This window comes from Alistipes sp. AF14-19, assembly GCF_003461645.1.
Classification (GTDB): domain Bacteria; phylum Bacteroidota; class Bacteroidia; order Bacteroidales; family Rikenellaceae; genus Alistipes; species Alistipes shahii.
Genome location: NZ_QTXM01000007.1, coordinates 112264 through 169934, shown reverse-complemented (window position 1 = coordinate 169934; position 57671 = coordinate 112264). Strand labels below are relative to the sequence as shown.

The following is a 57671-nucleotide window of genomic DNA, read 5'->3' as shown; positions in this document are numbered from 1 at the left end:
GGAGATAAGTCAAGTACATGTAAAACACAAGGAGCAGGAAGTGTTGAGTTTTATCAGGTTATCCCTTTATATAGGGAAGAGTTACAATTTATCCAAGATAAGGATATAGATGAATTCTTTGAAATATGTCCTGATGATGCGCTGGAAACAATTAATCCGTTGAGACTAAATGTTGTTACAGATGCAGAGAAAATAGGTTATGACATATCTTATATTGACGATGCGAAGAAACATGAAGAAAAGATAGAAGAGTTGCATTTGTCAGCAGATGAATTGGCTCCTTACAACCACATGGCGATTTATTTACGATGGTGTATAGAACACAATCTTATGAGCCAACCTTTCCTGTTTAGACATGGAGACCTGGTTGATAGGGTCAAAGCAGAAGACAGTATTGATTTAAGAGAATTTATTAGAGATAATGAGGATCTGCATGGCGGACTTTCTACTATCTTGCTAAACAGAGTGGGAACGATGTTTACCAAATGGTATAATTGGGAAAACCGTAGTACACCTTATGCCTATATTAAAGATATACAAGCATATGCCATGGACTATTTCAAAGGCAGGATATGGAATAGTGAGGATGAGACAGATGCTGCTTATCTGTTGCTGCCTTGGACAGAAAAATATTATCATGATATGGCAGCTCTCATTGACAGCCGTTTCAAAGAGTGGGAGGATGAACCACAGACGGATCCGCAATTCTTACATATACCGCAGGACAACATCAAATTACTGCTGAAAGATTGGAGTAAAGCCATTGAATGTACTGTAAGCAGCCGTGTTTTAGTAGTTGGATGTGAAATAGCAACTTGCATTCGTCAAAAGCCCTTTGCTGAGGACATGGGTTGGGACAGCGGTTGGCTTTTCCTTGCTGATGGGGATGAAGATAATGACGAATGTCGATATGAATATTGTGATTTGAATACCATCTGCAACTATTCTCCGGACGTTATGCAATATTTGGATTTTCCATATGACACCAGACTGGTTCGCAAGGAAGACGGCAAGTTATATGTGGATGAAGAGTGAAGTATAAATTAAAAACATTCAAGATATGAGACCAACACAATATGAAGCGGCTCTGGCTGCAATGACGGCCTGGCTCTCGCACCCGCAGGAACTGGGACACGAGCCGGCAGAGATAGAGTGTACAGGCACGTTCGTACTGCACGATATGACCTACTACATCTTCAAATACAAGGATACCAAGGACAGTGAATGGCTGCTGGGCGTGAATGGTGGATACGAAGGAGACAGCTTGTCAGACTGCGGCCATACCTTCAGTGAGATGGAACCCTATGACGAAAAGACGGCTGTCAAGGATGCTACGGCCCTTGTCGAGATGGTGCGTTCCTACTGGATGGAACAGGCAAAGCAGGCCGAGGAACGTGAGAAAAAGGCCGGCACATTCGTGGGATTCGCCTTGCTCTCCGACAACAGCTGGGACAAGGAAAAATACATCAGAGATCTGAAAGAACAGTGGGACATCACCGCTGAAGAGAAATCTGACGAGGAACGGAACCCCGAGTCACTGGTCTTCGACGTGGGTGACATGATGGCGGCGGTAAGCCTGATGCCTGCCCCCGTACCTAATGGCGAAGCCGAAGAATGCGCGAAGAACAATTACATGTGGTCGGAGGCCGAAAAAACAGCCAAAGAGCATAAGGCCCACATCATGGTTGCCGTTATCGGCAAAGAGGAGTCCCTGATCGAAAGAGGTAAACTGTACGTGAAGCTGTTGTCTGTCTGCTGCCACCAGAAGAATATAACCGGTATCTATACCAGCGGTGTCGTTTTCCAGCCCCGTTTCTATGAAGGCTTTTCCGGAATGATGAAGGAGGATTCGCTGCCTATATACAACTGGATATGGTTCGGGCTTTACCGTACCGAAAAGGGAATCAGCGGCTACACCTATGGAATGGAGTGTTTCGGCAAGGACGAAATGGAGGTCCTTGACGTGGATGCCGACCCGTCAAAGGTGAGAGACTTCCTGGCCAGCATGGCAGGATATGTTCTGGAATACGATGCAGTTCTCAACGACGGAGAAACCATAGGCTTCTCTGCTGTCGATAAACATAGGATAACACGTGGACAGGGTGTTGCCCTTCCGGACAAAGTGACTCTGAAAATCTCATACGGCAGCGAAGACGATGCCGATGGCGGTCCCGATTTCCCGGATGACACGGATGAAGTGATGGACGATGCGGAAGGCCATCTGGAGAAGTTCAAAGAGAAGGATCTGCCGTTAGATACAATTACGGCCTACAATCATCTGGCAATATATCTACGCTGGTGCATGGTAAATGACCTTATGAGGGATGATTTTCTTGAACAGTTCGGAGACCTTGTGTCCCGGATCAAAAGCGGCTCGGCCGATGATGACCTGAGGGTGTTCATAAAGGACAACCTGAACGGGCAGCTTACAAGATTCCTGTTCAATAAACAGGGCCGTGCATTTGCCGACTACTATTATGGCAGTTACTATGGCGCCAACGAAACTCCATTTTATCCCGGAGACATTGACAACCACGCCCTGGATTATTTCGGTCCGGAAAGGTATCATTCCGATGAGTTCAAAGAGGAAGCATACCTGTTTGTCCCGTATGACGAGGATTATTACCAGGCAATGTCACAACGCATAGACAGACGCTTCGCCAACTGGCAGGGGCTGCATATAGACAAAGATACCGTTGAGCCAGACGAACTGGCCCGTGCCTTCATGGATTATCTTGATTGTGAATGCACCTATTTCCCATCCATGAGTGACGATGACCCTATCATGTCAGCCTATACCTATGCCCAACGGCTCGGCGTGCGGGAAGGCTTCATCCCCGTTCTGGTCAATGTCGATGAAGGTTTGTGGGAAAACATAATCGGGAACTCGGATCCTGACAGCGAAAGCTCGGATGATTACACATTCAACCGGGAAAAAGTCAATGAATTCCGCAGAAGGCTGCTTGAGGCTCCTGTCATGGACGGGAAATCCATCCTTGACAAGCTGACCGGGCAGGACAACGATGATATTGATGAAGAGCCTGAAGGCGGATTCGACAACAACCGTTATTCGAGCTACTGGAATACCGATACGAACATGACGCATCCGCTGATCCTTGCCCGTATTCCGGTCACGGAGCCGTGGAAAATATTCGCGTACCTGCCATTCGGCAACTGGAACGACTGTCCTGCAAACCCCGAACTGATGGCCATCTCAAAGTATTGGTACGAGGAATACGGTGCTGTTCCGGGAACCTTTACCAGCGACCAGCTGGAGTATGAACTTCCAGCTCCCGTTCCGGAAGACAGAGCAATGGAAGCCGCAATACAGCAATATGCTTTCTGTCCGGATATGGACCAGAGCTGTGACGGCATAGGCAGTCTTGCCGACACGTTGCGTCAATCCAGAATATGGTATTTCTGGTGGGATTAACCGATTCTTTCACATTCAAAAGCATTTCAATATGAATCAAGTATTTCAACAAGACCTAAATACAAAGGAACTGCAGCCCGGAGGACCTTTACTTATAAACCTTCTGTTCAAGGAACCGGTTGAATTGCCGGATACGCAGAGGGTGGCTGATGTATGCCGGAAGCATTTCGGCAATGTAGAATGCCGCGAAGGTGATGACAAGTCTGTCTTCATCACAGCTTTGGACCACATGGTGGAGTTTGAGGACGGGAAAGCACCCGTGCAGTTCCTGATGACTTCGTGCATGGACTTTGACGGAAAGACCGTGGACGACTTCACCCGGAGCCAGATGTGGGACTGCCAGGAAAGCCGTGACCGTATCCTTGAGGAATGCCGGTACAGTATGCTCGCTACGGACTTCCTTGCCCGCGGCCTGTCTTCTCTGGAACGTGCCAATCTGGAAATGGACTACCTTGAAGCGCTCGCCGAACTGTTCCCGTCCTGCGAAGCGTTCTTCTTCAGCGGCAGCGGGAAACTGTTCGAGGCGGAGGAAATCCGCGGCAATCAGATAGAAGGTCCTGACCGGTTCATCCGCTATGCCGTAAACGTCCGTTTCTTCACGATTCAGGGTTCCGACGACATGCTGGTCGATACACTCGGGATGAACACGCTGTTCCTGCCTGACCTGCAGTACCACTTCCGCGGACTTGATCCGAACTGGATAGTGAACCATGCCTACAACGTGGCTTCCTATCTGCTTACAAGCGGCAACGAAATAGATTCGGGAGAAACCATCGATGGAATCAAAGACGGTGATATGGACCGCAGCATCCAGTGGAAATGCCAATACGAAGACGCGCTGATACAGCCCAAGCGTCCCGTACTTGACATCAACACGGGAGAATATGCAGCCGGGAACAGGGAATGATTTACCAATGACCAATTAACTTGTTGCGTATGCCATTGAACTTGACAGAAGAACAGATATTGCAGCTCGCTCCCGACGACTCATCTGTAAAGGCCGGCAAAGGACTTGCGACCTTGAGCAAATGGGTACTGAAGGAATGCAGCGGACGTGCCGTCTGGGGTCATTGCCAGGGAAGCGGAAAGAATCCCTACCAGACGGTGATAGACTTGAATGACATTGCGTTCAAGTGTTCCTGCCCGAGCCGCAAATTCCCGTGCAAGCATGGGCTTGGCCTGCTGTTGCTGTACGCCCGCCAGCCTGACCAGTTCACGCAGGCGGAAGAGCCGGAATGGGTGACGGCGTGGCTTGCCAAAAGAACGGAGAAGGCCGAAAAGAAGGAGCAGAAAGCCAAAAGCGAAACCCCTGTGGATGAAGCGGCTCAGGCCAAGAGGCAGGAGAAGCGGCACCAGAAGGTACTGGGAGGCATATCCGACCTTGAGGTATGGATGAAGGACCTGGTGCGCAACGGATTCCTGAATGTTCCGGAACGTGCCTATACCCTGTTTGACAACATGGCCCGGAGGATGGTGGATGCCCAGGCACCGGGACTTGCGGGGAGACTGAGAGCCATGGAGGCTATAGACTTCGACTCGGAAAGCTGGAAATCCGACCTGACGGAAAGCATGGGCAGGCTGTACCTGCTCATGCAGAGCTACAGAAACATGGACGGCCTTCCCGAAGAATGGAAGGACGAGATACGCACGCAGATCGGATATCCCCAGTCCAAGGACAACGTCCTTGCCGGAGAGCCGGTGGCGGACAGCTGGCTCGTGCTTCACAAGCAGTCCCGTAAAGTCAACGATATCAATACCGACATCTACTGGTTTTACGGAAAGGAAAGCAGACTTTTCGCCAGATACCTGAGTTTTGCCGTTGCCGGTACCTTTTCCACCGAGAACTGGATTCCGGGCAGTGCCTATAAAGGGGCGCTATGCTTTTACAACGGCACGGGTACATGCCGGCGTGCATTGTTCCGGGAGTCCGTACTCGCGGAAGAAAACTTTGTGCCGGCGTGCAGCCCTAACCTGAAGCAGGCTGCCGCGGTGTACCGCACGGCCATGCTGACGAATCCGTTTTTCGAGGACGTCCCCCTGCTTGTGGATGACGTGAGGGTTGCCCGTAACGGGAAAGACTACACGCTGCTGGACAACGCGGGCAATGCCGTCCGTGTGGCGATGCCCGAGGAAACCTTCATCGACATCCTCGCCATTACCGGCGGCAATCCGTTCGCCTCGCTGGTCATTGTAAACGGGGATATATGGGAACTGAAATCCATTTGGTACAACAAAGAATATCATACTTGGAGAGATGAACGTAACTGAACCTATCATACAGGCTGCACTGCTTGGAACAGCCAACCGTGAATTCGTTCCCGGAGCCTTTCCCGAGTCCCTTCAGACTCTGGTTGACGGGATCCACGGGAAAGCCGAAGACACGGAATCGTTCCTGTACATGACAGCCGCATCCGCCTTCGCCTACAGGCGTGCCGGATGGGAACCGGCCGGAGCGGAAGGCATTGTCCCCGTGAAAACAGCCCCGGAAGAGGAACTGCCGTATTTCGACAAGGACCGGAGTCAACTCTTTTCCAGACTCCACGGTACACGCTATATGCTAGCCTACGCCTACCGTCTGGCGCAGGGGTCGGGAAAAATCATTTCGCCCGAATACCTCCAGCCGCTTATCCGGCGTGCCTATGACCGCAACAATCCGTTGCGGTTTGAAGAACGCAGGCTGCTGAAAAATCTCGTCGGGAACAGAGGCTTATGGCTGATCAGGCAGATGGGCCTTGTCGGAGAGGAATGCGGGATCACCGATTCTTGGGATACGGCCACCCACGGCGAGCGTAAGGAGATGCTTGCCAGATTCAGGCAGCAGGATTCTGCCGCAGCCCTTGAACTGCTGCGGAAAGACTGGAAGAGCGAACCGGCCAACCAGCGCAACGAGCTGCTTGAATGTCTCCGGATAAACATCAGCAAGGCCGACGAGCTCTTCATACAGGAAGTGCTGGAGTCGGACCGCAGCTCCATTGTCAAGGAAACGGCACGGAAACTTCTGTGCATGATTCCCGATTCAGCCATGGTGATGCGCTGCTGCGAACTCCTGCGTGGACATATCAGACACAACATGCTTACCGGATGGTCATACGACGAGATCGGATACACCCCGGAGATGAAGGCCATGGGGCTGTCCGAGGTAAGCTCCAACAAGAAAGAGGGCGATTCCGAATTCATCCTGAGGCAGCTCGCCGAACGGGTGCCTTTGAGTTTCTGGTGCGAGGTATATGGCTGCGGTAAGGAAGAGGCCGCGAGAAAATTCGCCAAGCATCCCCCTTTCAGGAAGTTCCTGGAGCTGGAGGACCCGATACTCAACTTCTCGGACGGGCTGTGGGCTTTCCACACCCTGAAGGAAGACCCTTCCTATCTGCGCAAGCCGGAACTCGTGGCGATGCTCACTCCCTCCCAGCGGGAGGAAATCAGCTGGCCGGAAACGGTCCGGGATTTCGGATTCATACCCGACTCATGGTACGGCAACGACTACGAGGCATGGGGCCCGAAATTCTCTTCCAGCGTCATGTCTTGGATTCTGAAAAAGGATTACCTGTACTATGCCGCAGACATGGCGGAACGGCTTGCCATGCATATCCCGTCACATCTAAGGAACCTGATCAAGGCCAAGGCCGCCTCTTCGGCGGAGGCTTCGCCGTCCATGAACGAGTTCTGCTCGAAGATGCTGGAATTCATGGATCTTAAATCTGAAATAGACACTTTGTTAAATGAAAAATAAATATTGATATTCATATGAGCACTTTACTGAGACAACATGCCGAGCAACAGTTTGCAGAGGAACTTCATGAACTGAAAAAGAACGAGACCAACCCGATTCCCGAAAACTGGGAGATGTCACCCCAATCCGTGGTCACCTACCTCATGGGAGGGATACTGAAGAACGGTTTTGAGGTTTCACCGAAATACATAGGCAACCGCCGCCTGATGGAGATTGCCGTGGCCACCCTTGTCACCGACCGGGCGCTGCTTCTGTACGGTCTTCCCGGTACGGCCAAGAGCTGGGTCAGCGAGCACATGGCGGCAGCCATATCAGGCGATTCGACGCTGATAGTACAGGGTACCGCCGGAACGGGAGAAGAGGCCATCCGCTATGGCTGGAACTATGCCCGTCTTCTCGCCGAGGGGCCGAGTGAGGGTGCCCTGGTACAGACCCCGGTGATGAAGGCGATGCAGGAAGGCAAGATCGGCCGCATTGAGGAGCTTACCCGTATCGGTTCTGACGTGCAGGATACGCTCATCACCATCCTTTCGGAGAAGACCCTGCCCATCCCCGAGCTGAACAAGGAGGTGCAGGCCATCCGCGGATTCAACATCATAGCCACGGCCAACAATAGGGATAAAGGTGTGAATGACCTTTCAAGCGCACTGAAACGCCGTTTCAACACGGTCATCCTCCCGTTGCCCGACACGCTTGAGGAAGAAGTTGACATTGTCCGCCGCCGCGTGGAGAGCTTCGAGAAAGTGATGCAGCTGCCGGCAGAGAAACCTGCCCTTGATGAAATCCGTCGTGTCGTCACCATTTTCCGTGAGCTGCGTCAGGGAGCCACCGGCGACGGCAAGACGAAGCTCAAGAGCCCGAGCGGCACACTGAGTACGGCAGAAGCCATATCCGTGGTGAACAACGGCCTTGCCATGGCCGGCTATTTCGGTGACGGCCAGATCCATGCGGAGGACCTCGTTTCAGGCATCCTCGGTGCCGTGGTGAAAGACCCTGTACAGGACAAAGTGGTATGGCAGGAATACATGGAGACAGTGGTCAAGAACCGTGAGGGCTGGAAAGACATCTACAGGGCTTCAAGAGATATGATTTGATTGACGTATTTTGCATGAGACAAGTAATATGACAGACATTCATCTATTGGGAATACGTCATCACGGGCCGGGCTCCTGCCGGAACATCCTGCAGGAACTTGAGCGTATCCGTCCCGACCTCATACTGCTTGAGGGACCGGCGGAGGCCGAGGCTCTCATGCCGTTCGTCTCCTACGGGCAGATGAAGCCTCCGGTAGCCCTGCTCGGCTATCAACCCGATGTGCCGCAGAATGCCGTATTCTATCCGTTTGCCGACTTCTCGCCGGAATGGCAGGCTTTGCGCTATGCTCTCCGGGAGAATGTCACCTTACGCTTCTTCGATCTCCCGCTTGCCCATTCCCTTGCCTTCGAAGCGGAAAGGAAGGATGGCAACGAGCCTGTAGAAGCGGATGATGAAGCTATTAAACAGCCGGGTGATCCGTTTGACCTGCTGGCAGAAGCTGCCGGCTATACTGACGGTGAATCGTGGTGGAACATGAACATAGAACAGCGCAGAGACGGCAGCGGCATCTTCGAGGCCGTCAAGGAAGCTGTGACCGCGCTCAGGGAAGCCCTCCCGGAACATACCTCCCGCAGGAACCTTGTCCGTGAAGCGTGGATGCGTCGCATGATACGAGCGGCCCAGAAGGAACCTTTCGGGTGCATAGCCGTAATCTGCGGGGCATGGCATGTCCCGGCACTGGAGAATATGCCGAAGGTGAAGGATGACAACGAGCTGCTGAAAGGGCTCCCGAAGGTAAAGGCGGAATGCACGTGGATTCCGTGGACGTATGACAGGCTCACCTTCCGCAGCGGTTACGGGGCCGGCATAGACTCTCCGGGATGGTATCATTACCTGTGGCATCATCCGGAAGATGACGGCACCTGGTGGGTCAGCCGTATAGCGGCCCTTCTGAGGAAGAAGGACATGGACATCTCGGTGGCCCACGTAATCGAGACAGTCCGTCTGGCGCAGACGACAGCTGCGTTGCGTGGATTGCCCGCCCCGACGCTTGAGGAATACAACGAGGCGGTGACCACCGTAATGGGCTTCGGGGACGATATGCTGCTGCAGCTCGTCAGGGAATCGCTCATCGTGGGCAACTGTCTGGGCAAAGTGCCGGAAGCGGTACCCAAAGTCCCTCTCCTGATTGACGTGGAACGGCAGCAGAAACGCTTGCGTGTTCCTTTCACGGCGGAAATAAAGGAGATGACACTTGACCTGCGCAAGGAGACCGACCTGGAACGCAGCCTGTTCTTCCACCGCCTGGCCCTGCTTGACATAGACTGGGCCAAGCCGGAAACCGCAGGCGGCAAGGGTACTTTCAAGGAAAAATGGAGTCTTTACCATAGACCGGAACAGATTGTCTGCATCATAGAACGGGCAGTCTGGGGCAATACCGTGGAGGAAGCCGTGCAGAAGTACGTCTCCGACCGCATGACCGGAATCACCAGAATCCCCGAACTGACGGGACTTCTTGACCGGGTCATTCCGGCCAACCTTCCGGAGCTTGTGGAAGCGATGACCATCCGTCTTGACCGTCTGTCGGCGGCATCCACAGACATTGTGGAGATGATGGAAGCGGTTCCCGACCTGGTGAACATCGTCCGTTACGGCGATGTCCGCAATCTGGATTTCAGCAAGGTGGGCAACATGCTCCGGGCCATGGTGGCACGTATCCTTGCAGGAGGTCTGCTCGTCTGCATCAACATCGACGAGGAGGCAGCCGGAGAACTTCTTGAACACCTGTCGGCTACCAACTATGCCGTATCCACGCTTGATGACGAAGAGCTGAACGGCATGTGGTATGGGTTCGTGCAGCAGATCCGCAATTCATCAGGAGCGCATCCGCTGCTCTCCGGGTACGCGGCACGCATACTCTACGACAAGGGCAGGATATCGCGTGAAGAGATGCGTGACACCTTGAGCTTCTATTCATCGGTGGGCAACGCACCTTCCGACATCGCATACTGGTTTGAGGGATTCCTGCGTGCATCAGGTTCGGTACTGCTGCTGGACGACAACCTGTGGCAGCTCGTGAACGGCTGGCTCTGCGGTTTGAGCGACGCAAATTTCATAGAACTGCTGCCGGTGATCAGACGTACATTCAGCAATTTCACTACAGCCGAGCGCCGCAAACTCGGCGAGAAGGCCAAAGGATTCGAATTGAACGGAACCGATACCGGAATCGCCTCCGGGGAACATTCCTGCAATGACGGGGATGCATCCAAAGTAATACCCCTGCTCGGCAGACTTCTGGGAATCGGATAAAAAAGGAACAGAACATGGAAACAGAATATTTGAAAAGATGGCGTATGGCTCTCGGCGGGAATGCCGCTGACGGGACGGGTGTAACGCTGACGGTGGAAGAACAGCGCCTTGACAGTTCGCTGGAAGCCGTCTATGACAGTGACCGCCGCGGCGGACTCGGGTCGTCGGCCCCAAAGGTAAGCCGCTGGCTTGGCGATATCCGGGAGTTTTTCCCACAGACCGTCGTGCAGGTCATCCAGAGGGATGCCATCAAGCGTCTGCATATCGATTCGCTGCTTACCGAGAAGGAGATGCTGGCAACAGTTGTCCCTGACGTACATCTGGTAGCTACACTGATGTCACTCGGCAGGGCCATTCCCGAAAAGAACAAGGACATGGCCCGTCAGGTTGTACGCAAGGTCGTGGATGACCTGCTGCGGAAGCTCTCTTCCCCGACCCAGCAGGCCGTCACCGGTGCTTTGAACCGTTCGGCGAGAAGGCGCAATCCCCGTTACAACGAGATAGACTGGAAGACGACCATCATAAAGAACCTGAAGAACTACCAGCCCCAGTACAAGACCGTCATTCCGGAAGTCAGGATAGGCTACGGCAGAAAATGCAAGGCTCTGAAGGACATCATTCTCTGTCTCGACCAGAGCGGTTCGATGGGAACCTCTGTCGTATATTCCGGCATCTTCGGTTCGGTACTGGCCTCCCTGCCGTCCGTCAATACGCGTATGGTGGTGTTCGACACTTCGGTCGTTGACCTTACCGATGACCTGCAGGACCCGGTTGACCTGTTGTTCGGTGTCCAGCTCGGCGGAGGAACCGACATAGCCAGGGCCCTGACTTACTGTCAGGGTGTGATCACACGGCCGCAGGACACTGTGCTGGTACTGGTGACCGACCTCTATGAAGGCGGTGACGAGAAGGAGATGCGCAAGCGTTTCGCCTCCATTGTGGCCAGCGGTGTGCAGCTGATTGTGCTTCCGGCCCTGAACGATGACGGGGCGCCCTGCTACGACAAGCGTAATGCCGAGTATCTTGCCGGTCTGGGTGTTCCCACATTTGCCTGTACGCCTGACAAATTCCCCGACCTGATGGCTGCGGCATTGAGCAAGCAGGATATCGGGATGTGGGCATCAAAGAATATCAAAGAAAAATAGAGGAATATGGAACTTTCAGATGAACTGTACGACAGAATCGAAGAACTGTCAGAAACGGGAAATGAGGCGATGGAAAGCGAAGATTACGCGAAAGCCATCTCCTGTTTCCAAGAGGCACTGGACATCCTTCCTGAACCGAAGGAAGACTGGGAAGCATATCTCTGGCTCGTCGGCTCAATCGGTGACGCCCATTTCATGATGGGGAACTACGGCAAGTCGCTGGAGTTTTTCCGCAAATGCTACAATATCGGAGAGACAGACAATCCTTTCATCCTGCTGCGCCTTGGCGAGAACTATCTGGAAATGGAGGATGAAACCAATGCAACTGAATTTCTTCTCCGCGCCTATATGCTCGAAGGGGAAAAGATTTTCAAGGAAGACTGGAAATATTTCCAATGGCTGTCCGGGCATGTGAATCTCAAACAAAAATAATAACAAAATTATACGGCACTCATGAAAAAGGAAATAACAGACAGAATCAGGCTACTGGGCGGCAACGTAGCAAACCTGAAAGGGAATTCACTGAAAGAGGATCTCTGTGCCATTACATTCGATACGGCCTTGTTCCTTAAACCGGTGGACACGCCCTGGCTGGCTGCCGAAGATACAGAGCCGATTGAAGGTTTGGGCGATTGGGTGGATGAGCATATGGAGTTGTTCAATTCTGACAGGGAGGCGTTCTATAAGGAAATGACAGATACGTTCTTTACCTTGGATGAAGAACCTCGCCGCCAACTGTTTTGGGTTGCCAGACCATTTACGCCATTCCAAAAAGGGACACCGGATTTTGAAGAATGGAATGGTTGGTTTACGGATAATGCAGAGCTGGGTGAAATCATCAAGTATTCAAATTGTGCCACTCCGGATTTTGTAGAGCTGCTTTATACGGACGGTTATCCCAATTACTATCTCATCTGCCTGTCAGATAACGACCCTGAGAATCCTGTCGTCTGGAGTACGGATCATGAGGAATTTTTCACGGAAGTAACCAATGAGGGACGACTGAATGATTTTCTCGACAGGTTCATGACTAAGGAGGAATTCCTGAAATTGGTGAAAAGTAAACTTGAAGAGTGAATATAATAGTTGGATTAATGCTTTATTTTATAGCAAAGCTATAAGAATGGAGAAATTTCTTCAAAATAAATATAATAAGCGGTTTGCCCCCCCCCTGAAAATCAGTTTGCCACAGAACATTATCAACCTCGAAAAATAAAAATATACGACATATGAATAGAATGTTGATACTATACATTTTTTTGTTGCTTTGCGGCACGGTTTCCGCACAACAAACAGTAGAATGGAATGATTTGCAGCCCCTGACGGATGATGCACACCGCACAGTATATTATAAAAAAGACAGTAAACGGCCGTTGCAGGGAAAATATCGCATTATACGAGGGCTTGACGAAGAACACGTGAAACTTTCAGACGGCATGATAAACGGTGACTATCATCGCTACCGTGACGGGGTATTGCGTGAGTCGGGCATATATGTCAAGGGCAAGCGTAACGGTACATTCACGGAATACTACCAAGACGGCGTTACTCCTCGAAAGGAAACACCCATACTACAAGGCAAGATAGACGGAACTGTAAAGACCTATTTCCGTAACGGAAAAATAGAGATAGAAAAGGAGTACAAACAGAGTGTGGAGAACGGGCGGGAACGTCGCTTTGCCAACAAGACGGGTAAGCAGATTTTTGAATCTCATTATATCGACGGGAAAAAAGATGGCGAGGAATGGGAAATCTTCGAGGACGGCCGCGCAATACGCAGCAAGACTACATGCCACTACCGTAATGGAAAACTCGACGGTTCGTATCGTGTGGAATCAACATGGGAGGGTAAACCCTATATAACCATTGAGGGACAATACACCGACGGTGAGAAATCAGGGCAATGGATACAGCATAACTATCAAGATAATACCCAAACCTGCACATGGCATGGTGAAGGTGGGGCTTAAACTTAGATGAAAACCGTCATCATAACACTACTTTTGACGGCTGCATCGGTCATGAGTTGCAAGCCGCCTATGCCTCCGACAGACAATGAGTCCGCCTGCACATCTTCATGCAAACAAGACCAACGGACAGCGGATGTTATTGGCGAAGCGGATATAATAACGGGGATTGCTTCCGATGATTTTCCCTCCCTTTTCATACAAGGCAATCATTTCCAGTTCCAACGCAAGAATGGATTATATGCTCCTTTGGGTATTGGGTTCATGGAGGTCATAGCCGAGCAGAACCCCGTCATACCATTATACCGGACAGCAACGTGCAAGGAGCCGGAAGATAGCATTGCACTGCATCAGTATCCGTTTGACAAGGATATTGCCGAGCGGAAAAGGAAGGATGACAATCCGCAGGAATGGCAGGACGGACAGAATAACGCTTCATGCAAAGATGGCAGATATTACTATCGTTACTCTTCGGAATCAGATACGTTAATGCCCTTGGCATGGAGATCCGGAAGCAACATACATGAATACTTAGAAGAGACGGCAAGTCTGACCTACACTTTTCCCATGCTCCGTTTTAGAGTGTTGGGCTTAATGGCGGGAAGGGCTGAAATTGTACTGAACGAGGAAAGCGGAAAAACGGCATGGATCAACTGTTCATCTGGGCAGATTATGATGCATGGAAACAGGATGCAACGCAACCGCAGCCTCATGCGGATAAATGGTATTCCAGCGAAAAGAACGCATGACTTTGACACCTACTATATCTCTTGGGAAGACTATCTTCGCATGGTGACGGTAGTCTGCTTCAAGGACAATACAGAAGTCCGAAAACCGTTTGAGGTACAAGGCGATACAATAAAGAGTGAACAAGGCTGGAAATTATGGAAACAAGGAGAAGAGCTACTGATAAAAGATATTATAGAATACTACCTTGAATAATGTCGGCTGCCGGACAAACGCCGGGGAACTCTTTCGGGCGGGACGGGGCGCGGGAAGTTTCGGCGAACAGCCGAAGCCCCGTGTGTCAAAGTGCAAGCGCAAGATAGTGAAAACCCTTTCACCCACGTTAGGGATTGCAGGGGAAAAGCCACAGCATAGCGAGGACTTGTAGCGGAAAGCCCGACCCGAAGGGGGAACGCCCAAACAACCACCCGAACAAACTGCTTTTTGGCAAGGATTGCATTTATGGAAAAATACGAAGTAGATTATAGTGAGTCATCCTATTTTGTTTTTTAATACAAACAATGCGATTTCGCCCAATAGCAAAGTCAAAAAGCTACCTATCCAAAGATAATAACCTGTTGACAAATGAAAAACTCCAAGAGTGCTTTCAATGCCCCGTTCCGGGTCTACGAATATCGGATTACAGTTGGGAGATTCAGTAAATAGTATAAAATTAGCCAACTAATTCATACACAAAGTTTTGTGAATTAGCTGGTTTTTTTGTATCTTTAGGTATTCCCCCGAAATTAAGGTTTGGCATCCAAAGTGGGGGAAATTCCTAAACCAAGATATGGCTAAGATACAAAATATTTCCGAAATTCACCCAACTTTGGGCTTTACAGAATTTGATATTCTGGAAAAATACCGCAAAAGTTTTAATGAGAGTGAGCTTGGCAGGCTTCACTCAGTGTTCCCGTTTGAACGCATGGCAAAAGCCGCAGGCCTGTCGGAACAGCGTCTGGGGCGCAGGAACATTTTCAGCCCTTCGGCAAAGATTGCCCTCATGCTCCTGAAATCCTACACCGGATTCTCCGACAGACAGCTGGTGGAACATCTGAACGGCAACATACACTATCAGATGTTCTGCGGAATCATGATAGACCCGTCCTTCCCCATAACCAACTACAAGATAGTCAGTGCCATCCGCAATGAGATGGCATCCCGTCTTGACATTGAATTCCTCCAGGAAGTGCTGGCCTCACACTGGAAACCTTATCTTGAGAACCTTCACGTGTGCATGAGCGATGCCACATGCTATGAGAGCCATATGCGTTTTCCTACGGACATGAAACTTCTTTGGGAAAGCATTGAATGGCTTCACAGACATATCTGTCAGCATTGCGGGGAGCTTGGCATAAGGCGTCCGCGCAACAAATATGCGGATGTGGAAGCGTCTTATCTGTCCTACAGCAAGAAAAGAAAAAGGAAGGTTTCACGGACAAGGATGCTCAAGCGCCGTATGATCAGGCTTCTTGAAAAACTCCTCATACAGAGGGATGGAATCCATAGGAAGTACGGTGTCTCACTCCGATACACACCGGATTACCGGAAACGGCTGTCCGTCATCAGAAAGGTCCTTGTACAGGAGAAGGAAATGTTTGAAGGCCGGAAGGTCAGTGACCGCATCGTCAGCATTGACCGCCATTATGTACGTCCTATCGTAAGGGGAAAGGAAACCAAGTCTGTTGAGTTCGGTGCAAAAGTGAACAATATACAGATAGACGGCATATCGTTCATCGAACACCTCTCGTTCAAGGCTTTCAATGAGGGTATACGTCTGAAGGACTGTATCCGTATGCAGCAGAAACTCATGAACGTGAGGGTAAGATGTGTGGCTGCCGATTCCATATACGCCAACAATGCCAACAGGAAGTTTTGCACGAAATACGGAATATCCACTTCCTTCGTGTGCAAGGGAAAGGCGGCAAAGGATGAGCAGTTGAGAAGGGTTCTCAGAAGTGAACTCTCAAGGGAGAGGGCTACCCGGCTTGAAGGCAGCTTCGGCACACAGAAGCAGCATTACTCGCTCTCAAGGATAAAGGCACGGAACAGGAAGACGGAAATCCTGTGGATCTTTTTCGGAATACATACGGCAAATGCCGTACTGATGATTGACAAGATCAGGAACAGGACGGTTAAAGCGGTATGATATGATTTTACTGACAGAATCAAAAGAGGTCATCAGACTTCTTCAGGAAAGTCTTGTCTTGACGGATAAAATTATGTGAGAAAACAACGAAAAACTACAATAAAAATGGCATAGGAAGTGATGATGCGCCATCATCTTCATATGCCATCTTATTTTTTAGGGACATTTACTGAATATCCCTACAGTTTAACCTGCCAACGGGTACGATATTAATTAAACGTTTACGTCTTTTGCCGCATTAACCCAGCCTGTTGTCTCTGCATCAAACTGGATCGGATTCAACACAGCCTCTCCCTGATCAGTATAACCACCACCGAAAATCAACGTGTAGATATGACGCTTGCCCTGTTCCCATGTATCTCCGAACGGAACATAAATTGTTTTGTATTCGCTTGCTGAACCCAACAGATAAGCTCCGGACTGCCGGATTTTGCAGGCGATCTCCAGATAACATTGCTTCGCATCGTCGGCACCCTTCTTGGTTTTGCTGGCTCCGGAAACAGTCCAAGCAGTCAGCTCCTGTGGTATATTCAGCATAGGAGTATCTGTGGTAATATCGGTAGCTTCGGTATTGCTATTGACCGTGATGTTTGCGTTTTTCACTACGGTAAATGCGTGTGGAAATGCTAAATCAGACGAACTCCAACTTCCCGTTCCATCGGCTGCCGCAGGCAATGTGAAGGCGCCGGCAAATTTGAAATTATGAATCTTGATCACGTCGATGTCCACCTGCATGTTATCGTATTGGGTCTTTGCTTTGAATACGACCTGTGACAGAATATGTTTGAAATTAAATTTCACTATTCCGTTGTTCATGTCTTTTGTCTGGCCTTTGGCCATGGCATACATCACGTCGTAGTTTGCATGAGTACCGGCTCCATACTCATCCATGCAGGTATAACTTATCTTTTGGACATCCTTGGTGGCTTCCCAACTATAAAACACCATCATGTCTTCACTAACCGTTCCGGGATTGAACGCGTAAAAGTCCAAAGCCTCGGTAGGCCAATAACGAAGGTCGTTCGCATCGTCATAATCCCACTTACCATTTTTGTACACGATCTTCACTCCGTCATGTTCAAATTCCGTGTCGTTCTTTCCCATGAAGGCAGTACCATCCGCCGTAAAAGCGAACACGTCGAAATCGGTGTTCTTCAAGTTGGTGTTGGTAGTAGGGGTAGCCCTCGTTTCCGCCGCATTACTTAACACGTTAAAACCAATCGCATTTCGTGAGGAGGTTTCCACATTCGCAATCTCCTCTTCTGAGCAACTCATCAGTAGTACTCCAAAAATTGCCCAAAGCATTACTGTACTTTTTTTCATAAAATGAATAAAATTGTTAATAAATATAATTAATAAAACTCGATTACAACACTATATCCACATTCACATCATCCCAATCATCAACGTCCACATCAAATCCCGGACCGCCACTTCCCGGCTCGGATGGTACCTCATAATCAAAATTCAACACCAGATGCACATCACCGACATGCCCCGCTACCGGGACATCATGCACTTGGTCGCTCACGTCCTGTTCCAATACAGACATGCTGCCGGAACGGTTCTTGAGATACAGCCGGAAAACATTGGGCTCTCCTTCAAGTGCGGAATGTCCAAACGTATAGAATCCGCCTATAATCTGATTCCGTGAAACCATTCCATCAAAGAGCAGGCTCTCCGAAAGACCGGCGGGCAAACTGTCGCCGGACATGTTAAGCGAGCCGGACATGCCGGAAAGAGCAGCCCGCAAATCCGCCACCCTGTCCAGTCCCCGAATTCCGTTCACCTCATACGTGTAGTGACATACCATGTTTACGGGAGTTAGCCGTATTATCTTCGTGCTTCCTTCCGGAATGTCCTTGAGGATAACTCTGTCTATATGGTCGCCACACAGCCAGGGTGGGGTGACGGCCATTGTCTGGTTATCCGGCGACCGAACATCACGCGTATCGGCAGTAAAAAGCGTGTAACTGCCGTTTTCTTTCCAAACCATCCCGTCGGTATCGTAGTTGAAGCAAATTACCCGGTAATCATTCTCGGGGAGCTCCACTTCCCCATCCTCTCCTCCGGGGAAATCAAATATCCACGTGTTGCTTTCATCATCGGTCGGATAAAATACGACCCTCATGCCTTCAGGCTTGTCATGATTGGAAATCTTGGTCCAGTCGAATACTACCCGCACCGTGGCAAAGTGCGGATGATCGTAACATAAATCCTTATGCTCACAAGCCGTCAGTCCCATCCATAAAAATATGAACACCAGACTAAAGCGTATCAGTATCACTGCCTGCCTCCTTTCTTCCGGCTATAATTCCCCCGCCCGATCAACCACACCAAAGAGATACCCGCCTTGGTCGGGCCGAACCAGCAGCGTTTTTTAGTGGTCTGCCATACATAGTGACCGTCCAAAGGGATGTACTCCTTGTACAATCCTCCAAGGTAGCCGATTCCCAACGTGAAATCCACATTGAACCGATGTCCCACAGGTAACGAGTAGCCGTAAGCCACGCCTCCCCCGTAACTCCATTTATCCCCCAAGTAACCTTTCCCACCCAATTCGAAATCATAGGTGACGATCTGCCCGTACAATCCGACATGATGCCCGGAAAACGGTTTTTCCACCGCTCTCCGACCGAACCAGCGGCGCAACTCCACATCTCCCCCATAGATACGCCAATAATTATGCTTCCGATCACTTTTCCACCAGGCATACATCCAATTCCCGGCCACAGACCAGTTCTTCCCCAAACAGAACTCAACCCCGATGTCAGGTATCAAAACAGCGTCATAAAGCAAGTTTGTTTTCACCGCCATGCAAAACGGCCGTTTCTTTACCGGAGCTATGACGGTAACGGTATCACGGATGCACAACGTATCACGTGTATGTATATATACCGTATCTCTGACGGGATTTATCGGATCACTATCATAGCATATTTTCACCATCGACGAACGAAGTTTCGGAAAATGGAATTTATACAAATATGAGTATGGCCTCCCCCCTTTCAGTCTTTTCAGTTCTCCCCCCCCCCAATAAGGGCTATCCTGGTTTTCCAAACGTACGATCTTCTCCAACAAACGAAGGACATCCTCCCTCTCCGGAACATTCACATCCGCTCTCACCATCGTTATAAGTCCGTTCCAGTCGCTTCCCGAAAAATGAAAATCCCACTCCAATACCGGAATCTTTATATAAGGTGATATATACCGCCACAAAACCTCTGCTCGTTTTTCAGACAGCCTTCCATTCAACAGCCCCCCTCCTTCCGGGGAAGCTCCTCCTATTATTTGAATTTTCCTGATAAGACGGACGGAGTCGTTCAATGCGGAACAGATTTTAGCAAACCGCTCCATCTCGTTCCCATTGTCAAGTAAACATGTATCTATATTTACCTTTCCTTGATGAAAATAGATCCTTACCGAATCACGCTTCTCCTGAGCGGATATTTCTCCGCTTATACTCAACACGAGCACGAACAATACACATTTAATATAAAAAAACATCTTTTCGTCATTTAATCATTTGTTAATATGACAATCCAAACCCAGGCTTTTACACCCCCTGAATTTCAACCGCTAAAGATATGCACCTATAAACCAACCTCCAAAGCAAAAAACAAGTATTTTAAACTTATAAATACTTAAAAAGACAACCACACAACAGCTACAACACTTACCACAGCAGCCAATCACGCTTACACAACAATTAAAAACACTTAACATCATAAAGAAAAGTACTTAAACATACAAAAAAAACAGTTATTTTTGCAGGAAACATTATGCTTAATAACACTTAAAACAATAAAACACATGAAATTCAGCACAAAAGCCGCTACTTTTCTAAGTTCAATAAAAACTCAAACTTACGACAAAAAAGAAAGCGAAATGATAATAACGTATCAACAAAAACGTGTCTTTCATCTATCCCTGCTCATGCTGGCCTTATGCGCACCCATATACATATATTCAGTTCCATTTCCCAATGAACAGTTTTATTATATTAACAGCGTATTATTCCTGTTTATCATTATGTGCACTCTCGCTTATTTTAAAAAGAGAGTAAATCTGACCACGACCTTTTCCATTATACTGATAGCCATACATATCGAGATTTTTATCGAGATAATTTATTGCTCAATATGTAGCGGATATGAATATAGTTATCAAAGAGCATTGATAATGAGTAACATTACTATCTCTCTCTTATTTACCATGCTTTCCATCTGTGCCTATATGAGTAATATCTCCATCCTATTGTCCTCCCTTACCATAGCTTCCTATACAATCTGCACACTTATCACCGACGAACCGTTCCTATACAGTTATCTGCCTTTGATCATCATCATATACACCATGATCCCCTTATTAGGAAGATCCTTACACAGTAATATCAGCAGCTTGCTAAAAAGTAGCAACTTGCTAAAAGAGGAAGAGGAAATGCTTTTGAAACGTCTCCAAATGAAAAAGGAAGAACTATTCGCGTTCGCCGAGTTGTTAAGCGAGAATAACCCGGAAGAAAAGACAAGCTCCCTGTTAAACATAATAGGGGAACAATCCAAAGAAAATCTTTTTACAGCCCTTGCCGCATACCAGAAAAAGGAAAAAAGTAAACTTGATACAATCAGGAGAATATATCCCAATTTATCCCCGTCCGAATTAAACATCTGCCGTTTAATACTGCAAGACAAGACCGTCAGCCAAATATGCGAATTATTACATCGGAGTAGCGGAAACATAACCAGCCAACGAGCGAACATACGTGCCAAACTCGGACTGAAAAAAAGCGACAATTTAAAAGAAGCATTACAAGAACGCATGAGGCTGTATGAAGAAGAACACCACCGGCAAGAGGAGTTTTCAGCCATGCGTTAGGGATTGCAGAGTAAAGCCCACAGCCTTTAGGCGAGGACTTGAAACGTAAAGCCCGACCGTCCCACGGGAACGCCCAAAAGAAAAAAAATCCCCCGAACATTCATCCGGGGGACATTCAGGTCGTCACGTCAATTGTAATATATCTGTTATTTAATTTTTCACCTGAAAACTAATCCCGGGGAAACCATTGCATGAATATTCATCTGCCTTTAACACATCTAAAAGCAAAAAGTCCCTTGGCGCACCGGCGTCACAGGAACTTTTCACATATAAAAGACACATGTTCTTTCACTGTATGCGTATATATTCCGAATACCTGATTTCCACATACGGGTTGTCACTGGAAATGGACTGATGGATAGCCTTTACACGCTTCCAGAACCACCATCCCTTGTATTCTACCCAAACCGCCTGATTGAGGGTTACCGGAACTTTGATGTCGCCTTTGAGCCGTTTGTTCTCGATCAACCCGGTAAGTTGGATATACGGTGTAACCATCTCCACCTTCTGCCGCAGCAGTGGAACGGTATCACGGATAATGAGCGTGTCACGGATGGCGGCATCTATCGGGGCTTTCACTTCGACTTCATGCCGTGCAGCCACTTCGAGGTTCCTGATTTTCACGCCTAGCCTTTCGATGGTCTCGGCATCCTTGGCACGGAACTCTTTATACTCATCTATAGTCAGCCGCAATGCCTTGGCATCGAGGACCATCGTCGCTGAATCGATCTGCATCCGCTTCACATCGGAAAGCAGTGCGGTGCTGTTCATGCGGAATCGGTCGCGTTCTTCCGTGAGGCGTATTGTCCGCCGGTGCTGCAGCCAGAGGATGCTACAGAGCAGCAACACCGTTGCCAGAAGTATTCTGTTTAATCTACTCATATGATACTGATTCTTCGGGGATGAACCACAGAAATTCATCCATATAGATTTCTTCCAACAATACAAGGCCGCCCCGGTTCTTTTTTCGGTTCTGCGGGAGGTCTTCAACGACCAGTCCACGGCGACCGACCAGTTCGTCCAACCTCATTTCGGAGAGTTCAGGCGAAGCGATGATGGTAACGTATGCATTCTTTTTCATAACTGGTCTTTCCACGATGTTTTTACTTGTGCGTTCCCTGACATTTGAGAAGTTCACGGATATCGGCACGGATTTCGTGCAGGTCATTCTGTACCGTGTTGAGCTGCATCATGGTTGCCTCGAACACGGACTTGTCCAGCTTCATGGCGTTGATACGGTCATACTGGTTCTTGATTTCCACTTCCAAACCGATACATTTGGTTTCCAGTTCTGCAATTTGGGCGGTGTTGTTGACATGCTGTATGTACAGTGTCAGCGAGAACGAGAGTACCACGACAATGATCTTGAAGTACTTCATTACAAATTCTTTGAGTTGTTCCATATCTTATTCCATTAAAAGTGAGAATGCGTCCCTGATAGCCCTCAGCAGAGTCTCGGCTGCCGCACTATCCCGGAACCCATAGATGACAAGCGCGATCATCATCGCCAGATAGACCCACCAGGCGATTTCTTCCTTAGTGATTTTACGTTTCCGCTTCGCCATCTTTTACAGGATTTTGGGGTACGATTACATTGAAGATAACATTGCCGTCGCTGCCTTCGATACGCAGGCGGTTCTCCTCCTTGTGCCTGATGGGGAAGATATCCATCAGCGCCTTGGCGGCATTGACCGACACGGCCCTGAGCGGTGCCGGAGAGAGCGGCACACCGAAACGGTCTGTATAGTCCGAAGTGGCCGTCTCGTCCATGATTGCCTTGAGAGTCTCGGTCACCTGCAGCTTTACAGCCATCGTCTCCATCTCGAACCGTTCCGAGGAGAGCAATGCCTTGATATGTGCCAGCACATGCGGTTTGTTCATCAGGTAATTGGCCGAAGCATACGGGTTCTTCACCGTATCCTCACCGAATACCTCCACAAAGCATTTTTTCGGCCGTCCGGCATATTCCAGCCCGCCGTTCACATAGAGGTTGCAGAATTGCAGCTCCTGCTCCGTGAGCGGTTTCTCTTCCGGCCTATCCTGCGTGTTCGTTATCTTGTCTGACATCGGTTCTTCCTTCCTTTTCTGAAAGAGTAGCGGGTTTGTATCCCGGAGGTTTTACAAAATCCGCCTTTTCATTGAGCAACTGCTCCATTAATGCGTCATAGAATACCTGGGCCAACGCATCGGCACACGCCTCCGCATCCGCTAGCGAGTTGATGAGCCGCAGGTTGAACTTGATTTCCAGGTCGTAGCCCGATATGAACGCCATCAGTTCGTTCCCGTCATAGCCCAGCGCCCCGTAGGTCATCCGGTCCGCCGTACGGAATGTAATGGTCTCGGGAATCTGTTCCCGGTCAATGCCTTGGGCTTCCTTATTCGTGTCCATACTCATATCTTGAAATATTTACGGGTTTTCTCTTTCTTCTGCGTAGCGATTGCCGCCCCTTCCGTCTGGCGCAGACGGGAGGTATAGACCCCCAGGATGTCAAGCGTGGCCGTCACATCCGCAGCCGCATCGTGGGCATCGTCCAGTTCCACCCCCAATTTTGAGGCTACCAGTTCCAGTTTATACGAAGTAACCTCCGGATCAGCGGCAAAAGCCAACCGTCCCATGACAAGCGTGTCGATGTAGTGCGGCTGGAAGTTGCCGTAATAGTCCTTGGTACCGGAAAAGGTCTTTTCAAACTCGGCGGCCAGTCCGGCATAGTTCATCAGCTGTTGCAGGAATCCGATATCGAAAGCGATGTTCTGTCCGACCAGCACGGGCTTGCACTGATAGCCCTTCGAGAGGGTGCTGCGTTTGGCGAAGGCGATGACTTCTCCGGCGACTTTCTTCATGTCCACACCCTGTGTGCGCAGCATCTCCATGGTAATGGCGGAATAGTCCAATGCCGTCTGTTCGTACTTCATCGGGACATATTCCGGTTCTTTCGCCTGTTCATGGCGGGTACGCAACACCTTGCGTCGGGGAAGCCCCGCGTCCTGTTTCCCGTAGGGGGCGATATACGCCTGATAGCGGTCGAATACCTGCCATGTGTCGAAACGGACGGCTTGCAGGGCGATCTGTGTACAGGCGCATTCACGGCAGTCCAGCCCTCCGGTCTCGAAGTCCAGCCCGATGCCTACATATATCTTCTGTTCTGTCTTGGGTGCCATATCTTTTCAGGATTGAATGAATAACAATGAGTTCCTATAGGTCTGTAATGTATTGCATCCGTTGTAGTCGCTGTAACGGATGACGGCAGTGAGGATGACCACCCGGTCTTTGAGCGACTGGATCACGGTGTGGTGTTCCATGTAATAGTCGTTCCAGCATACACATTCCGCCAGACGGTTGTTCTGGGAGAGTGTCAGCTTGGCGAAACGCTTCCGGCTTCCCGTCTCCCTGTCCTTGTAGGTATGTTCGGTTACATCCACCACCGTGGCGCAGACAGTCGCACGCCTGCCGTCGTTCTCGTCCCGTGCCACCTCGTCCAGGGTCAGGTAAGAGGCTTTTCCCTTGACCTGCCTGCGGGCTTCCGAATTGTTGAAGATGCGGCGATAATCGATGCTGCCTATGCCCGACACGGCAATCTGCTGCTGCGACCAGAAGAAATGCCGCCCGCGCATGTCCTGCGGGAAGTCTTTTTCAGAAAGGGAGAATCCCAGTTCCCGTGCTGCGCGTTCGAGCAGCGCGCAGCGTTCGGTAACCGCCCCGACTTTTTCGATACGGTCGAAGCATCCGGCAAGGATCATGTGCTTGACATGCCGGGCGTTCACGGGGACTTTCACGGCCTCTTCCGCGTTGTCGGGGTCGTCCCAGTAACTGTATTTCTTGAGTTTGTAACGGAATATGCGGTGGATGAAGTTCTCGATACCGGTATATGCCCCGCCCCGGTCGCGTTCCGTGACGATGTATTCCACTGTCTTGACACCGACCTGTTTGATACGGGTAAGCGACCAGAAGATTTCATCGGTGGCATAGTCGGTGAAGAACTCCGTCCCGGAGCGGTTGATGTCCGGCGGCACGATCTTGGCCGACGAGCAGCGTTCCATCTCCGCCATCAACGAAGGAATCTCCTTGTCGTCCGCCCATTGCAATGCCACCGTGTAGAATGCCGAGGGGTAATTGGCCTTGAGCCATGCCCCGCAATAGGCTGTAAGGGCGTATGCCGCGGCATGGGAACGGTTGAACGAATATTTCCCGGCTACCTCTATCTTGTGCCAGATTTCCTCCGCCTCATAGTCCGGGCATCCGTTCCCGACGGCTCCGGCAATGAAATCCGCCTTCAGCGTGGCCATCAGGTCGGCTTTCTTCTTTCCTATGGCCTTGCGCAGATAGTCGGTCTTCCCGAGGTCGAATCCCCCGAGCGTATGAGCAACGGACATGAACTGCTCCTGGTAGACCATGATTCCGAAAGTGTTCTTCGTTGCTTCATAACAGCCGTAGTTATAGACCGGGGCCACTTCGCCACGCCTGAAACGGACATAATCATCGGTGGCACCGATGTCGAGTGTGGCGGGACGGTACAGGGCATTGATGGCGATCAGGTCCTCGATACACTCCGGCTGTACATCCTGGATAAACCGGGTAATGCCCGGCGAAGAGAACTGGAACACATTCTGCGTGTTGCCGTCCGAGAGCAGTCGGTAGGTCTTCCCGTCTTCCAGCATATCCTGCGTAATACGCCCGATAGTAAGTTCCTGCCCGAAATTCCGGTTGACCAACGCGATGACGGCACTCAGTTTGGCAAGTTCCTTTGTCGCCAGCACATCCTCCTTCAACAATCCGATCTCATCGACCGAATAGCCGTCGAACTCCGATACCAGTGCCCCGTCCATCTTACGGACCGGCAGGAAATCGAAGCATTCGGCGGGCCTGCCGTCCCGCGTGTCCGGTGTGACAACGATGGCCGAGGCGTGTATGGAGGCCGCTTTGGGCTGTCCGAGCAATCCTTGCACGTCCTCGATGACCAGCGGATAGGTCTGGATAAAGTCCCGAAGTTTTCTGTTGAAGGCAGCCTGTCTGAACAGTCCTGTCCAGTCCGTGCCGTCATCTATCATGGCGGTAATATAGTTCACGATGGAGTGAGGCACGCGGTGTACGCGTGCCACGTCCTTCAAGGCGGCTTTCAGTTTCATCGTGGTAAAGGTGCCGGCGGAAAAGACACGCTGGCGGCCGTCCGCGTTGTACCGTTCTTCCAGGTAATCCTTGATCTCCTGCCGCCGGTCGGAGGCATAGTCGACATCTATGTCCGGCAGCGAAGCGTGGCCGCCTTCTGTCAGTCCTTTGTCCACAAAGGCATCCATGACCGTCAGCGGTCCGTCTGCTTTCCTGATTCTTATATGTGTTACTTTCATCTGATATATTTCTTGTATCGTATTATCGCGCTTACCGTCTGGCGGCTGACACCGTACTGTTTTGCCAGGCTGTTCTGGGAAGCCTGGCCGGAGGAATACCTCACCCGTATCTCTTCCGCCTGCCCGTTGGTCAGTTTGGCGTTCACGCTTTTCTCGCCGTAATCCCGTTTGAGGCCACCCGCTATGGCATGTTCCATATTCCGCTGGTGCGTACACATTTCCAGGTTATCCGCACGGTTGTTGTCGCGGTTCCCGTCGATATGGTTCACCTCCAGTCCCGGATTCCAGTCGGGCAGGAAGTGCTGTGCCACCAGACGGTGCACGGAGAACTTCTTTCCGACACCGCCCTTGTAGAGTCGGACACAGTCATAGAGCGAAGTCGTCCCACACCAATGACACATGATACGTTCGGGTTGTGTCCAGGTGATACCGTCATGCGAAACTTGCCGTTCCAGACTCTTGACACGCCCGAGGTTGCTGATCTTGTACTTTCCTTCATAGTTCTTGATATCCACCCAGATTTCCCGGGTGTCAGCCATGGGTTATACGGTTTAGTGCTGTCTGAAAAATTCCCAGGTCTATCTCCACGCCGATGAACCGGCGTCCCGTATTCCGGCAGGCCACGGCTGTACTGCCGCTGCCCATCGCAAAGTCGAGGACGATGTCTCCTTCGTCGGTGTAGGTGCGTATCAGGTATTCCAGCAGGGCGACAGGTTTCTGTGTCGCGTGCAGGCAGGAGAGCTGCTTGTCCGTCTTGAATTTCAGCACACTGCGCGGATAGCGTTCCGTGGATATGTAATCCCGGAAATTATCGTGCTTCCGGTATATCTCGCCGGCATCGCATTTCCGCTGGTGTTCGGCCATCACGACCTTGCGCTTGTGCCCGTCCGTCTTGATCGGATGATACTTCGGCAACCTGTCGTAAAAGACCAGAATGTCCTCGTGCGCCTTCATCGGCATACGCCTGGCGTTTAGGAAGCCTGTCGCCTGCGTCTTCTCCCATACCCAGGCATACCGCAGCCTGCGGAGATTGGAGCTGCCCAGCAGGCTCGTAAAAGGATGCTGGCAGAACAGCAGTACGGGAGTGTCAGGTCTGGATATGCCCTGTACAGCATTCCACATCCCGGGGATGTCTATCACGGCGTCCCATCGACAATGTGTCGTACCGTATGGAGGGTCTGACAATACCATGTCGGCAGTGATGCCTTCTTCAGCCAGCAGGGGCAGCACATCGAGTGCATCGCCCCGGTAAAGGTCGCAACCGTCATAGGGACGGTGGTGTTCGTAGGTCGGATTCATGGGTTTCGAGTTCCTTTAGGTTCCACAAGCAATCTCGGCGGTCAAAAAGGATTTCGTCGCCACACATCAATTCATCTGCGTATATCGTCCGCTCTTCTCCGTTACGGATTACCCGCATCCGGGCATCCGTGCACAGACGGTAAGTCTTGCCTTCAGATTCCATCTCCACATAGCGTTCGCCCTTGCCGAGTGTGATGTCCGGGGCAAGCACCGTCAGTTCGTCTTTCCAGCTGAGCCCGCAGCGTTCCGGCACGAGGAAGCGCGAGAAGATAAGGTCGTATTTCAGCGGGTCGATGGAGGTTATGCCAAGCAAGTAGGAAACCAGCGAGCCCCCGGCGGAACCGCGACCTATACCAGTTGCGATGCCTCTCCGGTGCGCCTCCCGCACCATATCCCACTGCACCAGGAAATAGTCCACATTGTCGGTCGATTCAATGATATAGACTTCCTCGTCCAGCCGTTCCCGATAGCGTTCCCGCTCCGGTTCCGGCACTTTCCGGTCCAGCCCGTCGTCAAGCAGTCGGAGGAACATCGTACGGCGGTCACCATACCGTTCCCGCTCTTCCGGTCGCATACGGTATTCCGGCATGAACATTCGCCCGGTCTCGAATGAGGCGTCCGCACGTCCGGCAATCTCCACCGTGGGACGGCACATGCGCCTAAACAGGGAATCGAAGTCCCATTGCCCGGAGAACAGAGGACGGAGCGTGTCATACAATTCATCCGCTGTCTTGAAATACTGGTCATCGCTCTGTTCATGGGCGGTTCCCGTGGCAATCTTGTTCACCACGATTCTGTACCCTGCATCGTCCTTGTCCATGTAGTAGCAGTCCGGAATCAGGACTGGTTCTACTGTAAATGAATCCGTGTCGGCATCATAACAGTTGCCGAAATAATATTTCAGGGCTTCCAGTTGCTCCCTGTCAATGCGGTCCGCCTTGTATTCGTTGGCATCAATCTGGTAATAGACCGCTTCGGCACCTTTTCGGATACGCTCCACCTGTTTGGGATGTCCGGTCATCCAGTAGACTGAACGGGTGGCAAAGACCGGCACACAACCTGCGGCATACATCAGCAGCTGTTCATAGCGGAGGGTGTTGTCTTCCGAATCGACCATGACGGCCCGTTGGATGCGCAGCAGATTATGCAGTCCCTCGTTATCCAAGGCATAAATCTTCAGCCCGACACGTTCTTCTTCGTGCGTCATTGTCAGCGAGTAGCCGAATATATGTTTCAGCCCGGTATTGGCGCACTCCTTCTGAAGGTTCAGCGTGGCGGCCATTGTATTACGGTCGCAGATGCCGACAGCCGTATGCCCGAGCCATTTCGCCTTGCGGCACAAATCTTCCGGCGAGCCGCAGGCGTTCAGCAGTTCGTAGGAGGTATGGATGCCGAGGTTCACGAAAGGTACATCGTGTACTGGAGGCTTGGGTCGGCCGATATATCTCAGCAGGTTGAAACGGAATTCTTCCCGCAAGTCATAATAGTACCAGTTCCTGCCGAACGGGAAGGCCACATGGAAGATTCCTTCTTCCATCAGCACATCCGGACTTTCCATCAGGTTGAACACGAGCTTGTCCCCGTCGCTGCGGAAAATGGATTCCACTCCCGACAGGTCGGCCGTGAAAAGCCGCCCGAAGCCGGGAATATCCACCACTTCCGTATCGACCGGGATATAGGTTATCCGTTGTGCATCGAGCCATGAGAAAAGTTCTTGTATCATCTTTCCTGTACTTTTTTGAGTTTGTATTCAAGGACGGACAGCAGGCGGCAGGCGAAAATCCCGTAGATTTCCGCTTCCGTGAGTTCGTCCCAGTCTTTGGCGGCATCGGCAATGTCCGCGATGAAAACCTCGAAATAGGGTTTCAGCCGTTCCGCCGTCCGCTTTACCGACTCGACGGCATCACCATCGTAACCGATGACTACAGTTCTGACGCCTTTCGATTGCAGCTTGTAGATCTGTACATCGGATATTTTCTTTCCGAAAGTGGCCACGGCTGCGACATGGGAATTGTCATAGAGTTCGAGTCTGCGGGTCAGGGCGATGACATCGAAAATACCTTCCGCGAGGATGACCGTATCGGTTTCATCCATACGGACGGCATCGTAGTTATAAAGGAGTTTGGAAAAGTCGTTTTCCGTGGAGTTCCGGTAACGCAGGATCCTGTACCCGCCGCTATGTCTGGTCTTGCGGTTGTGGGCGTCTATATCCTCTTTCGGCCAGGTATGGCGGGAGACATAGCCGACAACCGTACAGTCATCGATGACCGGAAAAACGACATAGTCAGCGTAGCGCGGATTGAGCCTGCCGGTTATCCCGACCGGGAAATACTCGTAATCGTCGAAACAGAAGCCGCGCCGCTGCAAATACGGATGCCGGAAAGTGCGCTTGTAAAAGTCCGGCAATTCGACCGGCACCAGTTCGTCGTCTATTTCTTCCGCCTCGTCCTTCTCCAGCAGGTGCAGGTTCAACGGTGCGGCAATGTCGGCTGTCTGCAAAACCATCAGGTCCATGCGACCGATAGCCGCCAGAAGTTGCTCCAATGTACGGGTGGATGCCCCGCAGGAGAAGCAGTGGGCCATGAAAGGCCAGCGGTGGGCAGTCGCCTTGCCGATGTAGATACCGAACTTACCGCCCGACTTTCCGCAGAACGGGCAGCGCGGAACGATAAGGTTCTTACCGCTCCCGTCCCGTTTGGCACCCGTCTCGCGGGTTATCTCCGAAACCAGATATTGATATTCCTGTACCGACAGTTCCATATTAAGGTATAGTCGTGACCGCTACAGGTTGGTTTGAAATGTTTGGAAAAAGAATCCGGATTAGCCCAATAAAAATAGACCGGCAGAATCATGGAAGGTCTGTTCCACCCAAAGGAAAAGAGAAATTGTCTTCCCGGCTGGACAAAAAAGACTGCTTTTGTCCAATCGATAAAACAATATATAAATAAGGAGATTGAAAATCAGCATTGGCTGATTTTCAGGTGTAGAGATGTACTTTTCTAAAATGATCACTCTCTACATAAAAAAAGCGTATTTTTTGTGCAGTACAATAAATATACTGAATGAAAAGTATCGTTTTCCAATTACTACAGATAATGGATTTGTATTTGCGAGGTCATTCGAACTTTCCTCGAACAAAGGTCGTATGATATCTCGAACGCCAAGACCCGTGAGCGGAAACTGAAAGCCTTGGAGGCGGCAGAGGAATTGAAATGTGAAAACCTGCTGTTGATAACATGGGGAACGGACGATATGGCGGAATACAAAGGGCATACAATAAAAATCGTATCTGTCCGGAATTGGTTTTACGCATGTAAGCTGCCATATATTCTCAACATTCCAGTCGTTACAAGTCAAAAAGCCACCGACACACCGCATCCGGATCGATGGCTTTTTATTCCCTGTTCAGATTCAGTGTCCTCTGCCCGTCATAGAACACCTCATTGTCGTAGTCGGTGGCAATCCTGATAGTGTCTCCTTTCTTGAAGAACCGGCTTTTGGCCACGTGCAGGCGCATAACGTTCTCCTTTCTTTCAGCCGATGACTGGTTGAGCGAAACAAGGTGCGTGCACGGGCGGGCCAGACCTTTGGCCTCCGAACAGTTGTACTCGGTCAGCACGTTCCGCTCGTCATTCAGCCACTCCCGGTCTTCGATGGTAGACTGGTAAGTCACCACCATCCATACCTTTTCGTCCGCCGCCAGGTCCTTCAGGTCATTAGCCACCGCGATACGCTTCGCCCGTTCATGGTCGGCTCCCCATGAACGGCGGTTGGCATCCGTCAGCAAGTCCATCGAATCCACAATCACGATGTCCGGATTATATCCTTTGAGCTTCCTGTATTCCGAAATGCCGTTCTTGATGTCGAGTGTCGAGACCTGGGCATTGAAACGCGGGTAACTGCGCACCGTGATGCTTCCGGCATACGAGGCGACCAGTTTTTCCAGATGTCTCATCTCCGTATCCGAAATCTTTCCCCGCTCGTAATAGTAGGCGTTCCTGGAAATCAGTCCGCCGGAATAGGCGTTCAACGCCTCTTCTTCCGAACCTTCCAGCTGGAAATGCAGCACATGCAGCCCGTCATCGATATCCGCCCTGACACCGATCCATTTGGCGATGTGTGACTTTCCCACGCCTGTGCTGGCCAGGAAACAGGTCAGCTGACCTCGCAGGTTACGTCCGGCATTGAGCGCATCCAGATACGGGATATAGAAGCGGGACACACGAGGGGCGGCCGAGCGTTCCTCTTCCTCCTCGCGCCGGCGGTTCCTCTCGAAACGCTCCTTGAAAGTCGCGGCCACATCGACGAACGAGGTGCTCTTCAGCGTGAACCCTGCCAGCCACTCGGCATATTCCCGAAGAGTCTTCTCCGCCTTGTCCTGTTTGTTCTCGTTATACAGTTTCCCGACCTCCGCATAGACCGACTGCAACCGGACCCCCTTGATGTAGGACTCCAGCATGTCGGTCATCACCTCGGCACTCTGTCCCTCGTCATACTCCCGGAAAGTGTCTATCAGCTCGATGGCGTCGTAATCCTCATGGAAGGTCTGTGCCAGCACGGCATACGACGGCGGTGTCTTGTATGTCTTGAAGTGTACGGCTATCGCCTCCTGTACCTGCTGGAACGAACGGTCCGGCAGGTATTCCTTGCGCATATGCCGGGCTAGGACGGCACACAACGGTTCCTGTCTGAGCGCCGTGGCATAGAGTTCATACAGGAACTCGGCACTGAGCGGATTGACGGCACTCATGGCTTCGCCTCCTTTTTCCGCCACGCCTCACAGCGGATACGGTACAGTTCCGGATAGCGCGCCTGTGTCCTTCTGCGGCACGGCTCCGCTTTCGCACATTTTGAGCATGACGGGGAGAAAGGCGTCCACATCAGCGTGGAGAGCGCACAGATGAGATATCCCGCTTCGGTGGAGAGCAGTCGCCGCTTGGTCGTCTCCTCGTATTCCGGATAAATAAAACGCCCGAACGGATGGCTGCGGCGGTCTTCCACTGCCCGCGCCAAATCATGCCGTGACAGCCCGAAACTCTTCAGCCACCGGTCCTCCCGGTAGCGGCGTTCCTTTCCCGAGCGGAGATAGCGGTCGATGGCTTTCTTTCCGAATGAATGCGAGACGTTCCATTTCCTGCGATACGCGGTATCATATCCGGAAATGGCATATGTCTGGCAGATACAGAAGTCGGACAGGCGTTCCGCACTGACGGAGACGACCTCCCGGCACAAGCCGTCGAAACACATCCCGAGCTGCCTGTCCGACTTGCCGCCGGTAGGGAACACAAAATCCGCCCACACCGTGGTGCGGACCAGCCGTGTAAAGAGCCTCCGGCATCCGTCAATCCATTCTTTTCTCTCCATCGCGTGTCAATAGTTTGCGCAGCTGCGTCTTGGCTAGGAAGATGCGGCTTTTTACCGTTTCTACGTTCCTGGTCTGCAAAGTACCGTTGTTATAGGTGATTTCCATGATTTCCCCGAGTTTGTAACCAGCCTGCTGCAAGAGCAGGGCTTCCCGGTAAATCGGTTTGAGCCGGTCCAGTGCCCAGAGGATGTCATCGTTATAGAACTCGCGGTAGTTGTCCATCCCCATGCTGTTTCCCGACGGTTCGTCCTCATCCGACAGCGAAGAGGATATTTCCGAAATGTCGATATTGTCGTCCGGGGGCATGCGGTTCCTGTTGCGGTTGTTCAGGTCCGCCACAAGCCGTTTGGTCACGGCATAGATCCAGGTCTTTACCGGACGGGCCGGGTCATAACTGTCCATATACTTGAAGAAGTTGGCCAACGCCTCGAGGTAGTTGTCCTCGATGTCCTCCTGGTTATAGGTATATTTGATACAAATGCTGTATATCAGATTCTTGTGCGGCATCACATATTTTCTGAGAAGTTCCGCCCTCTGTCTCGCGGATTCGTCTTCAGGCTGGAGAACCGCAATAAACACATCTTTCTTTTCCACGTTTCCACTGACTGAAAAGGTTGATAATGAATCTCATGTCCTAATCTGTCAGCTACCGTGAGCGTCAATTGAAAAAACGGGCGGCAGCATTACCGCCGCCCGAAAAAAATCCAAACCGTTGTCGGCTTGTCACAGCCTGTGCCTGCGGATGTAATAGTAGAAGAGGTGGCAGGCATCCGCCGCGTTGTCATCCACCGGGACAATACCGTACCTGTCCTTGCAGGCCGCGACCATCTGCGTCTTGGTGGCGTGTCCGTCTCCCGTCGCCCATTTCTTGAGGACAGCCGGGTTGACGAACTCCGGTTCCGGGATATCCAGTTCATCGCACACTTCGAGCAGGACGCCCCTGAGTTCCGAGAGCCGCCGCATGTCGTAGAAATGGCGGTTCACGCTCACATCCTCGGCCACGACGCGGCGGATGCCGTAACGACGGAGTAGCGAGAGCAGCGTAGTCCTGAAAGCGCCGTGCATCTTGTTGCCGTTGCGCCGTTTGCTTTCGGTGAAGTTCCATGTCCCGGCCTCATGCAGGGAGAAGTATCCGGTATGCGTGGCAATGTCCAGCGCCAGTACCTGCTCCCGGGTCAGTACGCTATTCTCCGAGTCTTGATTCGCCATTCTCTTTCACGATTACCAGTTTATGCGGATACCCCTCCGCCACATTCCCGTGCGAGACGACCAGCACGGTACCGCCGAGCGAGTTCAGCGCCTCGAACATGGAGGCCAGCCCCGCTTCATCGACCGCCTCAAGTATCTCGTCCAGCACGAGCAGGTCCAGTCCTTTGTCCCCGTCGCAGTTGCTGTTCACGAGTTTCTGCATGGCAAGGATGGTCGCCAAATTCACACGGGCGGCTTCGCCTGCCGAGAACTTGCCGAACGAGCCGCAGTCCATGCCGTCGCGCAACAGCGAGATGGAGATTTTCTCCCTTACCTTACCGCTCTTGAGAATGGTATACCCGTCGAAGCGGATACGGATGTCGCTGCCGATGTTTTGCAGGAACTCGTTGGTAATACGGCTGAGCGCCTCGATTTTCGTGTTGGCCAGATAGGTCTTGAACTGCACGAACCGTTCCCGCTGTATCTCCAGTGCACGGACCCGGGTATCGACGGCCGTCTTGCGCCCTGCCGCCTCGTTAGACTTTCCGCGCGTTTCACGGAGAGTGTCCTTGAGCGATTGTATGAGGTCGGGTGAAGCCGCCTCATCCAGCTCCCGGATCGTGGCCTGCAAAGTGTCGATGGCGCAGGCCGCGGCCTGTATATCTTCCTTGCCTACCCGTATGCCGCGGTTCAGTGCGGCATTGCGCTCGTCTATGAATCCGAACACCTCGTCGAATACCTTGCGGCGGACACCTTCGATTTCACTTTGCAGGGCGGTAATTTCGGAAGCGATGCGTTTATGCCCGCTTTCCACCTCTTCCACGTGGCGGGTGGCATTCCTGACGGCCCGTTCGTGCCCGGCCAGCTGCTCCTCCCATCCGGTGCGTCTGCCTTCCAATATCCGGCGCTCATGGTTCAGCCGGTTCTGCTGCAACTCCACGGCATCCGTCTCCTCCTGCTTCTCATCGATACGGCCGTTGATTTCCGTGAGCTGCCGTTGACGGAGCTTCAGTTCCTTCATGCCGGCCTTGATGTCGAACTGTGGTTCTGCCACCAGAAACTCATACCCGCAGAAAGGACAGGTGATGGAGCCGGCCAGTTTGTTCGAGAGGCCGTCAATACCGGCAGAAACGATACGCCGTTTATGGCGCAGTTCCTCGATGCTGCCGGACAGGTCGCGCAGACGGATGTCGATTTCCCGCAGTCTCTCCGCAGTCGTATCGGACTGATCCCTGTATGCCTCACAGAATGCGGCATACTCCTTCTTGAACTGTTCCCAGCCGTCAGTCCTGTTTTTCAGTTCCTGTTCCGCCTGTTTCAAGACGGCATCGCAATCCTTCAACCGCTCTGTGGCGGTCTGTAACCGTCCTTTCTTTTCGGCAATGACCTTGTCCCAGTCCGTCTGCCGGGCATCGGGAAAGAGGGACATCATTTCCGCTATCTTTTCCAGACATGCTTCCAATGCGGTATCTCCGGCTTCCAGTTCCTGCAAAGCCTCGTCCGCCCGCTGCACTCCGGCAAGCTGTTCCTCAAGCCTGTCCACGTTCTCGTGCCCGGTACGGATCTGCTCCCTCTTGGCCGCTATGGCCGTTTCCAGTCCCATGATACGTTCCACACGGGTACGCCCCCGCTCGGCTCCGGCTTCCTCCTCCTTGCGTATCTGCTCCTGTAACATCCCGATACGCCCGTCCAACCCGGCCAGTTCCAGTTCCACCTGCCGTTTCTTTTCAGAGAGCGGCACGATGTCTTCCTCCACTTGGGCTATGGCTTCATCCACCAGGATACCGTTGGAAAAGCGGTTGATGACCTCTTTCTTCTCCTTGTCCGATGACGAGAGGAAATCCTCATACCGGTATTTGGAAAGGATGAAATTGTTGAGCAGCTCGTCGCGTGTGACACCCAGTTTGTCAAGAATATACCGATTATAGGCGTCAACCGAAGGTTGTACCGCCTCGTCGGTCATCACCTGCCTGCCCCCACGGTAAAGCGTGCAGCTGACAGAGGAGGCCCCCTTGCGCGGGATACGGCGGTTGACGAGCAGTTCCTCGGCGGCGGAATCGTTGATGAAATGTAAGGCGACGCGGCATTCTTCCGCCGCATCGTTGATAATCTCCTCTGAGCGTATCTTTCTAAGCGGGCTGCCCGTGATACCCACGGCGATGCATTCCAACAGGGCAGACTTGCCGGCCCCGTTCGACTGCTGGGAGTCATTGTCCCGGTTATCGCCGAAAATCAATGTCGTCACGCCTTGCCGCAGCGTGTAGGACAGCGAACGGAAGGCGCAGAGATTTTCGGCTTCTATCGTCTTTAATTTCCACATGATCTGTTTTCTATTTTAGATAAATACTCCAATCCCATCGACACATCCTCGATCTGTTTCTCCCGGCAGAAGTCCTCGTAGGTTTCCCGGATGCGGCGGCTGTCGAATTTCTCGAAGAGCGAAGAGGATACCGCTTCCGGCGGCTGCTCGTCATCGGCAACCAGTTCCACCTTCGCCGCTCCGGCTTCCAGCAAGACGGCCTTGTCCACCGATTTCATCGCGGCGGCAGGTGCATGGATACGCACCTTGACCTTGTAGCGGCCGTCGGCCTCCATTTCACGCAGCTCGTCCATCAGGTGCAGCCCGGCACGTTCCGCCGGCACATCCATGACACGGTACCGCATGTTCACGCGGTTCTTGACAAACTCGTGCGTGCCGTCCGTGTACAGCACCGTGTATCCTTTCTCCTCGTCCTCCCCGAAGTTGTGCTGGCGCGAGGAACCGATATATTCGATTCCCGTCCCCGGAATGACGGTACGGTTGTGGTAATGGCCGACAAAGACCTTGTCGAAAGGAGAGAATATCCTGGCAGGCAGCTCCTTCTCCGAAGGCTGTGCCAATGCCCCGTTGATACCCTCATGGATGTAGAGGAAGTGCTCCGGTTTTCCGGAAAGCGCTTCCGCAGCCAATCGTCCGAGCCTTTCGGCAAAAGAGCCGTCTTCCGGAAAATAGCTCATTACATGGAGCGTGAACTTCCATTCCGGGCGGCACAGGGTCAGGTACTCATCCACGACAGTCACATTCGGATGCCGGTCGAAGACATGACAATATCCGCGCAGGGATTCCTGGTTCACCTTGTCGTGGTTCCCTTCCGCCAGCGTGACATGGATGCCATGGTCCGCGGCGGATACAAGCATATCCCTGACGGCCAGCAGGACATCGAGTGTCTGGGCGGCACGGGAAAAGAACAGGTCTCCTCCGACAACCACTTCCCGGATATCCCGTTCCCTGCAAATCCCCATGGCCTCCTGCCAGTTGGCCTGGAATGCAGGGATGTTGTCTTTCGAGATGTGGATGTCATTCAATAACAAAAGGCAGGGTTTGTTCTCTTTCATACTAAGCGATTGTGATTAGGACGGGAGGCCCTGATGCCTCCCGTCGGATTAGAATTCAAGAACTTGTGAAAGGCTTATCTGCGGCGGCGGGGACGCCCGGCACGCTCTTCCGTTTCCTCCGGCTGCTCTTCTTCCTCCCCGGGGGCATCCTCCGGTTCGTCACCGGGCTTCGGACCCTCCATCTCGCTTTCGATCAGGTCGAGCAGTTCACGGTTGCTCGTGGAGCGTGTGACACGCACGGAGAGTCCTTCCTGCTCGATGTAGCCGCGGATCATCGCACGCAGCTCCTGGCCCTCCTCGGTCTTGTCACCGAGTTCCTGCCGCTGAAGCTCGTCATAACGTTCGAAAAGGTCGTCCAGCGAGATGCCTCCGCCTTCACGCCCGTTTTCCCTGTTATCTTTCGTACGGCGGTCGAACGAGAACGCGGATGTGTCCTCCTTGGGCAGTTCACCGTCCAGCGTGTCGATGACCGTCTTCATTTCATCCGTCTCCATGAGCGACATGCCGTAGATGCCGTCGCACTGTTTGAGGAACTCGACGGTGGCTCCCAGATGATAACGGGTGTAGCGGTAGATGATTTCCGGGATACGCGGCGCACCCATCAGGGCGGTCAGCTCCTCCTTGGTCAACGGTACCGGTTCCGATTCGTTGTCAATGGAAATGACATACTCGGTCTTGGCTCCGTTCTTGCGCTTTTCAATCTCCACCGGATAGGCGTCATACACCGAGGAAACCGGGCACGGGTAAGACGGATTCTTGGCCAGTTTCTTGCTCCACAGCTTGAACTTCCTCTCATCCAGGTCCTTAAACTGGGCATGGGAAAGGGTCATCATCTGCACGCCTTTGGCACGTTCACCCAGGTCGAATACATAGAGACAGTGGCCATAACTGTATTTCAGACCGCCTCCGAACGAGCCCCCGGCAATCTTTTCCGCCAGTTTGTCGTCCCCGTCCTCTTTTGCGGCTTCGACGGCCATGCGGCGGTAGGTCTCGATGGGATCAACGCTATATCCGGCATCGGTAGCGCGGGTGACAGTGACATACATCTTCTGGGGCTTGTTCCCCGTAGCGGGTTTCTCCAGCTCCAGAAGCAGCTGGTGGACGGGATACTCATAGCCCGGACGTGTCGGCGAGCCGTCCGGATTGGGAGCGATGGGCAGGATACGGAGACGGTAAGTCCCGAACTTGTCCATGCGGAAGAACTCCGTACGGGCGAAAGCCCTGTTCTCCTCCTGGGCACGCAACTGTGCCTCCTGATAAGATTCCTGAACGCCGAGGAACATTTCCTCGACAGACATGCCTTCCATGCCGTTGTTCTTTTCTTCTTCTTGCATAAACGCTTTGTTTTATGGATTTAAAAATGCCCGAAGAATGCGACACGGCATACCCGCATCGCAAAGAAACTGGTAACAGGACGGACGGGTTCGGTTGCACCGTCCGCGTTCAACTGATAAAACTGGGAGAGGATGTCTCGCTGACCGTATCCCGAAAGAGGATACTCATTTGATAATATGGAAAGGTCTTGCAGCGACCGTGGAATACAAAATTAGGCAAATCACCCGGAACAGCCATACATGTACATGAATGTTTGTCACCGGTATTGTCCTTCAACGCATTACCGTTTCATTTTAAGAATGCTTTTAATCTCCCCGAGCAGTCTGTCGCCGCCCGGCGCGTTCCGCGCTTCGGCAAGCAACCTTCTGCGGTTCCGGCGGATATACTCTTCTCTCTTGCGGCGGCATATGCCTTCATAGTAGGCTTTGCGCCCCGGCGTGAGCCGTTTCCCGCGTCGGCAATAGACCCCGTCCCGGCGGTACTCGTCCAGGTAGCGGCGGAACTTCGCCTTGCCGCAGGAAGGGTCTTTCGATGCCTCCGCCACCGACCGTATGACCTGCCAGTCCGGCTCGAAGGGCTGCTGCGTGGCGCATAACCTGCGGAGCAGATGATAGACTACCGGCATCTCATACCGGAGCATGAAGCCTATCCGTGTCTCGTCGAAAGGAAAGCGCTTAAGCGTCCCCTGCGGTCTTCCGTCTTCTCGCTTTCGGGGCTTCTGCTGCCGGGGAGACGGTTTCTTCTGCGGCTGCCGCCTGATTTTCTTCTGTTTCATGATGTTGCGGTTGAATGGTTTGCTGTACGGTTTCACGGACGGGAGCGTTCCTGCGCTCCGCAATCCTCCGTCGGCTTTCGATATCGCCGTTTACATTGAGTTTATGTTTCATGACTATACAAAATAGGTGAAGTTGAGTTCTACATTGACATTGTACATACCGCGCTCGTAAAGCTGTATCCTGCGCGAACCGCCGTAGATGGTGAACGAGGAGCCCCGGTTGTACTTGTGGTCATCGTTCCAGTCAGCGGCGCTGCAGCGCACGCTGTATCTCGGGGGCTGTATCTTGTTCGGGATGACGGCCACGATGCCGCCCCAGTTGCTGCCGTCCCTGCGTGCGGTATTGATATACCCCTGTATGGACACGATATTCCCGATCTGGCGGACAAACAGCCCCTGGGTATCTGTTCCCGAGCCGCTGTTTTCCATCCGTATCCATCCTGTATCCGCCAGCAGGGGCTGGTATTCTTCCGCATAGGCGGCACCGATAGCGCGGCAGGCCTGCCGTTTCGCCTCCGCTGTCGGCAAGGACAGGTCGGAAAGTTTGCCGTCCTTGCGCAGGTAGTCCTTGACGATTTCGTCTTTGGACAGCACGTCCAACTTGTTCCGCAGGAGCTGCCGGGCTTCCATGGGGGATTTTCCTTGCCCGGTCAAAAAGTCGATGTAATCCTGGAACAGGTTTTCAAGCGCGGCGAAGCGGGCGTCCGCCCCGACCTTGGTATACAGGTTCAGGTTGGTAGCGATGGTATCCTTTTCGGAAGCGTTGTAGCCGCCCATCAGCCGTTCCGCCTTTTTCTTGAGTTCCCTGACAACCTGCGAGGTCATCACGTATCCCTCGACCTGCGCGTGCGAAATGCCACCTTCATCTATGTAGGCGAACGAACCGGTCTTGATTTCCAGCAGTTTGTCCCTGAGTTCGGGTGTGAAGACAATGCCCTCGTAAGCGGAGTCAGTCCCGAGCTTGCCGTCCATCATCCGGTCTATCTCGGCCGTGGAATAGACTTCGAGGTTCTTGCGTGCCTTGCCCTTGTCCGGAAGGTCGGACAGGTTCGAGGTCTTGGCCAGTTTCAGCTCCCCGGTACCTTTCTTTTCGGCATCGAGGGTATCCCTGACGGCCGCCTGCCGCTTTGCTTTCAGTTCGGCGGCTTCCTCTGCCGTCAGCCCGCTGATCTCGTCCGCCGTCAGGCGCACCAGCTCCTTCAATCCTTCGGAGATTTCCAGAAATACCTCCCCGGCTTCCGCTTTGGAATAGACATCGATATTCTTCCGGGCGGCAGCCTTGTCCATGACATCGGAAAGGTTCCCGTCGGCGGAGAGTTTCATTTTCAAAGCCGCCGCGACGGTTCCCGATGTGACATAACCTTCGCCGCCCTCCGTCAGTTCTCCGGTAGTGATAGCCGCCAGTTTCTTCCTGTATTCGGTCGTGAAGTCTTCGGTAGAGAGCTGTTTGCCTTCTACCACATCCACTTTCTTTCCCATCGCCTCCGTAAAGGCCCTGACGGTCACATAGGTGTCGGACACGGATTTTCCGTTGATTTTAAGCGTACCGAGCACATCCACCGCTCCCAAAGGGGCAAGCACGATGTCGCCCAGAGCGTTCCTCAGCGCAAAACGGAAACTGTCAGCGGTGTCGAAGCCGACGGTGGCGAGCAGCGCGGCGGCACTGTCGCGCCAGGTAATCAGGTTTGTCAGCCTGGCATTGTCTTTCGTATAGGCGGTATTCTGAATATCGATACCCCGTCCGGTGCTTTGCAGGGAGAGCAGTCCGCCGACCTGCAGGGTGGCGGTACGCCCGATGACTTTCAAAACAGGTGTGGTGCAGGCTTTTCCGTCATGCACGGCAAAGTCACGGTATTTTGTTCCGCCGCCCTCCGTGCCGTGGTAATTGATACGGATACAACCCTCATCCGTCACATCCGAGGTGTTATAGATGTCGTATCCCTTGATGCGGACAGCCCCGATCCGGGCGTTTTCATTCAGCGAAGTACCGCAGGATATGCCGTCTTCCGTAACCCTGGCCAGTTCCTTGCCTTGTTTCATGAAACTGAACGTGCCGTCCGTCCGGATGACAATCTCGTTGACAAGCAGACCGTGCAGGTAGGCACCGATGGCGGCATGGCCGTCCGCCTTGACGATGCCTTTGAGCATGTAGCCGTTCCCGCCGCTGACGGAGACGGCGGTCTTGGAGCTGATTTCTTTCTGCCCGGTGAACGTTCCGGCCAGCACCAGATCCTTCTTGACGGTCTGCCGGGCAAAAGGTGTATCGAGCAGGACAGCATAGCGGCCGAAGAACTTGTCGATGAACCGGGGTGCATAGCTCTCCGTCACCTCGATGGCCGCCGGCAGTTTGTCAGTAACCGGATCGACCGTATCCGGGACAGCCTTGGCTCCGGCACAGAGATAACAGGTACGCCCGCGCTTGTTGACCTCATTGGCGTAGACCACCGATTCATGCCGGTTGATTTCGTATATATAATAGGGATAGACAGCATCGGCGCAGCCGTCGAAACGGCGTACCTTTCCGCCGAGCCAGACATAACCCGGGGAGACGCGGGGACCCTCGATCTCGCATCCGGAGATGATGAAGTCCGAGCAGCCGTCAAAAACGGCACTCATGCTGAGAGCCAGTTCCTGCAAGTTCAGGATATCGTCCGAGTAGGTATACCGTCCGCCGGTTTCCGCAATATATTCTTTCATTGTCCTGTATTCTTATTGGGGGTGTATTCGTCTTCGTCGATCTTGATCAGGTAGGTCTTGCCTGCTGTCTTATAGGTGTTCACCACATAGGAAAGCATATAGACCAGTTCCCGCGGAGGTATGGTGACGGGCGGGACGCAGACCATGAAGCTGACCTTGTTGATCAGCTTCTCTTCCGCCAGCAGGTAGAACGGACGGGGGCGTTCCGCCTCATTGTCCGTTGTAACCTGTTCCCCGTTGTACCATACGGTGAAAGGACGCTGGTATTCCGCCCCTTCGTGGTACAGGTCCACACCGACACTCGTGCTGTCCTTGATGAAGATGCGGTCCTTGCCGTCCTTGATGTATTTACCGAACCGGTAGTTCAGGAACCACTCGAAATAGATGACCTGTGAGGTCATGCGCGCCTCGATGTGCCGTTCCCTCGTGAAACTGCGGAACCACTCGTTGGTGCGTTGCAGCGGGTAGAGGCAGCTCTGCACGAACAGGATGAATTTCCGTCCCGACAGATAGTGCGGGACAAGGCGGTTTACGGTGCGGTCTATGGATAACTTATACCTCATGGTTTTCTATTTTCAGGATGATGGCCTCACGGAAGTTGGGCAGGCCGGCCTCCTCGTCCTTGCCGGATGATTCTTTCAGGTATCCCGATGCGGTATGGGTCATGCGGGCGACACGCTGCGGGGGCCGGATATGGCCGTCGGTATCGTGGCTGGCTATGAAGATTCCCTGTTCGGGTACCGCATTCTCGTCAATATGGACATCGGTCACATGTTCCGCACGACGTACGGCATCCGTCAGACGGGAGACATAGACGGCGGCATCGAAGTCGATTTCCATCATATAGGCGTTCAGCTGCTCCTCGATGGCGTCATATACCTCGGATTCAGGTACGGCCCCGTCATGGAAGACCGTCAGGCGCGGTATCAGCACATCGCCCTTGGTGGAGATGACCTCCACCCGTGTTCCGGCAAACTTCAACTTGCCGATATAGGCATTGATGGGTACCAGGTCTTCAGGCGGTATGGCGGAAAGGTTGCCTTTCGTGCCGGTAGCTACTTTCAGGATCAGCTTGCTGTCCAGGTTCCGGTCATCGGTACTCTCCACATACGATACCTGTGTGATGATGCGTTTGGTTTCGTCGACATTCGGATAGCCGAACGCCAGCCCGTCTTCCCGCACCGTCAGTTCGTCTCCCTGCTGGTACTGCAGCAGGGCGTTGGCATAATAGGCAGGCGTACCGTTGATACGCCCGTTGATGGCTTCGGAAATATCCACCGCGAAGACATCCAGCAGGGTCTCGAAACTGTATATGGCTGCCGCCACTACCCACAGGATGCCGTTCATGACGGACAGTTTGGAGTCGCTGGCAAACTCTGCCAGCTCCAGCCTCTGGTTGCGTTCCGCAACGGCCTCGTTGTATATTTCCTTGATCGTACGGCTCATTCCACTGTATAAGTTTTATTGTCGATGATAAACTCCCAGGCTCCGCCCTCGTTCCAGCTCTCCTCATGCAGGATGACCCATATGGCCTCCATACCCGATATGATACGGTAGCGTCCGGTCGTTTCGTCCCGGTCCGGCTCCCTGTAAGTCCCCGTCGGGGAAACAGGCAGTGTCATCCGGCAGTTACGCCGGTTGCCGTAGCATTCCACGATAGCCATCAGGTATTTGTCCAATACGGTCGGTTTGATTCGCACCTCCGACAGGTCGAGTTCCATCAGACCACGGCATTCGATGAGCGGCAAGAGGTCGGATACCATGCTTCCGGACAGGTCTATCCGGTAAGTGCCCGACAAAATCCGGAAACCGTCCAGTGCAAGCGTGCACCCCCGGAGCGTCAGTTCTTCCACATGCAGCTCACGGAGAAGGATGACGGACGAAGGGGTCATGCCGCTCCAGTCGATATGGCGGAACGAGGCATCGGCAAACCATCGGATTTTGCGCTTGTGGCGCACACGGCTGTCGAACGTATGGTGTAGCGTGTACGGTATATGGCCGAGAATGACGGTTTCCGCTGCACTATCATCGCCCCAGTCGATTTCCAACGTTCCCGTTCCGGAAACCTCGCACTGCACGGACACAAGTGCCGCTGACAACGAAAAAACGGCCGTCTGCGGGCAAGTGAAATGTTTGGGATAGACATGTCGTTCACCGTTGGAGGGTACAATGCCGTGCATCTCGTTATAGGCGACCACATCGGCATTGATGATGAATCCGTCGGTATAGGTCAATTCCTGCCCGGTGCGGAGTTCCGTTTCCAGTGAAAGACCCGGATTGTTGATAAGCAGGTCCACAATCCCTTCGATGCTCCCGTACAGATGCAGGGCGACATCATAGATATTTTGTCCGGTGATGACTCGGTAATTACCCATGGTTGTCCTCCTTCTCCTCGGTTTCCAGCAACAGTTCTCCCGTTGCCGAGTCTATATAGGCGTTCTTGATGACGACCTTGTCCGCACCAAACTCCGCCTGCAGTTTGGCAGCCAGACCGTTGTTCTCCATGTTGGAGTGCAGGAAGTCTATCAGCCCCACACCGGTAGTCGGATGCTGGTAGAGATTGCCGGCCACGGCCTTGAGCAGGAATGTCCCGTTCTGCATCTTGGAGGCTCCGATCCCGAAGTCCGTCTCCTCGCCGCTGTAGACAACCAGGCAGTCTTCCCTGATCAGCAGGTTATAGAGGCCGTCTTCATTCAAGGCATAGAGCGAAGGCAGGGTCACCGCCTGCCTCGTCCCGTCACCATATTCCTGCATGACAGGAAACCAGCATTTGCTGGTGGCTGCGCAACGCACATATTCCACGCCGCCGGACCCGCTTTCCATGGCAATCCGTACCGTCAATAACCGGTTGTCGGGCGTATAGGGAATACGGATATGAATACCTTTTGCATCGCTATACGATGAGAGGAAGTCCGCCGGTACGGTTATCTCCCCGTGGCGGAAGTCCGCATTGTCGGCATCTTCCACGCTGTCAAGCAGGCGGAAGTTATGGAAAGTCTTTCCGGCAACCCGTCCGGACATTTCCACTTCCCCGTATTCGGCATCCATTATGATATCCTCTCTGGCCATGGTGTTGATATAAAAATCCCGGCCGCACCCAAGAGTACGACCGGGGTACTCTTTGTGTAAAGAGTAGCGGCAGACAGAAATTTCGGTTTATGCGTTGGAGATTTCGTTATAAATCGCCTCCACGGTGCCCCACATATCGTCGGGCAGTTCCTCGTCCGAGATCTTCTCGCAGGCGGCTTGCAGGTAGGCCATCTCGTCGGCGGAGAACTCTACCTCCAAGGGATGCTCTTTCTCCACGTCCCACTCGATACGCTTGTCTTCCGCATTTTCACGAAGGTTGATGGCTTTACGTTCCTCGTCACCGATGGCGATTTTACGCAGGATTTCCTTTTTGAGGTTGAATTCCTTAAAGTTGCCACGTGCCGGCAGGAAGGTCGGCAGGTAAAGGCGGTCCTTGACACTCAGTTCCATTATGATTCTTTTTTAGGATTGATACTTTCACGGATATATTGCTGCATCTTGTCGAAATCCCGGAATATGGGACCCAGTTCCCTTCCAGCGGGAAGATTACAGGAGATGTTCCCCTGTTCCATGTAGATAATCCCGACGGGGGGTATGTTCCCTTCCGTATCGGCTTCCTTCTCATTCACGGAAACATGAAGACGGTTCAGCTCGTCATTGACAATAGAATACTCCAATACATAGGAGGCGTTCTCCGTTTTTTCTTCAGCGGTCTTGGTGACAGTGATGTTGGTAATGTTCATACGCTTTGGCTTTTTAATAAGTATAGGGCAAGGCTATGGATTCCGGTTACTAGCTGTTGTAATTTAATGCCTGATAGTGGAATGACGGGTAGTTGCAGCAAAGAAGGGTCAGTGAATCCCCTCTCTCCATACCGTAGTTTGTCGTGCCCCCGTTCTGGTTCCTCACATTCATGATATTCACGTGTCCACCCCAGTTATAACTGTAGAACAACGTGAACACGTAAGCGAAATCCGATGGAAGGCTCGAATACCCGAACATGCTCGCGACTGACGATGCGCTGGGGAGGCTGACATTATAGGTGGCATTGGCATAGATGCAGAAGATGTTGGCGGCGGAGAAGTCAATGGAATACCCGGAGCCCGTAAAATATACGGTCTTCATCTTGATGCCTATGGCGGCAGGACCGACCAATGCCGCGTTGGACCACACACCATAATTCCTGTATCCATTCTTTACCTCGATATACAGCCCGTAGTTGTTCAGGTATGAATTATACTTGTTGTTCACGATTCTGCCGGTGGCGCATGTACCACCTGTGGATGCCGGAAACGTGTTCGCCCCGAAAAGGACATAGGAGGTGGTGTTTCCCACGCGGAACAGGTCATTGTAAATGGCCAGTCCACCCCCGGAACCGCTACCCGAAGCGGTAGAGCCGATACGTCCCTGACCGATGGAAAAGCCCCCGATGGTCCCGGCGTTGGCATTGATCGTTCCGGTCATGGTCACGTTACCGCCGGCGTCCCACTTGATATTCTGGTTGGCAAGATACCCGGAACCGTCAGCTGCAAACGAGATCTTCCCGCATCCGAACGTGGCGGAACCGTCAGTCTTCAGACCCCAGTAATCTTTTCCCGAGGAAGGATTGTCATGATAGATATAGCCGGATGCACTGATGACAATGCGGTGTCCGGAACTTGGGGCGGATGCTGTAAGCGAGCTTGTTCCGATTGCCCACCCGCCGATCTTACCGGCCACGGCCGTGATGCCTGTCCTGTCAAGGGTCACTTTGACAGCGTTGTTCGCATCCCTGACGGAGACACTTCCGTTATAGGAACTTCCGCCAACCACCAACGCACTGTCCACGATTATCTGGTTCGCCTTCACGGTACCGGTGTATACCCCATTAGCGTCAATGGTGGTGGTATATTTTTCCGTCGATGTCAGGTCAAAGACCGTTGCATAGGCCACATACCAGGTCAGCGGGGTGGAAGCCGTTCCCTGTGCCCCGTCGATATAGAAGTAATGGGTGCTGGAGAAATTCGAGGTCCCGCAGACGACCTTGTAGATGTACTCCTTCCAGTCTCCCGTACCGGCCGTGGGGGTGAGCCAGCGACTTGAGCCGCCTGTGCCGATGCTGTTGGTCGCCCAACAGATGTTGCGTCCGGCCGGTATCTTGGCGATGATACGGGCGACCAGTACCTTGCGCGAGCTGCAAGTCGTTCCGAAATAGAATCCCCCGTTGCCGGGGCTGGCCGTACCCTTGGTTTGTATCTTCAGTACGTACTTGCTGTCATTGGGGGCGGCCGTGTCCTGCTCCCGGGTAATCGTCACCATGCCGTTACCGGAATTGTTATAGACGGCAGTGCCGTTGTTCCCTTTCCAGAAAGTGGGGTCACGGTAAAGCATCTTGCCGAACGCCATGGCCGAGGCAAGTTCCTGGGCGGTCGTGATTCCGGTCGTCCATTGGGCAGACACGGAAGAGGCGAAAATAACGGAACCGGAAGCGTTCCATGAGATATTACCTCCCGCAATCTGCCCGCTGCCGTCGTTGTTCAGTTTCCATTTTGTACCGTTCGTGATCGAACCGTCCGAGCCCAACGAGATGTTGTTCTTCCAGATGTGGTTATGGTCGAATGCCCACCCAGCAATGCGGTTATAGACCTCCTTCGCTCCGCTTTTGGTATAATTGGCCGACAGGCAGAAGTATTCCAGATGGTCCCAGGACATCATCTGTATGCCGATGAATCCGGTCTTGACCGTATTCCCGCTTGCCGCAATCTGTCCGAAGACAATATGGCCGGCATTGCTGCTCTGATGCCAGGTCAGCGTAATGCCCAATGGTTTGTACCCTCCCGTGTACCAGTAACCGCTTCCGGCTGATGCCGAGCGGATCTGCAAGGGTATGGCACCGGCTGTTCCGACACTGCCGACGGTGATGTTGTCGCTCCCGATGGTAAAGCCCCCGATTTTCCCCTTGGTGAAGGTACAGCTCAGACCGTTGATATAGGCCGTATTGATGATCGAGGATTTGATACTGGCCGCATCAAGTTTGGAGGCATTGATACTGCCCGCCGCAATACGGTCAGCCGAGAGTGTCCCGGCCTTGATGCTGGATGCGTTGATGCTGACGGCATTGACCTGCGCCGCCGTCAATGTTCCGGTGTAAATTCCCGTAGAGCCGATATAAGTCAACGGATGGGCGGCAAGGGTACTGTCGCTGCCTTGCGCCAATGCGATAAAGCGCCTGCGCCGTATCTCTTCCTCCACGGAAGCGGTCAGCGTACGGGGAGCCGGGGCGTTCGCTTTCGTGGAACCGCTCTGGAAAATCAAATCCGAGTTATAGGCGATTTGGGGAGCCGCCGGTATGGGGGACGGGCTCATGGCACTGCTGACGATCGGTTGGTCGGAATAGATATGGTAGACCGCACCGCCCGTCCCGCCGCCACGCAGGAACACGGCGAACATGCAGTTGTTACCGCACAGGGCGGCCCCGGCAAACATGCGGCAGTACATCTCGGAAAGCTCGTAGATGTCCCAAGAATAGGCGATACCGCCCCAACCGCCGAAATTGGCCTTGACAAGCAGGATCAATCCGCCTTTATGGGTGGAGGTGTTCCAACTGTCAGGAGCCTGCTCGCTATAACCGCGACGGATCAGGATATCCCGCTTGACGGTTTGCTCGCCGCCTTTGAAAATGACAGGATAATACACGTCTTCCTCTCCGTTGATGACAATCTTATGGTAGTAAGGATAGCCGTAATTGGATTTCCGAGCCGCCTCTATGTCGTTTTTCCACAGCAGGGAGACAGCGGGGGAAAACGAGACTTTCCCGGCTGCATCCCACGAAATGTTTCCGGAAGCGATCTGACCGCTGCCGTCATTGTTCAGCTTCCATTTTGTACCGTTCGTTATCGAACCGTCACCGCCCAACACCACGTTGCCTTTCCGGATGGAAGACACATCTATCGTCCACCCGGCGATATTGTTCTGTGAACCGAGACGGGCGATACATGCCCCCGCGCTGTTGGTCGCGTACAGCCCGAAATCACTGTCGCTGCCATAATACAGCTGTACCCGTTGTCCGGCTGTCGCGCTGGAGTTCAATCCATAGACCACCAAGCGCCTGTTCCCGCTGTCAAGCAGGATATGGCTGCCGCTCAATGCCGTCGCTCCGATCATCCAGCCTCCAATCTTGCCCTTGGTGACATTCAGCGTAAGGGCTTCGATGTTGCCTGCCGTAACCAGCGAGGCTTTCACGCTGGCCGTATCCAGTTTGGAGGCATTGATGCTGCCCGCCGCTATACGGTCGGCGGAAATGGTACCGGCAGTAATCTGACCGGCGGTAATGCTCCCGGTATAAATACCTGCCGCGGTGATTTTGGTCAGTTTGGGGTAGGTGTTACCACCCAGAGCGGTGGTTATGGAATCAATCGGGGCTGTCCATTGAAGGGAAACGGAAGCGGCGAAAGTAACATTTCCGGAAGCGTCCCACACGATATTGCCGCCCGCCACCGCACCGGCTCCCGTCGATTCAAGACGCCATTTATAGCCACGGATACCCGTTGATCCGACAGTCATCGATCCGGATGCCGCCGTATAGGTATTGGCAGCATTCTTCTTCGTTCCGCGATAGATGCTGTCACTGTCGATACTCCACCCTCCGATGCTTCCCTTGGTGGTCGTGAGGGTCAGGGCATTGATGTTTCCGGCGGTGATGAGCGAGGCTTTCAGGGAGGCCACGTCGATACGAGAAGCTGAAATCGTGCCCGAGGTGATTTGTGTGGCATCGAGATGCAACGTTTTCACGGTATCGGCGGAGAGTTTTCCGGTAAAGATGCCGTCCTTATCGATATAGGCCGCACCGGCCCAGTTCAGGCTGACATCAGCCCCGAACTCGATTTTGCCGGTGGAAGCGTTGTATTTGATGGACTGGCTGCCGTTGCCTAACTGCACGTTGCCCCCGTTGTCCACGTAGAAGGTCTTGTAACCGTCCTTGAAGCCATAGATGCCGTTGACAGTTTCGACAGTAACCGTTCCGGAAGCTGTCTTTACGGAAAGTGGGAATGAACCGATGGCGATACCGGAAACAGTGCCGTCGCTGTTCTTGATGCCGGTGAACAGTTTCGGGGTAATGACCGTGTTGTTGTTGATAAGTGTCTTGCCCGTGTTCCACTCCTTGACCCAGTCGAGCATGGAGGCATCTGCACCGTCTTTTCCCGGCGTACCGGATTTGGCTTTCGACCAGACAAATGACAGGGTATAGGTAGCTCCGGATATGATGACGGGAATGGAAACCGTACCATGGTCGGCCAGCGTGGCCGTACCCGCCGCAATGTTATAGGTAATGGTCTTGTTGCTGTTGTTGACGGATATGGAAGAGAACCCGGCAGGTTTGACAACCGGTCCGATGGAGAATCCGTAAAAATCGGAATCCCCGAGCGTTACCTGGATGGTGGAAGTGACGGATACGGCGGAGGGTATCTTCCCGTCCGCATCCGCGGGGAAGACATATTCTCCGAGCGACTGGCTGATGGTATAGCCGTCTTTCTGTATGTGGATTGTCGCCTGCCCCCGGGCGACCAGTGTCTTTACCATATATGCTCTTTACGGAAAGTATAGGCCAAAAGAATGGTAGCAGGTTGCCGTCACAAATAAGAATATTGCCATTCAATAAATACGGCGACCGATTCATACCGGTCACCGTCCATTAAAATCAATAACGTTTCTATATTATTTCGATACCTCGCACATGAGTACGCCCTTGCCGGTCACATCCGCTTTCGATACGGTGATGGATTTTCCCGTATAGGTCTTTATGACCGATGTTCCGGCCGAGTTCCACAATTTCCATGTATAAGTATAGGCTGTGCCGTTCGCATCCAGTTCCTCTCCGTTGCGGTACAGTACCGCCTTGGCATCGACATCGTTGCCGTTGTTCTTTATCGTGAACCCTTTCTGGCTGACAAGATCCACCGTGATGGGGTCCGACATGTCCGTGAACGAGATGATATCGCAGACCACCTTGTTTGCCGAACTGTTGCCCGCTGATGTATCCGTATCCTTGATGGCGCATTTGAATGTCTCGAAATTCAGCACGGCATCCGCCGTAATGGTAATCTCGTTCGTGGTCCAGCCTGCCGTCACTCCACGGGGATTGGCGGAAGTCAGGCAGGCCCATCCGGCCCCCAGCATTGCATTGTAATACGGACAGGATACCGGACTGCCAGAAGCGCTGGTTCCCGTGAGTGCCGAAGTCAGCGTTACCACTTTGGTTGAAGCGCTTACTGCCGATATGGTGTACTGCACGGACCCGATAGAGATTTTACCCCCGGCTTCCATATTGGTGACGGAAGCGACGGTAACGGTGGTCGCACCGGTTTTTGCCTCGGCTGTAAGGGTCGTGTTGGCGAATACCGCAGAGTCCTTGATGCCCCAGGCATAGGTCACATTGGTCGTATCGATGGTGGCGCCCCGCCACAGGTCGCAGTGCGCCTTGAGCGTAGCCACTTCATCGTTCTTGAAGACAATGCCGTCGGGGGCATAAGCCACGGCGGCAATCATCGCCCCCGCGTTCAGATGCTGGGTGAACTGTACCTCCGCACGGAAAGGAATCTCCAGCCCGTTGGCATCGATGTAGATTGCCTCGAAAGTATACCGTACCTGCGGGGCGGAAACGGTCATGTGGTTTGCCTTGACGGTCAGGGCGTATTTGGCGGAAGCGGCGCCGATCGTGCAGCTGTCCTGTCCGGAAGTTATGACCGTGCCGTCCTTGTACCATTTGGCGGAACCGCTCTTGACACCGGCTGTCAATGTCGCCGCGTTGCCGACGGATGAGATCTGGTCTACGGCCGCCTTGCCGCTGACAAACAGAGAAGGGGTCAATATCAGGTACGGGGATGCCGCCCACGAGGGGGCATACGCGCCGGTATCCTTGTTGAATACCTGGGTCAGCGGTTGCGAGGAACCGATAAACGCCTGTAAGGAGACAGCATCATTCTGGTCGATGATGGTGACTTGTCCGCGTGCTACTTTGATTGCCATATGCTTATTGTAATGTTGTTGATATATTCACTTCACAGTCGAAAACGGCCTTGCACCACACGTCCCCGCCGGTTATCTCTATCTCCCTGCCGTAACGCGGTGCGGCGTTCCATATCCTGTCACTCTCCGTATCGCGGCTCGTCCGTATCCAGCGGAAATTGCCGTCGGGAATGAGCGATGTAATCTCTTCACCGCCCCTGTACACCCTGGCACGGAGTACCGTCGAGACGATTCCGTTGCGGAATGTCGTGCCGTTTTCAGACTCCACATAAACAGTATAGGAGGGAGATCCGTCGTAAAGTTTGAAAAAGGTATGGGTCGCACTGATTTTTTCATTACGGTATGTTGCCGTGTAGCGGAGGGTCAGCACGTCGCGCCCTTCCCAGCCATGAAACGGGGGTGTCATTTCAAATACGGTGGCATTGCATCCGGCATCTTTCCATATGCCGTCAACGGCAAGGTATTCCCACTGCCGACTTTCCGGCTCGAAATTGTATTCGGTCGCCACAAGCGGGATATTCTCCGGCTCGCATGCGCCTGAAAGCTCGTCCTTGAAATGGAACGCCGTGCCGCCTGTCAGGGAGACGGAACGGGGCTTGAGCAGTTCCTGCGCCTCCTCATCGAGGTCTTCCCAGCGGATGGTCACATCGCGCAGTTCGATGGTATCCTTGCCCCACTTGAACCGTCCCGAGGCGAAATGGCCCGTCCCGTCCGGATGGATGACGAAAGAACCGTCCCGTGAAACGATCGAGCCGTCTTCGTTCAGCCGCAACAGGGGATTCTGTATGGTACCCCCGATACCTCCCTTATTGAACCAGGCACCGTAATCGTCCGTGTAGGACAAGGCTTCATCGGTCGCCTGATAGGGGGTCACGTTCCTTCCGGCCTCCAATTGAGGGGCGGACAACGACAGGGGGACGGAAGCGGCAATGCCGAGACACATGACGGGGGAATCTGACCCGCGTATGAGGAACGGGACATTATAACGGACCCATCCTTTACCGGCAGCCACCGTCCGATCACCGACAAGATGTTCATCCTGATAGAACCGGATGGCTGCCGTATCTTCCGCTTTTATCCAGACTGAGAAACAATAACAGACTCCTGTATGAGCCTCCCGCCAGGCGGCACTTTGCGCACCAAGAAGACTGTCTCCGGCTATCCGTACACACCGCCCGAGTCCGGCGGGAGATGTTTCATCCAGCTCTTCCGAATGGCTGAACCGGCAGGACAGGCTGTCGGGTATGACATTCTTGTGGATTTTGCCCACATAAAACGTGCTTGAAAAACCGTTCTCGTCTCCCGCGGTAAGCGTGCCGGCTATATTGACATTGCGTGTGGCATAGAGATTCTGGAAATAGGCCCCGTAACCATCCAACATGCCGAAGACCGGATCGATGATGCCGCTGACCTTTCCCACACGGGCCTTGCTCGCCTCGCTGAAAGCGGATACGGAGGCAAGACGAACAATGTTCAGGTCGGCGACCTCGCACCAGTCCCACTCGGAGGCCAGGCTTGATGTCAGGTCAAGAAACAGGCTCCGGCTGTACTGTGCCGGGTAATCCACGGTGATGACCCATAACTTGTACTTCCATTCCCGGCCGATGGAGATTTCATCTTCCGCATCCGTCTTTTCACGGTTCGTATAGCCGAATCGGATCGGTACGGAACCTGATGTTTTGGAAGACCTGACCTTGAACGATACCAGCAGGCGCTCCGGGTATCCGACCGGTTCTTCCAATGTCAGCATCAGCCCGAAGGAATCGTTTCCTGCCGGTTCCGCGTTGCGGATAATGCGGACAATGCGTGTCGCTTCCGAATCGGCATCCAGATATTCCGTTTGCAGCATGCTGCCATAAACGGCGTACCTGGACTTGTCCGGCACTCCCGCCATGCCTCCGTCCATGACGGGATAGCACAGGGAGCGTTCGGTCGCCATGCCGTCGATGACATCCATATAGGGTGAATCGCTGTCAGAAGCCGTCAGGTACAAGGCGCCGCTACGTGCCGTATCGAACAGGTTGGTAATCCGCACGAAGTCCAGCAGTTCACCGCCCTGCGGTTCGTCCCCGTCCAGCAATGCCCCGATGAAATAAGGGGCGTCCTTGTCTCCGACAAGCTCCGTTCCGGTTTCTGTCACGCACATCAGCGAATAGACGGTACGCTCCCGTTCGGCATATTGCCTGCGGATGATATCCCCGGCTTGCAGTCCCTGTGTCTTCTGCGAGTCGGGGGCGATACGGATCTTGTATGTCGGATAACGGAATACGGACATGGATTATGACAGTTTTTCCACGGTGTCTCCCGAACAGCTGTCGCTGATCCAGAAGGAACCGTTGGTTACCGAAGTCTTTTCGACCTCGAACTCATAGGCGCGGAACTTACGGCGGGCCACCACCTCGTCGAATGTGGCGGAGACGCCTCCTGTCGTCCGGTTCCGGCGGACAGCCCATCCGCTTCCGGAAAGGCCCGGGGAAAAGAACTCCGAAGAGAGCGACCCGGTAAAGACGCTGTTTCCGTAATGCCGGATACCGTCCTCCACCGCTTGCAGGCGTAACGCCTCTGTCAAGTATAGGATTCTGTCAGTAATCCGGGTGGGCGACGCATGGATTCCGATATGCCCGGCTGCTTCCAACGGAACAGCGACCGTAACGAAATCGGCATCGGTGCGGATATGGAACGATTCGCTGTGACGGTTCTGCGGGGCATAACAGCTCACGGACGGACGGTGTGAAAAATCCGTGCTGTGAGGGATAGCCGTCCTTACGTCCTCTTCCTCGTAGATTACCTCGGAAGAAAGCGATACGCGCTCCCTGTCGCCTGTGAACATAAATCCCTCTGCTGTGCCCATCCGCAAGCGCTTGTGGATAACGATACCTTCATCGGAAGTGTCTACCCGGTATGAGGAGAGCAGGTCGGCGCCGTAGTTGTGGCGGACAGTCAGCGAGCCCGGAAAACAAGCCTTTCCGTAAGGGGAAAGCATCAGACACTCGCCGTCCACGTCCGATATGCCGGAGAACAGGCGTATCTTCGGGGTATGGTCGCCGCCTAAAAGAAGGTCACCACCGATACTCCCGAGCTGTATCTTGTCCTTGTCGGTACAGAGCAGTACGGGAACATCTCCGATCCGGATGCCGAACCCGTCCAGGAACGAGAGGAACCCGCCGAGCGCGACATCCTCTTCCGAAAACGAAAGCAGACATTTCCCTTTGTCGCCCAGTTCCACGCCTTGCAAGGCTTTCAGTCCGCCATCCATGACCGTACTCCCTCGCACCGTCAGATTCCGTCTCACCATGCCGTCCCGCATCATCCAATCCACCGTGTCCGTATTGGCGTTGCCACGATGATAGACATCCTGCCCGCCCACGGCCAGCCGTGTCGGGGAGATGGATATTCCTGTATCCTCGTCCCCGATAATCCATGCCCCTTTGGAATGTACCGTCGCATCCAGAAAGTCTATATGGGAAGCGTTGATTGTAGCGGTGGCCTTGTCCGCGTCGTAACGGAGCAACTGCCTGCCGCCGATATGCAGGCTGTCGCCCCCGACTTTCAGGTTGCCGGTAATCCTGATACCGTACTCGATGGCAGTTACCACACCTTCCGGATCGGTAATGTCCTGCGAATAGGTTTCCAGGATACGGGTGTTTCCAATGCCGGCTTCGAAACCGTAATTGGCACTGAGCTTGCCGGTCATGTCACCGCCCGATTTTTTCAGGTAATCCAACAGCAAGCCACCGCTTCCGGAACCGCCTTCTCCCGTAACGGCTCCGGCAATGGCGGATGCAAAACCGTAAGCGGTATTCTTCAGTCTCAGGCTGGTCTCGTCGCCTTCCTCGATGCCGTAAGGATGCTCGTCGTCCTTTTTCTGCTGGGCATTGAAAAAGTTATGGTACAGCTGTGCATAGATGGAATAGCACAGGCTCTCCTTGTCGAGGGTTTCTATATCGGGATGCAGTTGTACGCTCATTTGGTATAGCTGGTCTTGGAAAGAAATTTCTGGATACGTGATGTCAGCGAGATGAAGTTCGGCATATTGATCGGCGACATCGTGCCCATCAGTGTGGGAGTCATGATTTTCGAACATTCCGTCAGGAAGTCGAGCATCAGCCGGGCAAGCTCATTACCCAGAACCAGCGGCTCGGTGGCATTCTCGTCACCGAGCGTCACCTTGTTGTCGGCAACGGCAACGGTCGTGGAATTGACCTTTTGTACCACTTTATCTGCTGTCTGTCTGACTTCAGACTTGTCCACCGTATGCGTGATGCTTTCCGCATCGATAACGGTTGTCGCTTCCTTGTCCTTGTCATTCCTAACGGTTGTTGTGACGGCCGTCGGCGTATAGTGGGTGGAGGTCTCGTTACCGGTGGTTTCCAGTTCGTCGTAGTCCGGGGAAGAGTCGTTTTCCGGATCCAGTTCCTCCATTTCGGTCACGCCGATGACGGTTTCCGTGCGGGCATTGAGCCGCAGGATATCCACATGGGAGAAGTTAACCACATAGGCATAACGGGTGGCGGCATCCATGAAGATGGTCACGTCGGAAAAAAGTGCGGGGACGATCAGGAAGCCGCCTTCGCTGTTGGTGGCGGCCGAGAGCAACACGCCTTTATGGATAACAGGTTCGGCGGAGGCCGTCTCGTCCGGGTACTCGCCGACATCAATGGTACCGCCGTAGTCGGAAAACTCCTCGTCCGAGGGGTTGTCGTGTATCTTGGCGACATAGCCGTGTATCATGCGGGCCGTACCGATACCGGACATGCCTCCGGGAGCCAGATTGATACGCTCCATACTCCGTCCCAAGGCTATCTTGCGGATAGCCTCACGGATAAGCAACTGGTTGGATTTGTCTGAAGACATGAGTTTTTTGAAAGAATAGGAGGAGCATAGTTTAT

General features: G+C 52.9%; 49 protein-coding genes (1 of these 49 running past the window's edge). 14 read left to right on the top strand and 35 right to left on the bottom strand.

The window, feature by feature from the left end; genetic code table 11:
• From DWW03_RS08380 to DWW03_RS08320, 13 genes are all read left to right on the top strand, one after another.
• Positions 1-1035 carry the 3' portion of a DUF2185 domain-containing protein gene (locus DWW03_RS08380; protein WP_118108686.1) on the top strand. The gene continues 417 nt to the left of window position 1, outside the view, so 1035 of the gene's 1452 nt are visible here — the last part of the coding sequence; the start codon falls outside the window, past its left edge; its stop codon occupies positions 1033-1035.
• A gap of 25 nt (positions 1036-1060) precedes the next feature.
• Positions 1061-3433 carry a DUF4253 domain-containing protein gene (locus DWW03_RS08375; protein ID WP_229095808.1) on the top strand — a complete coding sequence of 791 codons (2373 nt, stop codon included), beginning with the start codon at positions 1061-1063 and terminating at the stop codon, positions 3431-3433.
• 31 nt (positions 3434-3464) lie between these two features.
• A complete protein-coding gene (locus DWW03_RS08370; RefSeq protein WP_009316579.1) occupies positions 3465-4340 on the top strand; it encodes a DUF4261 domain-containing protein in 876 nt (291 codons plus the stop codon).
• A 29-nt stretch (positions 4341-4369) separates the two neighbouring features.
• A complete protein-coding gene (locus DWW03_RS08365) occupies positions 4370-5701 on the top strand; it encodes an SWIM zinc finger domain-containing protein (RefSeq protein WP_004328519.1) in 1332 nt (443 codons plus the stop codon).
• Between the two features lie 130 nt (positions 5702-5831).
• Complete coding sequence (locus DWW03_RS08360) at positions 5832-7163, top strand: DUF5691 domain-containing protein (RefSeq protein WP_229092130.1); 1332 nt, start codon at positions 5832-5834, stop codon at positions 7161-7163.
• A 14-nt stretch (positions 7164-7177) separates the two neighbouring features.
• Positions 7178-8257 carry an ATP-binding protein gene (locus DWW03_RS08355; RefSeq protein ID WP_004328517.1) on the top strand — a complete coding sequence of 360 codons (1080 nt, stop codon included), beginning with the start codon at positions 7178-7180 and terminating at the stop codon, positions 8255-8257.
• Positions 8258-8285: 28 nt separating this feature from the next.
• A complete protein-coding gene (locus tag DWW03_RS08350; RefSeq protein WP_004328516.1) occupies positions 8286-10508 on the top strand; it encodes a DUF5682 family protein in 2223 nt (740 codons plus the stop codon).
• Positions 10509-10522: 14 nt separating this feature from the next.
• Positions 10523-11653: a vWA domain-containing protein gene (locus DWW03_RS08345; RefSeq protein WP_004328515.1), complete on the top strand. Its 1131-nt coding sequence runs from the start codon at positions 10523-10525 to the stop codon at positions 11651-11653.
• 6 nt (positions 11654-11659) lie between these two features.
• A complete protein-coding gene (locus DWW03_RS08340) occupies positions 11660-12085 on the top strand; it encodes a tetratricopeptide repeat protein (protein WP_004328514.1) in 426 nt (141 codons plus the stop codon).
• Positions 12086-12106: 21 nt separating this feature from the next.
• Positions 12107-12730 (top strand): hypothetical protein, encoded by a 624-nt coding sequence (locus DWW03_RS08335; protein WP_004328513.1) that lies wholly within the window; start codon positions 12107-12109, stop codon positions 12728-12730.
• Between the two features lie 152 nt (positions 12731-12882).
• Complete coding sequence (locus tag DWW03_RS08330; protein ID WP_004328512.1) at positions 12883-13623, top strand: toxin-antitoxin system YwqK family antitoxin; 741 nt, start codon at positions 12883-12885, stop codon at positions 13621-13623.
• A 6-nt stretch (positions 13624-13629) separates the two neighbouring features.
• On the top strand, positions 13630-14562 hold the full coding sequence (locus DWW03_RS08325) for a hypothetical protein (protein ID WP_117515197.1): 933 nt from the start codon (positions 13630-13632) through the stop codon (positions 14560-14562).
• A gap of 574 nt (positions 14563-15136) precedes the next feature.
• Positions 15137-16495: a transposase gene (locus DWW03_RS08320; protein WP_117677899.1), complete on the top strand. Its 1359-nt coding sequence runs from the start codon at positions 15137-15139 to the stop codon at positions 16493-16495.
• Between the two features lie 213 nt (positions 16496-16708).
• Here DWW03_RS08320 and DWW03_RS08315 read toward each other — a convergent pair whose 3' ends face one another.
• Genes DWW03_RS08315 through DWW03_RS08305 form a run of 3 tightly spaced genes read right to left on the bottom strand, consistent with a single transcriptional unit; the run spans position 16709 to position 20002 of the window.
• The gene (locus DWW03_RS08315) at positions 16709-17818 is read right to left on the bottom strand and encodes a fimbrillin family protein (RefSeq protein WP_117677900.1); all 1110 of its coding nucleotides are present in this window, start codon (positions 17816-17818) and stop codon (positions 16709-16711) included.
• 43 nt (positions 17819-17861) lie between these two features.
• Positions 17862-18782, bottom strand: a complete 921-nt coding sequence (locus DWW03_RS08310; protein WP_117677901.1) for a DUF5119 domain-containing protein — start codon at positions 18780-18782, stop codon at positions 17862-17864.
• The gene (locus DWW03_RS08305) at positions 18779-20002 is read right to left on the bottom strand and encodes a DUF3575 domain-containing protein (RefSeq protein WP_118406597.1); all 1224 of its coding nucleotides are present in this window, start codon (positions 20000-20002) and stop codon (positions 18779-18781) included. Before DWW03_RS08305 ends, DWW03_RS08310 begins: the two co-directional genes overlap by 4 nt.
• A gap of 306 nt (positions 20003-20308) precedes the next feature.
• Between DWW03_RS08305 and DWW03_RS08300 the strand changes: the two genes are divergently transcribed.
• On the top strand, positions 20309-21370 hold the full coding sequence (locus tag DWW03_RS08300) for a LuxR C-terminal-related transcriptional regulator (RefSeq protein ID WP_007756689.1): 1062 nt from the start codon (positions 20309-20311) through the stop codon (positions 21368-21370).
• 288 nt (positions 21371-21658) lie between these two features.
• Here the strand turns inward: DWW03_RS08300 and DWW03_RS08295 are convergent, their stop codons facing one another.
• The 32 genes from DWW03_RS08295 to DWW03_RS08140 form a co-directional block, all read right to left on the bottom strand.
• Positions 21659-22252, bottom strand: a complete 594-nt coding sequence (locus DWW03_RS08295; protein WP_008860767.1) for a DUF6549 family protein — start codon at positions 22250-22252, stop codon at positions 21659-21661.
• Positions 22245-22451, bottom strand: coding sequence for a hypothetical protein (locus tag DWW03_RS08290; RefSeq protein WP_008860768.1), 207 nt, complete (start codon positions 22449-22451; stop codon positions 22245-22247). The genes DWW03_RS08295 and DWW03_RS08290 overlap by 8 nt, the downstream gene beginning before the upstream one ends.
• A 22-nt stretch (positions 22452-22473) precedes the next feature.
• Positions 22474-22773: a hypothetical protein gene (locus tag DWW03_RS08285; RefSeq protein ID WP_004322861.1), complete on the bottom strand. Its 300-nt coding sequence runs from the start codon at positions 22771-22773 to the stop codon at positions 22474-22476.
• A 3-nt stretch (positions 22774-22776) separates the two neighbouring features.
• Positions 22777-22935, bottom strand: a complete 159-nt coding sequence (locus DWW03_RS16585; RefSeq protein WP_008860769.1) for a hypothetical protein — start codon at positions 22933-22935, stop codon at positions 22777-22779.
• Positions 22916-23437, bottom strand: coding sequence for a hypothetical protein (locus tag DWW03_RS08280; protein WP_009316566.1), 522 nt, complete (start codon positions 23435-23437; stop codon positions 22916-22918). The genes DWW03_RS16585 and DWW03_RS08280 overlap by 20 nt, the downstream gene beginning before the upstream one ends.
• Positions 23406-23765 carry a hypothetical protein gene (locus DWW03_RS08275; protein WP_009316565.1) on the bottom strand — a complete coding sequence of 120 codons (360 nt, stop codon included), beginning with the start codon at positions 23763-23765 and terminating at the stop codon, positions 23406-23408. Before DWW03_RS08275 ends, DWW03_RS08280 begins: the two co-directional genes overlap by 32 nt.
• A complete protein-coding gene (locus DWW03_RS08270) occupies positions 23762-24529 on the bottom strand; it encodes a PolC-type DNA polymerase III (protein ID WP_008860772.1) in 768 nt (255 codons plus the stop codon). The genes DWW03_RS08275 and DWW03_RS08270 overlap by 4 nt, the downstream gene beginning before the upstream one ends.
• A gap of 6 nt (positions 24530-24535) precedes the next feature.
• Positions 24536-26713, bottom strand: coding sequence for a DNA polymerase III subunit alpha (locus tag DWW03_RS08265; RefSeq protein WP_009316564.1), 2178 nt, complete (start codon positions 26711-26713; stop codon positions 24536-24538).
• Positions 26710-27252, bottom strand: coding sequence for an HNH endonuclease (locus DWW03_RS08260; RefSeq protein WP_004322855.1), 543 nt, complete (start codon positions 27250-27252; stop codon positions 26710-26712). The genes DWW03_RS08265 and DWW03_RS08260 overlap by 4 nt, the downstream gene beginning before the upstream one ends.
• Positions 27245-28012, bottom strand: a complete 768-nt coding sequence (locus DWW03_RS08255) for a DNA-methyltransferase (protein ID WP_009316563.1) — start codon at positions 28010-28012, stop codon at positions 27245-27247. Before DWW03_RS08255 ends, DWW03_RS08260 begins: the two co-directional genes overlap by 8 nt.
• Positions 27978-29735 carry a PHP domain-containing protein gene (locus DWW03_RS08250; RefSeq protein WP_117677904.1) on the bottom strand — a complete coding sequence of 586 codons (1758 nt, stop codon included), beginning with the start codon at positions 29733-29735 and terminating at the stop codon, positions 27978-27980. Before DWW03_RS08250 ends, DWW03_RS08255 begins: the two co-directional genes overlap by 35 nt.
• Positions 29732-30772 (bottom strand): toprim domain-containing protein, encoded by a 1041-nt coding sequence (locus DWW03_RS08245; RefSeq protein WP_117677905.1) that lies wholly within the window; start codon positions 30770-30772, stop codon positions 29732-29734. Before DWW03_RS08245 ends, DWW03_RS08250 begins: the two co-directional genes overlap by 4 nt.
• 634 nt (positions 30773-31406) lie before the next feature.
• Positions 31407-32762 (bottom strand): DnaB-like helicase C-terminal domain-containing protein, encoded by a 1356-nt coding sequence (locus tag DWW03_RS08235; RefSeq protein ID WP_117677907.1) that lies wholly within the window; start codon positions 32760-32762, stop codon positions 31407-31409.
• Complete coding sequence (locus DWW03_RS08230; RefSeq protein ID WP_117677908.1) at positions 32759-33376, bottom strand: hypothetical protein; 618 nt, start codon at positions 33374-33376, stop codon at positions 32759-32761. The genes DWW03_RS08235 and DWW03_RS08230 overlap by 4 nt, the downstream gene beginning before the upstream one ends.
• On the bottom strand, positions 33354-33956 hold the full coding sequence (locus DWW03_RS08225) for an RNA polymerase sigma factor (protein WP_004322848.1): 603 nt from the start codon (positions 33954-33956) through the stop codon (positions 33354-33356). Before DWW03_RS08225 ends, DWW03_RS08230 begins: the two co-directional genes overlap by 23 nt.
• Before the next feature lie 144 nt (positions 33957-34100).
• Entirely contained in the window at positions 34101-34586 is a 486-nt protein-coding gene (locus DWW03_RS08220; RefSeq protein ID WP_117677909.1) for a crossover junction endodeoxyribonuclease RuvC, read from the bottom strand.
• Positions 34561-36885 (bottom strand): AAA family ATPase, encoded by a 2325-nt coding sequence (locus DWW03_RS08215; protein WP_117677910.1) that lies wholly within the window; start codon positions 36883-36885, stop codon positions 34561-34563. Before DWW03_RS08215 ends, DWW03_RS08220 begins: the two co-directional genes overlap by 26 nt.
• Positions 36873-37940 (bottom strand): exonuclease SbcCD subunit D, encoded by a 1068-nt coding sequence (locus tag DWW03_RS08210; protein WP_117677911.1) that lies wholly within the window; start codon positions 37938-37940, stop codon positions 36873-36875. Before DWW03_RS08210 ends, DWW03_RS08215 begins: the two co-directional genes overlap by 13 nt.
• A gap of 74 nt (positions 37941-38014) precedes the next feature.
• Positions 38015-39274, bottom strand: a complete 1260-nt coding sequence (locus DWW03_RS08205; RefSeq protein WP_117677912.1) for a hypothetical protein — start codon at positions 39272-39274, stop codon at positions 38015-38017.
• Positions 39275-39555: 281 nt separating this feature from the next.
• On the bottom strand, positions 39556-40050 hold the full coding sequence (locus DWW03_RS08200) for a hypothetical protein (protein WP_117677913.1): 495 nt from the start codon (positions 40048-40050) through the stop codon (positions 39556-39558).
• Between the two features lie 114 nt (positions 40051-40164).
• A complete protein-coding gene (locus DWW03_RS08195; protein ID WP_117677914.1) occupies positions 40165-42747 on the bottom strand; it encodes a hypothetical protein in 2583 nt (860 codons plus the stop codon).
• Positions 42744-43310, bottom strand: a complete 567-nt coding sequence (locus DWW03_RS08190) for a hypothetical protein (protein WP_008860779.1) — start codon at positions 43308-43310, stop codon at positions 42744-42746. Before DWW03_RS08190 ends, DWW03_RS08195 begins: the two co-directional genes overlap by 4 nt.
• Positions 43300-44193, bottom strand: a complete 894-nt coding sequence (locus DWW03_RS08185) for a hypothetical protein (RefSeq protein WP_117677915.1) — start codon at positions 44191-44193, stop codon at positions 43300-43302. The genes DWW03_RS08190 and DWW03_RS08185 overlap by 11 nt, the downstream gene beginning before the upstream one ends.
• Positions 44190-45122, bottom strand: coding sequence for a hypothetical protein (locus tag DWW03_RS08180; protein WP_018665656.1), 933 nt, complete (start codon positions 45120-45122; stop codon positions 44190-44192). The genes DWW03_RS08185 and DWW03_RS08180 overlap by 4 nt, the downstream gene beginning before the upstream one ends.
• Positions 45115-45795, bottom strand: coding sequence for a hypothetical protein (locus DWW03_RS08175; RefSeq protein WP_026314685.1), 681 nt, complete (start codon positions 45793-45795; stop codon positions 45115-45117). Before DWW03_RS08175 ends, DWW03_RS08180 begins: the two co-directional genes overlap by 8 nt.
• A gap of 108 nt (positions 45796-45903) precedes the next feature.
• Positions 45904-46227 carry a hypothetical protein gene (locus tag DWW03_RS08170; protein ID WP_018665658.1) on the bottom strand — a complete coding sequence of 108 codons (324 nt, stop codon included), beginning with the start codon at positions 46225-46227 and terminating at the stop codon, positions 45904-45906.
• Positions 46227-46520: a hypothetical protein gene (locus DWW03_RS08165; protein WP_018665659.1), complete on the bottom strand. Its 294-nt coding sequence runs from the start codon at positions 46518-46520 to the stop codon at positions 46227-46229. Before DWW03_RS08165 ends, DWW03_RS08170 begins: the two co-directional genes overlap by 1 nt.
• A gap of 49 nt (positions 46521-46569) precedes the next feature.
• Positions 46570-51336 carry a hypothetical protein gene (locus tag DWW03_RS08160; protein WP_117677916.1) on the bottom strand — a complete coding sequence of 1589 codons (4767 nt, stop codon included), beginning with the start codon at positions 51334-51336 and terminating at the stop codon, positions 46570-46572.
• A gap of 135 nt (positions 51337-51471) precedes the next feature.
• Positions 51472-52782 (bottom strand): hypothetical protein, encoded by a 1311-nt coding sequence (locus DWW03_RS08155; RefSeq protein ID WP_018665661.1) that lies wholly within the window; start codon positions 52780-52782, stop codon positions 51472-51474.
• A 4-nt stretch (positions 52783-52786) separates the two neighbouring features.
• The gene (locus DWW03_RS08150; RefSeq protein ID WP_117677917.1) at positions 52787-55057 is read right to left on the bottom strand and encodes a hypothetical protein; all 2271 of its coding nucleotides are present in this window, start codon (positions 55055-55057) and stop codon (positions 52787-52789) included.
• Positions 55058-55060: 3 nt separating this feature from the next.
• Entirely contained in the window at positions 55061-56749 is a 1689-nt protein-coding gene (locus tag DWW03_RS08145; protein ID WP_117677918.1) for a hypothetical protein, read from the bottom strand.
• A complete protein-coding gene (locus tag DWW03_RS08140) occupies positions 56746-57636 on the bottom strand; it encodes a hypothetical protein (protein ID WP_004293592.1) in 891 nt (296 codons plus the stop codon). Before DWW03_RS08140 ends, DWW03_RS08145 begins: the two co-directional genes overlap by 4 nt.
• Between the last annotated feature and the right edge of the window lie 35 nt (positions 57637-57671).

Bases quoted from the DNA above. Each gene is read 5' to 3' on its own strand.
- DWW03_RS08190 (WP_008860779.1), bottom strand. From the start codon at position 43,310: ATGAGGTATAAGTTATCCATAGACCGCACCGTAAACCGCCTTGTCCCG.
- DWW03_RS08215 (WP_117677910.1), bottom strand. From the start codon at position 36,885: ATGTGGAAATTAAAGACGATAGAAGCCGAAAATCTCTGCGCCTTCCGT.
- DWW03_RS08305 (WP_118406597.1), bottom strand. From the start codon at position 20,002: ATGTTTTTTTATATTAAATGTGTATTGTTCGTGCTCGTGTTGAGTATA.
- DWW03_RS08200 (WP_117677913.1), bottom strand. From the start codon at position 40,050: ATGAAACAGAAGAAAATCAGGCGGCAGCCGCAGAAGAAACCGTCTCCC.
- DWW03_RS08150 (WP_117677917.1), bottom strand. From the start codon at position 55,057: ATGTCCGTATTCCGTTATCCGACATACAAGATCCGTATCGCCCCCGAC.
- DWW03_RS08325 (WP_117515197.1), top strand. From the start codon at position 13,630: ATGAAAACCGTCATCATAACACTACTTTTGACGGCTGCATCGGTCATG.
- DWW03_RS08210 (WP_117677911.1), bottom strand. From the start codon at position 37,940: ATGAAAGAGAACAAACCCTGCCTTTTGTTATTGAATGACATCCACATC.
- DWW03_RS08235 (WP_117677907.1), bottom strand. From the start codon at position 32,762: ATGAGTGCCGTCAATCCGCTCAGTGCCGAGTTCCTGTATGAACTCTAT.
- DWW03_RS08375 (WP_229095808.1), top strand. From the start codon at position 1,061: ATGAGACCAACACAATATGAAGCGGCTCTGGCTGCAATGACGGCCTGG.
- DWW03_RS08245 (WP_117677905.1), bottom strand. From the start codon at position 30,772: ATGGAACTGTCGGTACAGGAATATCAATATCTGGTTTCGGAGATAACC.
- DWW03_RS08340 (WP_004328514.1), top strand. From the start codon at position 11,660: ATGGAACTTTCAGATGAACTGTACGACAGAATCGAAGAACTGTCAGAA.
- DWW03_RS08220 (WP_117677909.1), bottom strand. From the start codon at position 34,586: ATGGCGAATCAAGACTCGGAGAATAGCGTACTGACCCGGGAGCAGGTA.
- DWW03_RS08160 (WP_117677916.1), bottom strand. From the start codon at position 51,336: ATGGTAAAGACACTGGTCGCCCGGGGGCAGGCGACAATCCACATACAG.
- DWW03_RS08320 (WP_117677899.1), top strand. From the start codon at position 15,137: ATGGCTAAGATACAAAATATTTCCGAAATTCACCCAACTTTGGGCTTT.
- DWW03_RS08290 (WP_008860768.1), bottom strand. From the start codon at position 22,451: ATGAAAAAGAATGCATACGTTACCATCATCGCTTCGCCTGAACTCTCC.
- DWW03_RS08265 (WP_009316564.1), bottom strand. From the start codon at position 26,713: ATGAAAGTAACACATATAAGAATCAGGAAAGCAGACGGACCGCTGACG.
- DWW03_RS08255 (WP_009316563.1), bottom strand. From the start codon at position 28,012: ATGAATCCGACCTACGAACACCACCGTCCCTATGACGGTTGCGACCTT.
- DWW03_RS08295 (WP_008860767.1), bottom strand. From the start codon at position 22,252: ATGAGTAGATTAAACAGAATACTTCTGGCAACGGTGTTGCTGCTCTGT.
- DWW03_RS08170 (WP_018665658.1), bottom strand. From the start codon at position 46,227: ATGGAACTGAGTGTCAAGGACCGCCTTTACCTGCCGACCTTCCTGCCG.
- DWW03_RS08230 (WP_117677908.1), bottom strand. From the start codon at position 33,376: ATGGAGAGAAAAGAATGGATTGACGGATGCCGGAGGCTCTTTACACGG.
- DWW03_RS08335 (WP_004328513.1), top strand. From the start codon at position 12,107: ATGAAAAAGGAAATAACAGACAGAATCAGGCTACTGGGCGGCAACGTA.
- DWW03_RS08175 (WP_026314685.1), bottom strand. From the start codon at position 45,795: ATGGATGCCGAATACGGGGAAGTGGAAATGTCCGGACGGGTTGCCGGA.
- DWW03_RS08355 (WP_004328517.1), top strand. From the start codon at position 7,178: ATGAGCACTTTACTGAGACAACATGCCGAGCAACAGTTTGCAGAGGAA.
- DWW03_RS08365 (WP_004328519.1), top strand. From the start codon at position 4,370: ATGCCATTGAACTTGACAGAAGAACAGATATTGCAGCTCGCTCCCGAC.
- DWW03_RS08360 (WP_229092130.1), top strand. From the start codon at position 5,832: ATGACAGCCGCATCCGCCTTCGCCTACAGGCGTGCCGGATGGGAACCG.
- DWW03_RS08370 (WP_009316579.1), top strand. From the start codon at position 3,465: ATGAATCAAGTATTTCAACAAGACCTAAATACAAAGGAACTGCAGCCC.
- DWW03_RS08185 (WP_117677915.1), bottom strand. From the start codon at position 44,193: ATGAGCCGTACGATCAAGGAAATATACAACGAGGCCGTTGCGGAACGC.
- DWW03_RS08155 (WP_018665661.1), bottom strand. From the start codon at position 52,782: ATGGCAATCAAAGTAGCACGCGGACAAGTCACCATCATCGACCAGAAT.
- DWW03_RS08270 (WP_008860772.1), bottom strand. From the start codon at position 24,529: ATGGCACCCAAGACAGAACAGAAGATATATGTAGGCATCGGGCTGGAC.
- DWW03_RS08260 (WP_004322855.1), bottom strand. From the start codon at position 27,252: ATGGCTGACACCCGGGAAATCTGGGTGGATATCAAGAACTATGAAGGA.
- DWW03_RS08275 (WP_009316565.1), bottom strand. From the start codon at position 23,765: ATGAGTATGGACACGAATAAGGAAGCCCAAGGCATTGACCGGGAACAG.
- DWW03_RS08165 (WP_018665659.1), bottom strand. From the start codon at position 46,520: ATGAACATTACCAACATCACTGTCACCAAGACCGCTGAAGAAAAAACG.
- DWW03_RS08180 (WP_018665656.1), bottom strand. From the start codon at position 45,122: ATGGGTAATTACCGAGTCATCACCGGACAAAATATCTATGATGTCGCC.
- DWW03_RS08280 (WP_009316566.1), bottom strand. From the start codon at position 23,437: ATGTCAGACAAGATAACGAACACGCAGGATAGGCCGGAAGAGAAACCG.
- DWW03_RS08345 (WP_004328515.1), top strand. From the start codon at position 10,523: ATGGAAACAGAATATTTGAAAAGATGGCGTATGGCTCTCGGCGGGAAT.
- DWW03_RS08205 (WP_117677912.1), bottom strand. From the start codon at position 39,274: ATGCAAGAAGAAGAAAAGAACAACGGCATGGAAGGCATGTCTGTCGAG.
- DWW03_RS08145 (WP_117677918.1), bottom strand. From the start codon at position 56,749: ATGAGCGTACAACTGCATCCCGATATAGAAACCCTCGACAAGGAGAGC.
- DWW03_RS16585 (WP_008860769.1), bottom strand. From the start codon at position 22,935: ATGGCGAAGCGGAAACGTAAAATCACTAAGGAAGAAATCGCCTGGTGG.
- DWW03_RS08300 (WP_007756689.1), top strand. From the start codon at position 20,309: ATGAAATTCAGCACAAAAGCCGCTACTTTTCTAAGTTCAATAAAAACT.
- DWW03_RS08195 (WP_117677914.1), bottom strand. From the start codon at position 42,747: ATGAAAGAATATATTGCGGAAACCGGCGGACGGTATACCTACTCGGAC.
- DWW03_RS08285 (WP_004322861.1), bottom strand. From the start codon at position 22,773: ATGGAACAACTCAAAGAATTTGTAATGAAGTACTTCAAGATCATTGTC.
- DWW03_RS08250 (WP_117677904.1), bottom strand. From the start codon at position 29,735: ATGATACAAGAACTTTTCTCATGGCTCGATGCACAACGGATAACCTAT.
- DWW03_RS08350 (WP_004328516.1), top strand. From the start codon at position 8,286: ATGACAGACATTCATCTATTGGGAATACGTCATCACGGGCCGGGCTCC.
- DWW03_RS08140 (WP_004293592.1), bottom strand. From the start codon at position 57,636: ATGTCTTCAGACAAATCCAACCAGTTGCTTATCCGTGAGGCTATCCGC.
- DWW03_RS08315 (WP_117677900.1), bottom strand. From the start codon at position 17,818: ATGAAAAAAAGTACAGTAATGCTTTGGGCAATTTTTGGAGTACTACTG.
- DWW03_RS08330 (WP_004328512.1), top strand. From the start codon at position 12,883: ATGAATAGAATGTTGATACTATACATTTTTTTGTTGCTTTGCGGCACG.